The organism is Larkinella rosea (assembly GCF_003858635.1).
GTDB lineage: Bacteria > Bacteroidota > Bacteroidia > Cytophagales > Spirosomataceae > Larkinella > Larkinella rosea.
Window position 1 is genome coordinate 298,955 of the sequence record NZ_RQJO01000007.1, and the last position, 57,671, is coordinate 356,625.

Genomic DNA, 57,671 nt, shown 5'->3' on the forward strand with positions numbered 1-57,671 from the left:
AAAATCACTCCTTTATCGGCGCAAAACTTCTGGTTGCTGATGGGCGTAGGAGCAGTGGCAACAGTACTTTTTGGGGCCATTGCCCAGAACCTGCACGAATGGTTTCCGGTGATGTTTAGCTTACCGAGTGCCTACCCGTATCTTGATTCGTTTACGTCCGTCATGAGCATTATTGCCACGTTTCTATTGATTCGGAAGAAGCTCGAATGCTGGTACGTCTGGCTGCTCGTCGACCTGATCAGTACCTATATGTACTTTACCAAAGGCGTCAAAGTACTGGGCATCGAATACGGTTTTTATTGTCTGATTGCCTTTGTCGGAGCCTGGCACTGGACCCGCGAATACCGCAGCTATACTCCAACGGCGGCATGAAAAAAGGGCTGCTTTTCGGGAAATTCATGCCGGTTCATCAGGGCCATATCGCGCTGATTGAGTTTGCTGCGGCCCAATGCGACCACCTGATTGTTTCGATGAACTGCACGCCGAATGATCCCATTGATCCCATAAAGCGGATGGAATGGTTGCGGGCGTTGTTCGGTCACCGGTCGAATATGGAGTTGGTAGCGGTTCTCGATGATTTTTCGGACGATAATTTGCCGTTGTGGGAGGCCACGAAACGCTGGAGCGATTTTATCAAGCATCGCTTTCCGGATATCGACGGTTTTTTCTGTTCCGAACCGTATGGCGAGCCTTTATCGCAGCACCTCGGATTGCCCTGCATCTGGTTCGATCCGGAACGAAAGCAGGTCCCGGTTTCGGCAACGCTCATTCGACAGCACCCGGCGCTGTATTGGGACTTTATTCCCGCCGTTGTAAAACCGTATTTTGTGAAGAAAATCTGTTTGTATGGGCCCGAAAGTGTGGGGAAAACCACGCTGGCCGAGCAGTTAGCCCAACATTACAAAACCGTCTTTGTTCACGAAGTGGCCCGCGATCTGATCACGTCCAACGACCTGACGCCCGATGATTACATTCAGATTGGTCACGCCCAGACCCAGGCGGTTTTGAAAGCTGCGGCATCTGCCAATCGTTTGCTGATTTGTGATACGGATCTGATTACAACCGAGTTATACGCCGATCATTACCTGAACGAAGTGCCACCGGTTTTGTATGAACTGGAAAAGCAGGTGGTTTATGACCGGTATTTTCTGCTCAACATTGATGTGCCCTGGGTGGCCGACGGCCTGCGCGACCTGGGTCACCGCCGGGAAGAAATGTACCAGCGCTTCAAAACCGCTCTTGACCAGCGAAACATTGCCTACATCGACGTGTCGGGCGATTGGGACCAGCGCTGGACGACGGTAACCGGGGAAATCGACCGGTTGTTAGCTTAATTTCAGACTGTCGGCCAGTTTAAAAACCTCCTTCAAACATTTCGCCGTCAACACCGCATCTTCCAGCGCATTGTGGTGTTCCGATTCGCGTTCGAAGCCGAAATGTCCGGCCACCTCTTTTAGACTCAGCCGTTGCGGAACCGGTTTTCCGTTCTTTTTCAGAATCCGGAACGAAAAATAGCTCAGCGTGTGCAAATCGACCAGTGTTCGCGAATACGGCCATTTGAGTTTCTCCAGCCGGTAGGCTTCTTTCAGGAAATTGATGTCATTGATCACGCTCTGGCCGCAGATAATCACGTCGCGTAAATACGGATTGTTGTCGGTCGTTTTTTGCGTTTTCTGAATACCCAACTGTTTGATGATCCACTCTTCCAGTTCGGGCAGCACGTCGTAGATCATCGGCGCATCTTCCAGATCAGCCAATGACAGGTTGTGAATTTTCTCGGACGAACTGGAAAACGCATCTTCGTTTTCGGGGTAAACATTGGTCAGGTACTGCCCTTTTTCAACCCAGTTATCGTCGAAAAGCACGGCACCGACCTGAATAATTTCGTTCCAATCCGGCTCCGGGCCGGTCATTTCGAGGTCAAGGACTAGGAAGGGCATAATGTTTAATGGAATAGAAATAGAGACAATTTGAGAGAATCGGTTCGATCATTTACAAACAGTTTGACAAATATATCATTTTGTTATCCACCATACAGACCTGTGTTCTACCTTTGCCCCGGAAGCGCCGGCCAAACTCTCCGGCACCTTTTGTCTCAAGTCTAACGTCTATTATCTCCCAAATGGAATACCGGATTGAAAAAGACACGATGGGCCAGGTTCAGGTACCGGCCAATGTGTACTGGGGCGCTCAAACCCAGCGTTCGATTGAAAATTTCAAAATCGCTCAGGACATCAATAAAATGCCCCGCGAGATTGTCCGGGCGTTTGCGTACCTGAAAAAAGCCGCGGCCCTCACCAACCTCGACGCGGGCGTGCTGTCGCCGGAAAAAACCGCCCTGATCGGTCAGGCCTGTGATGAAATTCTGGACGGCAAACTGGATGATCAGTTTCCGCTGGTGGTCTGGCAAACCGGTTCCGGCACGCAGTCGAACATGAACGTCAACGAGGTGGTGGCCTACCGCGCGCATGTCTTGCAGGGCGGCCAGTTGACCGACGAAAAGAAAGCGCTGCATCCGAACGATGACGTCAACAAATCGCAATCATCGAACGACACCTTTCCGACGGCCATGCACATTGCGGCTTGTAAAATTCTGGTTGAAGTCACGATTCCCGGAATTGAAAAACTGCGGGACACGCTGGATGCCAAGGCGAAAGAGTTTAAAAATGTCGTTAAAATTGGCCGGACGCACTTCATGGATGCCACGCCCTTGACGGTGGGGCAGGAGTTTTCGGGGTATGTTTCCCAGTTGACGCACGGATTGCGAGCCATTAAAAATACCCTAGCGCACCTGAGCGAACTCGCCCTGGGCGGAACCGCCGTTGGAACGGGCATCAATACGCCACCGAATTATTCCGAAAACGTCGCCAAACACATCGCCAGCCTGACCGGTCTGCCATTTGTTACCGCCGAAAATAAATTCGAAGCCTTAGCCGCCCACGATGCAATTGTGGAAGCCCACGGTGCCTTGAAAACCGTTGCCGCCAGCCTGATGAAAATTGGGAACGATGTTCGGATGTTGTCGTCGGGACCACGCGCCGGGATTGGCGAGATCTTCATTCCCGACAACGAACCCGGTTCGTCGATCATGCCGGGAAAAGTGAACCCGACCCAGTGCGAAGCCATGACGATGGTGGCCGCGCAGGTGTTTGGCAACGACGTTGCCATCAACGTTGGCGGGGCGATGGGCCATTTTGAACTGAATGTGTTCAAACCGGTGATGATCTACAACTTCCTGCATTCGGCCCGGCTGATCGGGGATGTTTGCGTTTCGTTCAACGACAAATGCGCCGTTGGCATTCGCCCGATTGAAGAAAATATCCGGAAACACGTCAACAATTCGCTGATGCTGGTAACGGCCCTAAATACTAAAATCGGGTATTACAAAGCCGCCGAAATTGCCCAAACCGCCCACCGCGAAGGAAGTACACTGAAAGAAACCGCCGTAAAATTAGGCTATTTGACCGAAGCTGAATTTGACGAGTGGGTAAAACCGGAAGATATGGTGGGCACGATTGACGTCTAATAGCTCGACGAAGCATTAGTTCTTCCGCACTTATTTTAAGAAGCCCTACCCGATTTTGCGAAAACCGGGTAGGGCTTACGTTTGAAGTTACTCCACCACAATCACCGGTGGCATCGTTCTTTGTTCCTCCTCGTTCGAGAGTTCCTTTTTCTTCTCCACTTTGGTCCGTGCCGAACGTTTAACGGTTACGTCGTACAAATCCGTCCGTCGGTCTTTCAGAATCTGCACCGACCCCTGTTCGTGTAACTCCGTCAATAAGGACAAATCAACGTCGGTAATCAGCACCATTTCGGTGTTGGGCGTCGATTCGGCCTTGATGGCGTTGTTGGGAAACTGGAAATCGGAGGGTGTAAAAACCGCCGACTGGGCGTAATGAATGTCCATGTTGGCAACGCGCGGCAGGTTACCGACACAGCCCGAAATGGCGACATAGCATTCATTTTCGATCGCCCGCGCCATTGCGCAATTCCGCACGCGCGTGTAACCATTCTGCGTATCGGTCAGGAAGGGAACGAACAGAATCTGCATGCCCTGATCGGCCAGAATCCGGCTCAGTTCCGGAAATTCGACGTCGTAGCAAATCAGTAAACCAATCTTTCCGCAGTCGGTATCAAACGCCCGAATCTCGTGGCCGCCCACCATGCCATAGTGCCGTACCTCGTTGGGCGTAATATGAATTTTCCGGTATTCTTCGTACGAACCATCGCGCCGGTAAAGGTAGGCCACGTTGTATAATTTACCATCGTCGATCAGTGGCATACTGCCGCCCACAATATTGACATTGTAGGAAATGGCCAGTTCCGACAACCGCTGCCGTACTTCATGCGTCACCTCGGCCAGTTTTCGAATGGCAACCGGACCGGGCAGATCGTTGAAATCAGCCATCAGGGGCGTATTGAAAAATTCCGGGAGAACCAGAAAGTCAGCTTTGTAGTCACTAACCGAATCGGCGAAAAACTCGACCTGTTCGAGCAGGGCCTGCATGTTGGGGAAAAGCCGCATTTGCCACTGCACAACGCCCAGGCGGATGATGGCGTTCGTATGCGGTTTTTTCTTCTTTTCGTCGACGTAATAAATGTTGTTCCATTCCAGCAAGGTCGCATATTCCAGCGATTCGCTGTCGCCGGGCAAATAACCGCGCAGGACTTTCTTGACGTGAAAATCGTTGGAAAGCTGGAAGGTGAGCGTCGGATCGTAGATTTCCTTCTGCTTCACTTTGGCAATGTATTCGCGGGGCGACAATTCTCCGGCGTATTTAATGTAGTTCGGAATCCGGCCACCCGCCATGATGCCTTTCAGGTTCAGCGACTCGCACAACTCCTTGCGGGCATCGTACAACCGCCGACCCAGCCGCAAATCCCGGTATTCGGGATGCACGAAAAGTTCAATGCCGTACAGCCAGTTCCCCTTTGGGTTGTGGGTGTCGAAGGTATACTTGCCGGTAATTTCCTCGTACGTATGATTGTCGCCAAAGTCACTGTATTTCACCCGAATCGCCAGCGAGCAAGCCACCACTTTACCGTCGACCTCCACGCAAAACTGACCTTCCGGAAAGATTTTGAGCAGCTTATCGATGAGATTTTTCTCCCAATAATCGCCACCAATGCCGCTGTAGACCTCCAGCATGGCTTCTTTCAGGTCGGCATAATCGGATTTCTGTAATGTTCTGGTTTGAATATGCATGTTGAGGTTGTATAAGTTATTTCGCGGAATTAAGCGGAGTAAATTAGAGTTAAGCCGAGTTAATTCTTTAAATCTCCGCTTAACCCTGTTAACTCCGCTCAACTCCGCGAAACAATCCCTTCTTTTAATTTCTCTTCTAAACTCAAAAGTTGCTCATCCGTAAAGTCCAGGTGCGTGACAAACCGGACGAGGTGTTTGCCGAATGTAACCGCCAGAATCCCTTTTTGAGCTAATAATTCAACGTAATCGGTGGCTAAGATGTTCTCGCTCAGCTGAAAAATAACAATATTGGTTTCGACGGGAAAAACCGCTTTCACTTCCGGCAATTGACCAATCAACTGACCGATTTTGCGAGCGCGGGAGTGGTCGAGTTTCAGGCGGTTGATGTGGTGATCGAGTGCGTAAATGCCCGCAGCCGCCAGAGAACCGGCTTGCCGCCAGCCTCCACCCATCAATTTACGAAACCGGCGCGCCTGTTTGATAAAATCCGTTTTTCCCACTAGTAACGAGCCAACCGGGCACCCCAACCCCTTCGACAGGCAAATGCTGATCGAATCGAACAACGGGCCGTACGATTCGGGCGTCTCTCCGGTTTCGATGAGCGCGTTGAACAAGCGCGCGCCATCCAGGTGAAGTTTCAACCCATATTCGTCGCAAACCTGTCGGATGGCCGCAATTTCCGGAACCGTGTAATAGCAGCCCCCGCCTTTGTTGACGGTATTTTCCAGACAGACTAGTCGGGTAATCGGTTTATGAATATCGTCGGGCTGAATGTGCTCGCGGACCAGTTCGGGCGTCAGTTTACCCCGTTCTCCTTGCACCAGACTAACCGACGCCAGCGCATTGACCGCGATGCCGCCCCCTTCGTACAGGTACACGTGCGAAAGCTGATCGCAAATTACATCGTCGCCGGGGCGGGTATGGGTGCGGATGGCCAATTGGTTCGTTAGGGTACCGGAGGTGCAGAAGAGGGCGGCTTCCATCCCGAATAGCCGGGCGGTTTTTTCTTCCAGCGCCAATACGGTGGGGTCGTCGCCCAGCACATCGTCGCCGACTTCGGCATTAAACATGGCTTCCCGCATGGCCGGAGTCGGTTTGGTAACGGTATCACTTCGTAAATCAATCAGCATTGGAAAACGCGGGAAAAATCGTTGACGAAAAACCACAAAGAAAACAAAAAAGCCGTCCCCTAAAAAGGAGACGGCTTTCTAAAACAGTAACAACAAATACTACTCTACTCTCACTCAAGTCTTTTTATCAAAAGTTCTTCGAGATACCGAATCCGGCACCGCTTCCGAAATTGAATTTAAAATCAGTCATGCTATCGGAAGCGCCTTTTGGTTTCTGGGACGCAAAGCTCAATCCGCCGAAGCTGAAGTTCAATGCAAACCCGTTTTTCATATTAACACCAATTGCGGGGAAGAAAGTGCCGCGAACTCCATTTGAGGTTACACCAGCGGTTTTGCTGGAGAGTATATCGGCATTAAACTGGCCGTAAAGGGCAAAAATGTCGGAGAGAGGCATTGCATACCGGATGAATGGACCGACGGCAAACGAGGACGTTTTGACTTCTCCGCCCACCGATGTAGTGGCTTTCATGCTGCCGGTGGTCAGGGCCAAACCGGCAGTCCAGTTATCGGTAAACTGGTAGCCGACTGCCGGAGAAAAATTAAAACTATTGACTTTGGAGCCGTTTACCTGTTTCTGCGATTCGGCATTGACGGAGCCGTAGACCAAAACCGTATTTTTCTGGGCATAAACGCTGGCAACGCTCAGGGCTGAAACCAGCAAACTCAACATCACTTTTTTCATTTCTTGTGTCTGGTTGTAAATCGTTTTCCTCTTTTGCGAGGGTTACCGTTGAGACGGAGAAATTTTAAAAAGTTACCATTGGAGCCCAAAAATCAGTGTAAACGGTCGAATAAATGGTTTTGCGGCCTATTTCCGGGTCAGTGATTTTTGCTGTAATCGTGAGTTTATCTGGTAATTGGTCAACTGATTCGGAAAAATGTATCTTTGATCAGGTGTTTTTGCGGTTACCTATGGATAATCTGATTCATTACGCCATTCCGGCTTTTGTGGTGTTGCTGCTGACGGAAGTCATCCTCACCGCAATCCAGCAGAAGGATTATTACGAAACGAAAGACACGCTGAGCAGTCTGGCTATGGGCATCGGCAATGTCATTATCGGTTTGGTTGGAAAGCTGTTGGTTTTGGGTGCGTATTCGCTCGTGTATAGATACCGGTTGTTTACGATCGACCTGACGCAGTGGTGGGCCTGGGCGTTACTGTTTTTCGCGGATGATTTCAGTTATTACTGGTTTCACCGCATCAGTCACAGCAGCCGCTACTTCTGGGCATCTCACGTGGTGCATCATTCGTCACAGAAATACAATTTAGGAACGGCACTGCGCCAGACCTGGACGGGTAACCTGAGCGGTGCGTTTGTTTTCTGGATCTGGTTGCCATTCATCGGTTTTCATCCGGCGGCCGTTCTGACCATGCAGGCCATCAGCCTCTTATATCAGTTCTGGATTCACACCGAATACATTAACACCTTTCCGGCTTTTATCGAAGCGGTTTTCAATACGCCTTCCCACCACCGCGTTCACCACGGCTCCGACCTGAAATACCTGGATAAAAACCACGCGGGCGTGCTGATCATCTGGGACCGGGTTTTCGGAACGTTTCAGCAGGAAGAGGAGCGGCCCACCTACGGTTTGACCAAAAATATCGATACGCACAACCCGGTGAGGATTGCTTTTCACGAATGGGTGGATATGGGTCGGGATGTGCGCAATTCCGGGTCAGTGCGGCACGTATTCAACTATTTATTTGGCCCGCCGGGTTGGAGCCATGATGGTTCCCGGAAAACCACCCGGCAATTGCGCGAAAGGGGTTCTGCTGTTAAGCCGGTTCCGACGGATGGGCCCCGAAATGTGTGAAAGTAGGAATAACCAAAGGGCTATAATGCCAGGAAGCCGGTTTATGAAAACCGGCTTCCTGGCATTATAGATAGAATGGATTTGCCGAAAATCAGGCTACAAAGGCAGTAAGGCTGCCGGACTCACCAGCCGTTTGTATTCAGGATGACGCCTGATATAAGCGGTAACGGATGTGCATAAAGGGATGATTTTCAGGAAATTACGTTCAATGTAGCCAAATGTACCCTCCATAAGTTGAGTGCCAAAACCACGACCAGCCATGATTGGATTTACTTCTGTATGCGTTAGAACAAGCGTATGATCATCTTTGGGATAATACGCGATGAATGAAAGCTTTCCGTCCACTTCGAGTTCAAAGCGGTTTTCTGCCCGATTGATGGAAACCGCGATTTCCTGAATTTTCATAATGAGGAAGTTTATAGGTCTTGAACCTGTAACCATTGAAAGTCATTAATGTTAAAATTCGGCGGGTATTTATGAGAAAAATAATAATAATAGTCGAATTTTCCACGCTTGGGGCAACAATTGTTTGTCTTACTGACCGGTTTTGTTGAAATTGAACCGTGTAAACTCCATCTACTGCCGGGATTGGTTCCGTTATTCACACCTTGATAACGTGACACTGGAACTTCTTTCCGAACCACCAATAGTTAGGAATTTCTTTCATACCAATTCCTTTTTATCGGCTGGAGTTGCCATTTATTCCGCATTCATTTTCTGAAAAAGAGTTTATATCTGGAGACGCTTTTAAACATCCTAACCCATGCGACTGAAAGTCCTACTTCCATTTCTATTGCTGCTGTGCATTGCCACGGCATCACGTCAGTCCGCGCCTTCACTCGCCGGTTCCTGGCGGATGGTGCAGGACGGCCCACTTTCCATCGTATTTGTTCTGTCGGATGGCTACATGATGGGGGCGTATTTCGAAGCCAACCGGTTTATCGGGGCGCAGGGCGGTACCTATACAGTCGACGGGAAGCAATTGAAGATCAACTTTGAGTTTAGCACGGAAGATAGCACGGATGTCGGAACCACTCAAACGCTGCTAATTGATTCGTTCAAGAACAACAAACTGGTTTTATCGAATGATGGTGATACCGATACGTACGAGCGCATGGATGCACCAACGGCCCAAACGCCTATGGCGGGTTTATGGCGGATTACCGGCAACATTGACGACAACGGACAAGTGAAAACCCGGCAGCGGACGGCCCGGAAAACGTTGAAACTGTTGACCGGAAACCGTTTTCAGTGGGCCGCCATCAACCCGGAAACCAAACAATTTTCGGGAACTGCTGGCGGAACCTATACCTTTGTGAACGGCAAATACACCGAGAAGCTGGAGTTTTTCTCTCGTGATGACAAGCGCGTTGGCAAATCCCTGCAATTTGATGCGGAATTGAAAGGCGACGACTGGTACCACCGGGGCCAAAGCTCAACGGGCGGAAAAGTCAGTGAAGTGTGGAGCCGGGAGAAGTGAATTCGTTTATTGTTTAGCATATAAAGTGACGGTTTTATGTTTTTGATTGATGCCCACCTTGATATTTCACTGAATGCCATTGAATGGAACCGGGATTACCGACTGTCGGCCCATGAAATTCGGGCGCTGGAAGCCGGAATGACCGACAAAATCGACCGGTCGAAAGGCACAGTTTCGCTACCTGATCTTCGTCGGGGCGAAATTGGGCTCGTGGTCGCCACGCAGATTGCCCGGTTTAATCAGAGCAACGGAAATCTGCCCGGAGCGGGCTGGAATTCACCCGAACAGGCCTGGGCCATGACACAGGCGCAACGGGCGTGGTACGAAACGATGCAGGACGCGGGCGAAATGGTTCAGATTCGGGATTCGGCTGGTCTGGAACAGCACGTTGCGCTCTGGCTGGATGAATCGATTGCATCCAATCAAAAACCGGTGGGATACATTCTGAGTCTGGAAGGCGCCGATTCGTTGGTGAATTTATCGTATCTGGAAAAAGCCTACGCCTACGGTTTACGCGCGCTGGGACCGGCACATTACAGCACGGGGCGGTATGCCCCCGGTACCGGTTTAAGTGGTCCACTAACGCCATTAGGACGGGAGCTGGTGCTGGAAATGGATCGACTGGGTATCATTCTGGACGCGACTCACCTGACGGATGAAGGATTTTCGGAAGCACTTTCCTTGTATAAAGGACCGGTTTGGGCCAGTCACCACAACTGCCGGACGCTCGTTCCGCACCAACGGCAGCTTTCTGATGACCAGATCCGGCAACTGGCCGAACGGGGAGCGGTGATTGGCGGCTGTTTCGATGCCTGGATGATGAAACCCGGTTTTACCCAACGAACCAGTAATCCGGCGGATTTCGGTATTACCATCGAAACCATCATCGAACATTATGACCATATCTGTCAGCTCACCGGCAGCAGTCAGCACATTGCGATTGGCAGTGACCTGGACGGAACGTACGGAACCGAACAATCGCCCACCGACCTCGATACCATCGCCGATTTGCAGAAATTAACGGGTTTACTGGCCGCCCGTGGCTACTCGCAGGAAGACATCGAGAATATTTTTCACAAAAACTGGTTGCGGTTTTTACGGAATGCGTGGAGCTAGCTGTAAATGAATAATGAACAACGAAAGGTATTCTGTTCATTGTTCATTTAGAACGAACGGGTTGTCGTTCGCGGGTTACCATCGCCCGGATAAAGAACCCGATTATCAGTAACACCAGAAAGGCGGCAATCAAAGGGAGTAAAACGGCGACAAACGAAAGGCCAAACGACGCAATGTTTTCGGCGCTGGCAATAACCGGGTTGCCCAAACCGCCGGTTGTGGCGGTTGATCCGATGCGCAGGAGACTGGTTCCGGCCTGAATCAATCCTGCGGTACCTCCGCCGGCAACGATACCGAGTCCCCATTTCAGCATCGGCACATCCACTTCGACGAACGAGGTTGTCAGGATGGTTCCGGCTACAAACGCGATGGGCGTGGCAACGGTGTCGAGCGCGTTATCGAGCCAGGGGATGTAATAGGCGCCAATTTCAATGGTGGTGGCGGTGGCCAGTAAAAAGAAAGCCGTCCAGCTACCGAGCCACTCAAAACCGGGCGTGACCGCAATCCAGCCAAGTTTGACGGCCAGACTGGCAACCAGCATGGGGACGAAAATTCGAAATCCACAGCAGGCACTTAATGCGATTCCGAGGCAGAGACTGAGCACCCATTCCATAGAGAATTACGAGTTATAAATGACGATTTATGAGTTAGGGCGACGTTAAGAATCAGGATGAATGGCAACTGTTCGGGAAACCCATCCCAAGTGTACACATTTTTAACTCTTAATTCTTAACTCTAAACTCTTAATTCATTATTTCTGTTACACCGATAACCTTCCAATCTGTTTTGTGCCTGTGAATTCGGAAACCAAGAGCGGTCAGATTTTTGACTGGATTACGCTGCGACGGCTTTATGCGTTTGTAAAACCGTACCAACTGCATTTTTACGGCCTCATTTTCATTATCGTGCTAAGTGCCCTATTGGCACCGGTGGGCCCGTTACTGATTCGGTATACCATCGATACCAAAATTGCCGCCGGTGATTACCCGGGTTTGACCAATATGCTGATTCTGATGATCGGTGTGCTGGTTTTACAGGGAATCATTCAATTTTTCAATACCTATTTATCGGGCTGGCTGGGGCAGAATGTCATTCGCGATATTCGGGTTCAGCTGTACCAGAAAGTGCTGAGGCTGCGATTGAAGTTTTTTGACAATACGCCGATTGGCCGCTTGGTAACCCGCACCATTTCCGACGTCGAAACGCTTTCCGACGTATTCAGTGAAGGAATGGCGGCTATTGTGGGCGATATTCTGCAGCTGGTGCTGATCATCGCCGTCATGTTTTACACGGACTGGCGGCTATCGGCTATCAGCTTGTCGATGATTCCGTTGATGTTATTGAGTACCTACATTTTCAAGGAAAAGATAAAAGTGTCGTTCAATGAAGTCCGGACGGCGGTTGCCAATCTCAACTCGTTTGTGCAGGAGCACATTACCGGCATGAACATCGTGCAGATTTTTGGGAGTGAAAAGATTGAAGCCGAGAAGTTTAATCAAATTAACGACGAACACCGCAAGGCCAACATTCGCTCGATCTGGTATTATTCGGTCTATTATCCGGTTGCGGATATTCTATCGGCGGCAGCCACCGGATTGGTGGTTTGGTACGGAGCGAAAGAGATTCTGAATCAGGAAATTACGTACGGAACGGTGACGGCATTCATCATGTTCATCAACCTGTTTTTCCGACCGATCCGGATGCTGGCCGACCGTTTCAATACGCTGCAAATGGGTATTGTCAGCACCGACCGCATTCTGAAATTGCTGGATAGCGATGATTTTACGCCCGATACCGGCACCTACGCGCCGACAACCTGGCGGGGAAATGTCGAGTTCAAGAATGTCTGGTTTGCTTATAATGGCGAAGAATACGTATTAAGGGACATTAACTTTTCGGTCAAAGAAGGCGAAACCGTGGCATTTGTGGGCGCAACCGGTGCCGGCAAATCTTCCATTATCAATTTGTTAGGGCGGTTTTACGACGTTAACAAGGGCGAAATTCGCATTGATGGCGTGGAGGTTCACAACTACAAACTGGAAGCCTTACGCAAAAGCATTGGCGTCGTTTTACAGGATGTATTTCTGTTTTCGGATACGATTGAAAATAACATTACGCTGGGGAATAAAACCATCAGCCGCGAACGGATTATTGAAGCCGCTAAACTGGTGGGCGTTCACGACTTCATTGAACGGTTGCCGGGCGGTTATGATTACAACGTGATGGAACGCGGATCGACGCTTTCAGTTGGCCAGCGGCAGTTGATTTCGTTCGTTCGCGCGATGGTTCATGACCCGCGCATCATGGTGCTGGATGAAGCCACTTCGTCGGTCGATACCGAAACCGAAGGATTGATTCAGGATGCGATTGGAAAACTGATGAAAGGCCGCACTGCCATTGTCATTGCCCACCGACTTTCGACCATCCGCGAAGCCCACAAAATTATTGTCGTCGACAAAGGCCGGATTGTGGAGCAGGGGACGCACGACGAACTGCTCCAATTGGAGGGTTTCTACGCGAATCTGTACCGGATGCAGTATAAGGAAATGGTTTAGGTTAAATGAACAATAAACAATGGATTGTCGAATTTATCTTTGACACCTTTCATTATTCATTGTTCATTATTTCCTAGGTTCTGCTCCCGCCAGTGCGTAGGCAATTTTTTCGTTCAGATTATCGTCATTGGCCGGATCGTCGGTTTGCTGCGACGGAATTCGCCCAATAGCTGTTTGGCTGGGTTCCAGTTCCGTTTCCTCTTCGCTGGGAGTTGGCCCGGTTTGATCAATAATCTCTTCGTCTGAATTCGGATCATTGTCCATTCCCGACGGAATATCCCGCAACGGTTCTTTATCGCTGACCGAATGCCGGTTCGGATTTTGTGACGGTGTCATGAGCGTAACTCGATGGTATCCGGCTATAACTCGCGCGTTGGTGGTGTTGTTTTCATAAACCGCCAAAAAAAAGGCCAACCAGTTTAGGTTGACCTTTTATGTCATCGGAAAGGTTGCGCTCGTTGTGTCGTGTCGGCCGGTTCAATCTGCTCAGGAGCAGCCGGTTGCTGAAAGAGTGAATCCGGTGGAATTTCAACGTCCGTCGAATCGGATTCCATATCACTCTCGTCATCGTCGCCACCGGGGCAACCCAGATAATCCTTCGTTATTTTAACCGTTGGCTTGTTAAAGGGCCCCTGGTATAGTTTCAGATCCTTGTCTTTGTAGACCAGTTCCAGAAACCGCCCGACCAGCGGTAAGGCGGTTTTGGCCCCTTCGCCCATGTCGGTCGATCGAAAGTGGATGCTGCGATCGTCACCACCAACCCAGGCACCCACTACCAGATCGCGGGTGACGCCCATGAACCAGCCGTCGGAATTGTTGGAAGTCGTACCGGTTTTTCCGCCTACCTGATTACGGTTTTTGAACAGATCGTACGACCATAAGTTCTGCGATGTGCCGCCCGACTCTTCCAGGCCTCCGCGCAACATGTGCAGCATCAGGAACGCCGATTCTTCGCGAATGGCCTGTTTCTTTTCCGGTACAAACTCTTCAATGACATTTCCGCTCCGGTCTTCGATTCGGGTGACCAGTAACGGCTGGGTGTGAACGCCATTGTTCGCAAATGAGCAGTAGGCCGAAACCATTTCGTACAATGACACATCCGAAGAGCCCAGACCGACGGACGGAACAGCCGCCAACGGGCTTTCAATACCCAGGCGATGCGCGTATTCGACGACCCGTTGCGGAGTAGCTACGTCATTCGTCAGCTGAGCTGTTACGGAATTGATCGACCGCGCCATCGCCCGGCGAAGTGTCATATTCGAGTATGAAAATGTACCTGCCGAGTTTTTGGGTGCCCAGAAGTCTTCTTCGCCTTTTTCGTTGATGTATTCCTTCCGGAATGGCTCATCGCGTCGACGGTCGCAGGGCCCCAAATTGATCGTGGAATCGTCGATAACGGTTGCGTATACGAACGGTTTGAAAGTAGAACCGGGCTGCCGTTTTCCCTGCCGGACGTGGTCGAACTGGAAAAATTCGTAATCAAGGCCGCCCACCCAGGTGCGAATAAAACCGGTATGCGGGTCCATTGCGACCAAACCGGCCTGCAAAAAGCGTTTATAGTAGGCGATGGAGTCCATGGGCGTCATGTATTTCTTTTTCGGCCCATTCCAGGAGAAAACCGTCATGCTGTCCTTCTTCACCTTCATGTAGTAATTGATCGAATCCGGCTGAGCAGGGTATTTGGCCAACAGCGCCTTATACCGTTCCGTTCGTTGGGCTACCTTATCCAGAAAATCCGGAATTTCTTTGCCGTCTTCGTCCGTCCAGGGGTTTCGACCGTTCCAGTGGTTGTCGAAAATCCGTTGCAACTGCTTCATTTTCTCCGCAACGGCTTCTTCCGCCAGGGCCTGCATCCGTGAATCGACCGTCGTGTAGATTTTCAGGCCATCCGTGTACAGGTCATATCCCTTTTCTTCACCCCACTTTTTGACCACATCGACCACGGCATTTTTGAAATAGTTGGCCGGGCCCGAATACGGATTGTCGGGGCTAAACCGGGTTCGTAAAGGAAGCTCGCACAGGGAATCGGCCTGTTGTTTCGTGAGGTAGTTGTATTTCTCCATCTGGCGGAGAACCACATTCCGGCGGTTTCTGGACTTCTCGAAGTTCCGTTTGATCAACGGATTATACGTCGTCGTTGCTTTTTGCAGTCCTACCAAAACCGCTGATTCCTGAACGTTCAGATTTTCCGGTGATTTGCTGAAATAGGTGCGGGCGGCTGTTTTGATCCCGTAGGCATTGCTGCCAAAATCGACGGTATTGAAATACATCGTCAGGATCTGTTCCTTCGAAAAATTACGTTCCAGTTTGATCGCCATCAGCCACTCTTTGGTTTTCAGGATGACGGTTTTGATCAGCGGAACATTATACAACAACCCTCTCGACTGCCGACGCCGGGTTTTGAACAGATTTTTGGCCAATTGCTGCGTAATCGTGCTGCCACCGCCGGAACTGTTGCCCGTTAAAACCCCGTAGGCGGCTCGGCCCAAACTCCGGGTATCAATGCCCGAATGTTCGTAAAACCGCACATCTTCGGTGGCAATCAGGGCCTGAATCAGAGAAGGAGGGAGGTCTTCGTATGTAATCGGGGTACGGTTTTCAGTATAAAACCGGCCGATCATCACTTTATCGTAGGAATAAATTTCGGAAGACTGGGCAACTTTGGGATTTTTCAGGTCTTCGACACTCGGCATTTCACCACTGAGATACAGGAAGTTAGTCTCAATAGAAAGAACATAAACGAGAGCAAGAAAAAAAAGAAAAATCAGGCTTTTGGTGGATTGATAAAAAATTTTGAAACCAAGCGATCGGGTATCGAAACGGGCGTTGAGCCAATTTCGGTAACGCTGCCGAATTCCCCGGTACGTTGCTCCTGCTGAGTCGACACGCTCTTTTCCGAAAAGACCCGACATCATACGGTAGATCAGTCGCTTAAAGCGGTTTCTTGCGCGACCGAAAAAGCTGGTGATGCCTTGCCAAAGGGTCCGAAGCTGCCCCCAGAATTTACTCATGCCTGCTAGTTTGACGGTTAAACATGGTAGACCGGATTCTTCACCAACGTGGAAAAATGGAAGCCCGTCTGATTAAAAAAAGCAAATATAATCCGGTACGCAAAAAAGACGGATTGAGAAACCCGTCCTTTCTGGCAAATATAACGGAAATTTAGACGATATAATATGAAAAAAGCCAGCCCGATCGTCGGGTTGGCTCATTACCAGTGGGTTAACACCCGCTTATTTCTTTTCAAATTCGAGGGCCACACCATTCATGCAATACCGTAGTCCGGTTGGCTTCGGGCCATCGTCAAAAACGTGCCCCAAATGACCGCCACAAACTCCGCATTCGACCTCCGTCCGCACCATACCGTGGGTACGGTCGGATTTTTCAACCACGTTTTCTTTTGAAATCGGCTGGTAGAAACTCGGCCAGCCTGTTCCCGATTCGAATTTTGTCGAGGAACTGAATAAGGGTGTTTTGCAAGCCGCACATTTGAAAATCCCTTTTTCGTGGTTATCGACCAATGGACTGGTAAAGGGCCGTTCGGTACCCTGCTGGCGTAACACGTAAAACTGTTCCGGGGTCAAGATTTTTTTCCACTCCGCTTCCGTTTTAACGACCTTGCGGGGTTTGGCATCGTCCGAATTCCGGGTCAGGGAAATGGATGCGATCGAGCCGGTGAGCACCAGCCCACACAAGACTCCAATAAAAAGATTGCGCTTCATAGTTGGTTAACAAATTAATTCAGAGGATAGTTTGTCAATTGAAAAAGCCACAATGCAATGCTGCACGTGGCCTTTTCATCTACGTTTCCGGCATTGACTTACATCGACATCGGCATTAGAACTGTATCAATGGAATGGATTACTCCGTTTGACTGATAAACATCCGAAATCAGCACTTTGGCTGTTCCACCTTTGGCATCTTCAATCACAATGTCTTTGCCATTCATTCTGGCGGTCAGATTGCCACCGGCAACGGTTTTCAGCGTAGCCGACCCGTTGCCCGCTTTGATGAGTTTTGCCAGGGCTTTGCCATCCAGCCGACCGGCTACTACGTGGTAGGTCAGAATACCGGTCAGTGTCGCTTTGTTTTCGGGCTTCACCAGAGACTCGACCGTTCCGGCGGGTAATTTGGCAAACGCATCGTTGGTAGGAGCGAACACCGTGAAAGGACCAGCCCCCTGCAAGGTTTCAACTAAACCGGCGGCTTTAACGGCGGCAACCAGCGTCGTGTGGTCTTTGGAATTAACGGCGTTTTCAATGATATTCTTGGCCGGATACATCATCGCGCCACCAACTTCCTTCGGTTTTTGAGCGTAAGAAACTGTAAAAAGCGCGCTAAGCAGGACTGCAAAAAAACCAGATTTGATGATCGTCTTCATAATTGAAATGTGATTTTATTAAGTTGAAGAATGAAAGAATCTGGTTGCAACCGACTCACAACAATACCTACGCCCCGGTTGAAGGTTTGGATTTATTGATTCGAAAAAAAAGATTGAAAAGCACAAAAAAAAGCTCTGGCGGTGTGCCAGAGCCTTTTTACTACGATTCAGAATGAGCTTAAGTTTTTACATTTCCGACCACGACCATGGCTGATAAGGTCGGTGTTGGGCTTCCTCCCCGCCGTTCGAGCGTAATTGCGAAGGCATCCGCTTTTAGGAATTTTTTGGTTTGCTGCACGACCCGCGTACCTTCCCCAATTTCGAACACGCCAGCGTCGACCGGTTTTCCATCCACGATGGCCCAAAGCTGGTATTGCTGGGCTTCGGAAGGTCTCGTCAGCGAATCGATTTCCAGATTAACCTGGCCGGTGCTGGCGTTCCAGTAAACCGTTGCCAGGTTGGCCGTAGTCGTATCCGTAGCATTCAGGCGAATAACCCGCGTTCCCGGTTCTTTCAAAATAGCCAGCGTCTGATCCGTTTGTTGCTGGTGAGTTCGTAAGGTCCGAACTTCGTCGGTCAGCTGCTGATTCGACTCCCGGAGCGAACTGAGCGTTTGCTGACTACCCTGCAACTGGGAGTACAGGAAATACGCAAAGACCAGCACAATCAGACCCAGCGAAGCCGCAACCAGCCAGGTAAACCGGTAGGTGGGTCTTGAATGGGTGTAGTCGTCTTTTGAGTAGAGGGGGCGGATGGTTGTTTCCGCTTCATCTTCCGTTACCTGGCCTTCGGGCTGGACCGCTTCGTCGATTTCTTCGGTCCCGGGCGTATCAAAATCCAATTCTTTCAGGAGCCAGGCCTTGACATCGGAGGGCGGTTCCCGGCGCAAGGTCTGGGCATACTGTTCCATGGCAGCCGACAGATTGTCGAGCTCCGCACGGATTTCAGGATATATGCTTGACATGCACTCGACTTCCCGCTTTTCCTGCGGGCTGACGGTGCCAAGCACATACTCTTCCAGTATGCCAGACTCTATGTATTCTTTCGTGTTCATGTACCGAATAGCTTCTTCAATTCCTGTAAAGCAGACCGAACCCGTGTTTTGACCGTTCCAAGAGGCAAATTGAGTTTCTCCGCTACTTCTTCATGGGTATAGCCATAGAAATAGACGAGGTCGATTACCAGTTTTCGATCAGGATTTAATTGATTTACTTTCTCCGGTAAATCAAGCGTTTCCACCGCAGGCTGATAGGTTTGCCGATGTTGATCAACAATATCTACGATATCGGTGCTGGTTTGGATTGACTGACCGGAATGACGGGTACGAATCGCATCGATTGCGGTATTTCGCGCAATGTTGAGCAACCAGGTAAAAAGCCGTCCTTTCTGAGAATCGTACGAGGGAATATTGCGCCAGATTTTGACAAAAGAATCCTGTAAAACGTCACGAGCTAGCTCTTCGTCACGAACAACTTTGAGTATCACGCCATACAAAGCAGGCGAATACTGGTCGTATAACAAGTGAAATGCCTGTTCCTCTCGCTGTTGGAGTTTCTTGACCAGTACGTCTTCCGAAAATGGGAGGTTTGAACGCTTCAAGGTATCAGGGTAATTCAGTAACCAATAGGGTCATTCCAAAAGTACGAATAAATTGATGCAGGCAAACAATTGGGGAGTGATTTAGCAATTAAAATCAAAAAAAGCTACTCCCTTTGCCGGAAATAGCTTCTTTTGGTTATAAAGTAGCTCGAAATGGCCGTGGGGTTTAATCGACCGGTTTTTTCGCATTAACGGTTTTTTTCCTGACCACCGTCGTTTTTTTATGCATCATCGCATCGCTCGAACGACGGGCATTCCGGCTCGATTGCGTTCCTTTGACCAGTTTGCTCTTCAGCGAATCTTCTTTGGCGGTGGGTTCGCCCTGCGGGAAGGATTGCGCGGCCTGTTCGGGCGCGTGCGTGTTGGGCGAAGGAGTTTGGGCCTGTCCCTGAATCGAAATCCAGCACAGGGCAGCGACAACTAGGGCTATTTTTTTCATGATCGTTTTTCAAAGTTGGGTAGAAATTCAACCCAAAAACCGGGAAAATGTTTAGACAAAGCCCGCAGGTATCCGTTCTTTGGGATGTGATTTATTTGATAAAAAAGGAGCCGAATGCAATACGGTGCCCGATTGGGATTGCCACGAATGGCATAAAATCGCTTATATTTGTAACCTCAAAATTGGCTGAAACCACTGCTCATGCAGATCGATCAAAACCGTTATCAGATTCAGGGCGTCGATGTTCTGGAAATGGCCCAGGAATTTGGCCTTCCATTGTATTCCTATGATGCCGACAAAATTATTGAAAAAATTGGCACGCTTCAGTCGGCCTTTCGGGGTGTTCAACTCAAGATTAAATACGCAGCCAAAGCCCTGACCAACGTATCCATCCTTAAATTGATGCGCAGCCGGGGAATCGATATTGAGGTGGTTTCGGTCAACGAAATCCGGATGGCATTGCTGGCGGGTTTCGAGCCGACGCAGATCATGTACACGCCGAGCGGAGTTTCGTTTACTGAAATTCAGGAGGCACTGGCGCTGGGCGTTCAACTGAACGTCGACAGCTTGCCGCTGCTGGCGTTTGTGGGACAAACCTACGGCAGCACCAAACCGGTCGGTATCCGCATCAATCCCCACATTGCCGAAGGCGGAAACATCAAAATCCAAACCGGTCATAAAGATTCCAAGTTTGGAATTTCGATGGAGCAGCGGGCGGAAATTCGCGCGTTGGTCGAACAATATTCGATTCCGGTCGTGGGGCTGCACATTCATACAGGCTCGGATTTTAAAAATGCTGATGCGTTTCTGAAAGGAGCGGAGGTACTTTTTGAACTCGCCAATGATTACCCGAATCTGCAATTCCTCGATTTTGGCAGCGGTTTTAAAGTCGCTTACCGCGAAGGAGATCATAGCACCGATGTGGAGGAACTGGGGCGAAAGGTGACGGCCGCTTTTCAAAATTTCTGCCGGAACTACGGCCGGGAAATCGAACTTTGCTTCGAACCGGGTAAGTTTCTGGTCAGTGAAAGTGGCGTTCTGCTGGTCAATGTCAACATTGTGAAGGAAAACCCATCCCGTACGTTTGTGGCGGTGGATTCCGGTTTGAACCACCTGATCCGGCCGATGATGTACGATGCCTACCACGAAATTATTAACGTTTCGAACCCGACGGGCGAAAAGGAAACGTACAGCATTGTGGGCTACATTTGCGAAACCGATACGCTGGGCTGGGATCGTTCGTTGAACAAGGTGCGCCCCGGCGACGTACTGGCACTGAAAAATGCCGGTGCCTACGGATTCAGCATGAGTTCAAATTACAACTCCCGATTCCGGCCCGCCGAAGTGTTGGTCTACGATGGGAAACCGCACCTGATTCGTCGGCGCGAAACCTTTGAGGACCTGATGCGGGGGCAAATTGAAGTTGATTTTGAAGAAGAAATAAGTGTAAAAAAATAATGATGGGTTAGGACTGAGAAACGATGCATGAAAACCGCTAACGTGTTCATTCATCGTTTCTCAGTCATCATTCTTAATTCAACACATGGGACGCGCATACGAATACCGGAAAGCCAGAAAATTCAAGCGGTGGGGGATGATGGCCAAAACCTTCACCAAAATCGGAAAAGATATTGCTCTCGCCGTGAAGAGCGGTGGCCCCGATCCCACCACGAACGGACGGTTGCGGGCAATTATTCAGAACGCCCGGGCGGCCAACATGCCGAAGGAAAACGTCGATCGGGCCATCAAGCGGGCGGTTTCGAAAGAGCAGGAAGACTTTAAGGAAATTACGTACGAAGGCTACGGCCCGCACGGAATTGCCATTGTGATTGAAACGGCCACGGATAACATCAACCGGACGGTGGCAAATTTACGGAGTTATTTCACCAAATCCGGTGGCGCGCTCGGGACCTCGGGCATGCTCGACTTTATGTTCGACCGCAAGAGTGTATTTCGGATTCCCGCCGGTACCATTGATCTGGACGAACTGGAGCTCGAAATGATCGACTTTGGTGCCGACGAAATATCGCTGGATGAAGAAGCTGAACAGATTGTGATCTACGGTGAATTTACGGCGTTTGGCGCGATCCAGAAACACCTCGAAGAGAAAGGCTATGAAATTAAACAGGCCGAATTTGAGCGGATTCCGAACGATACGAAAGAACTCACCGAAGAAGAAGCTGCCGATCTGGAAAAACTCCTGGAGCGCATCGAGGAAGACGAAGATGTGTTGAATGTATTTCATAACATGCGGTAATCGGGTGCTCCCCGATTACCGCATACTTTCCAGCAATTGCTTCCGGGTTGGGCGCTCGCTCATCACCTGATAATGCAATCCCTCCAAATCCAGCGCATCCACAAACGCGCGATACTGCTCACTCGCCACCCCGAATAACCGGAGGTTGGAGTAAGGTTCATTAAATAGTTCAACTTCCGTCAGCGTCGCTTTCTGCTGCAAAAATCGGTACTGATTGCTGGATAAATCGTCTTGTCGCAGGGTGAAATACCACATAAGACCGGTGGGTTGAAGGTTCCGTTTTCCGTTAAAAAAATAGTTGAGTTCGGTAAATTATTTTCCCGACAAAATTAACCTAATTGCTGGTAGGAAGGAAGTCTACTCCGGATTCCGTCGCGTTTCACCCAGTCCCAAACCCTATCTCTGTTTCTTCGTATGAGCAATCCGTTGGTCTTAATTCATGGCTATTCCGATGTGCCGGAATCCTTTAAAAACTGGGAAAAGAGTTTATCCGACCGGGGTTTTGATGTGGCCAATGTGCATGTTTGCGGGTATCGCTCGCTGACGAACGAAGTAACGATCAAAGACATCGCAGAGGGGTTCGACCGGGCGCTGCGGCTTCGGGCCGGGCTGAACGCGGATGAACCGTTTGACGCCATCGTGCATTCAACCGGGATGCTGGTAATTCGGGCCTGGCTGACCACGTATGCGAAACAGGAAAAACGCAAACGGCGTCTGAAACGACTCATTGCCATTGCTCCGGCCAGTTTTGGGTCGCCACTCGCTCATAAAGGTCGAAGCTGGCTCGGCGCCATTTTTAAGGGAAACCGGTCGCTGGGTCCCGATTTTATGGATGCGGGCGATCTGATTCTGGATGGCCTGGAACTGGCCAGCCGCTATACCTGGGACCTGGCCCACCGCGATTTGTTGTCGGATGAGGTTTTTTATGGCCCCGACGACAACACACCCTATGTTTTTACCTTCTGTGGCGCTACCAATTACAAGGGATTGCAGGGATTGGTGACCAATCCGGACGGAACCGATGGCACGGTTCGCTGGGCGGGCTGTTCGCTCAATACGCGTAAAATTATCCTGAATTTAACAACTGAAGACGACGATACCACCGTCAAACGGCTGGATTTTGGCCAGTGGCGCAACGACCGGCGCAGTAATTTTCAGATTCCCTTCATTCCGATTGCGGGACTGAACCATGGATCGATCATTGAAAATCCCACGGAGGAATTGGTGGACCTGGTGGTGAAAGCGTTAGCCGTTTCGACCAGCGAAGAGTTTCAGGAATGGAATAAAACCGCTATTCAGCAAACCGAAGTAACGCTGAAATCGATGGTGCCGTGGCAGCAGTTCATCGTTCGGGCCGTCGACGAACGGGGCGACCCGATTACGGATTATCACGTTCGGTTTAATGCGGGGTATAAAGACAGTCCCAGCGATCTGAAACCGCTCGACGTCGACGTGCACGTGTACAGTGGTGATAAAAGTCTGCGGAGTTTCCATTTTGATCTGAAAAAACTGGACCTGGAAAACCTCGCCCGCTTGCGCATCGAAGTGATTGCCTCTTCCGGCACCGATCTGGTGCGGTATTACGGGCACATCGATTCGGATGGCACAGAAGACGCAGACAAGAATACCAAACAAAGTGCTGCCAGCCACTGGACGGCCGTATTCGATATGGGGCAGATGCTTTCCAATTCGGAGGTAAAACTATTCTACCCCTTTACGACCACGCTCATCGAATTGCAACTGAATCGGGAGCCCGAAGCCTGGTTACCCAATGGTACCAAAGTGACGTGGTTTGTGGAGAAATAATCCATTAAAAAACCGGAGTGCCGTGGAAAGAAATTCATCATTTTCCGTGGTACTCCGGTTTTTAGTCAAAGCGGTTTTTAGTTCGCACCGGCTTCGCGCAGCAACTCAACCCAGCCTTTGTAGACTTCAGCGGGAGCAGAACAATTGACCCGGGCAAATTTGACAGTTACCTGGTACAGATAGACCCCACCCGGCACGTCTTTGCCCTGGCTGTTCTTGCCGTTCCATTTCAGCGATACATCGCTGCTCTGGTAGACTTTTACGCCCCAGCGATTGACCACCGTCAATTCTGCCGACTGTACAAACCGGGGACAGTTCATGGGCTGAAACACATCGTTCTTTCCGTCGCCGTTGGGCGTAAATACGTTCGGCATGTTCAGGTAGGGACAGTTGTCTTTGCAAACCCGGTTCGATGCCTTACTTTCCTGCCCGCTTCGACTGACTGCTTTGACCTCGTAACAGCCCGCAAACGACGTCAGATTTTCGTGCCGATACGTCATCGTAGGCGCATTGACGCTGGCCAGCAGTGTTGGTTCCTGGCCTTCGCAGGGGGAATAATAAATATTGTATTTGACAATGTTACGATCACAATCGCCGGTCGTTGGATTTTGCCAGGTTAGGTTGTTGGCAAACGTGGTCTGGTTACAGAACGATTCGGGCGTCAGAGCCGCACAATTTAATGTATCAACGGCCAGAATGGGCGGGCACGGTTTGGTCGTATCGACCGGCATCGCACAAATTCCCTGCGAGAAGTTGTTCAACTGGATGGTCGTCAGCGGAGCCGAGTATTGACCGATGGTTTCGACGCGGTAACAATAGCTGCTGTCAACTGACATCGTAACGGGTTGAACACCGTCCGCAGCATACGTATCGGTTCCCAAATCGGTATAAACATAGGTGTTCGCCGTCGTTACCGGAACCACGGCTACCAGGTTGAACGGTCCGTTGGGACCGGTTTTGCTGCGGTAGACCCGGTGTTGTTTGTTATCGTTGCTCCAGGGGACATTGGCCTGCCAGCTAAGCTGAACGCGTTTCAACCCACCCGTGGCCGTCAGCCGAACGGAGCTGGCGTTGTCGGTAACATCCAGCCGCTGAAGTTGCCCGGTGCCGGGGTCGGTGAAGAAAAATTCGATGCGATACCGGTACGCATTGGCGACTGTATTGAGTCCACGGTCGGTATAAACCGTGTCGGCAACAGTCGGTGATAAGGTGGTATTGATGGCAGCAATCTGGGTGAAGTTGGTGCCGGTCAAACCGGTAGCCCGGAACAGCCGGTACTGGAATGGGCCGGTGCCGTCCTGCGGATTGATGCCCGGAGGGCGGGTCCAGCGGACGGTGATGACACCCCTGGTGTCGTACGTACTGTCCACGGTAACGTGCGTAATCAGGGGGACCTGTTGGGGTAAATTCACGCAAACCTGCTCCGAAACCGCACTCTGGCCGTTGTTCGGGCTGGGCATCGTAACAACAATCCGGTAGCTATACTGAACCCCTCTTTTCAGACCCTGATTTTTGTTGTTATCCGTGTATGTCGTGCGGCTGATGCCGACCGTATCAATTAAGCTATAGCCCTGCGCGGCCAATTGACCGGGGGTAGCGCAAGGGTCAAAAGTGCCCTGGTCGCATCCTTCCTTTCGGTAAATGGCCATTTTGGTATTTGCGGGCAAAGCGGCTGACCCGCAGGCATAGGCGGCCCAGTTCAGAATAATGGCCCGGCCGGCGGCATCCGCTGCGGGTCGTGCCGTCAGGTTCTGCGGTTTTGGGGCAAAAATTTTGATTCGGAACGATTCCAGCGTGGCCAACTGAGTTTGCCCGCTTCCTCTCGGTAAATCGACGACCCGGAAAACGACATCGTAAGGCTCCCCACGTACGTGGGCGCAATTGGTTTGCCAGCGGAACGTGCCCGTTGCCGGGGTGTTTTGGGCCGTAACCGGAGCGAATGTCGCGTAATCTTTGGCGATAATGGCCGGATTATACACTTTGCCATCGGGGCTGATGTTAAAAGGACCGCCGTAGGCCGAGAGTTCCACCCGGTTTCCGTCGGGATCGGTGGCGGTGATGTTCCGTTGAATCAAGGTCCCGGCTTCCACACAAATATCGTCGGGAACGACAATCGCCGGGCGTTTATTCGGCGACGCCGTGACGATGATCTGCATGTCGCGGATGATTTCCCCGATCTTGACGCCGTCGCGCCACTCTTCCACAATAAAGGCAATGTTATACTGCCCCTGTTCCGCAGGAGCATCCCAACACACGTCACCGGTTATGGCGTTGACTGTCAGGGTGGCCGGACCGGTTCCGGCCTCGTTTATTCGATTGACACCAATCAGCGTAGGGTCTGAATAACCGGAAACGGCTTTGATGGTACAGTTGCCCTGTTCGTCGGCAATTTTGCCGGAAGGAACGTAAAGACGGTAGGCCAGACTATCGCCGTCGGCATCGTAAGCCGCCGGGTTGTGGCACCATTTCTGGCCCACGCGGGCCGAATCCAGCGGTGGATTTAACAAAACCGGGGTGCTGTTCAAACCGAGTGCCGCGTTGACTACAATCGTTGTCTGGAGCTGAAAGCTGGTTTGAATGGACGTTGGAATATTGCGGACGTTCTCGTTCCGGTTGGTGATCGTGCAGGTGATGCGGTAAATTCCGGGTCCCGGATAGGTATATGTTGCAACGTAGGTGTTGGCCGTCGTCGCCCGATTGATCACGATCCGACTGGCCCGTTTGACGGCCACTGCCGGACCAATTCCAAAACAGAAATACGAAGGGTCCTGCTGATCACTGGCGGTTTTTCCCCCGATTTCGTCGTGGTAGGTGGTCATCGTCACCTCGTAGGTCAGAGAGGTATTGGAAATCCGGCGGGTTGTAATTTCACCGGCACGCAAGTGAGTTGCCTGTGTTTCTGTAAATGCCAGCAATCCGAGCAGCATTGCCCACAGGAACGGGAGGAAATATGTTTTCATAACCAATTAAATGCTATACCTACAAGAACGTACAATTGCTTAGGTTGTGTATACGGTTTTGGGCCGTTGGCGACAATTATAGCAATAAAGTTTGGGAGTTTCGGGATTCACGAGATTCAGGTTTCAGGGATTTGAGTATTGGTTCGTCGAATAAAGTCCTAAACTTTATAAAATCCCTTCTGATTGAAGAGCGTTTGCCAGAAAAACCGTAAAAAAATACCGACCTGACGGGCAAACGCCCGCTGGTTGTCCAGCTGCGAAAACGGATTCCGGACGTTGAGCAGATTGACAGCGATTTTCCAGCCAAAAATAACCGGAATCAGCGTCAGATAATGCAGGATCAGTACCAGGTAAGCGCCAGCGCCGTATTGTTTTCGAACCCAGAGCAGATTGGAAACGTGCATCTGCGATTTAAACCGGTTGATGTGCGTCACTTTGCTTTCCTGATAATCGCTGCTGCTGCCGTATTCCAGATGGACGTAGAAAGCGTCCCGCAACAGCAAAAGTTGCCCCTGTTTTCCCAACCGCCAGCACCATTCGACGTCTTCGGCATACATAAAAAAGCTCTCGTCCAGACCTCCGGCTTTCTCGATCGTTTCCCGGCGCGTCATGATAAACGAACCAATGAGCCAGTCGACTTCGTTCGGGTCTGCGTATCGTTTATCAGGTAAAAACCGGTGGAGCAGTCGTTTGAAAAAACCGGAACCGGGTACGATGTAGAAATACCGGCGGAGTTGCGAAAAACCGTCGAAGGCTTCCGTATGCACTTTCCCTTCCCGCGTGATCTGCATGGGCCCCACGGCCGCCACGCCCGGGCGACTGTCCAGCACGTCGGCACATCGTTTCAAGACATTGTCAATGAGCAACGTATCCGAATTGAGGAGCAACACCAGTCGGCCCGCAGATTCGGCAATGCCCCGGTTATTGGCGCGCGAAAAACCGGAATTATACCCCATTTCAATCCAGCGGGTGCCTGGAAAAGCATTCAAAACCACGGCCTGACCACTCGGATCGGGGTCGTTGTTGACCACCAACACCTCATACGTCAATCCAGAAGTATACGTTTCAACCGAACGAAGGCAATCGATAATGAGGTGCGGGGTTTTATAATTAACGAGAATGATGGAGAGATCGGGATTCCTGAGTGCTTGCTGCATGAGCACAAATTAAAATGAATAATGGATAATGAACAATGCATAATGTGCCGACCGGCCCTTCATTGTTCATTATCCCTTGTTCATTCGATTCATTTAATACAAAACCCAGGTATCTTTTCCGCCCCCGCCCTGCGAGGAGTTCACGACCAGGGAGCCCTTGCGGAGAGCGACGCGGGTCAAACCGCCCGGGATGACGTTAATGCCGTCGCCGTACAGAATGTAGGGCCGAAAATCAACGTGACGACCTTCCGTGTGATCGCCGACGATGGTTGGAACCCGGGAGAGCGAAATGGTCGGCTGGGCGATGTAATTCCGGGGATTTTCCTTGATCTTTTTTCGGAACAGTTTGTGATCGGCTTTGGTGGCTTTCGGGCCGATCAGCATGCCGTAACCGCCTGCTTCATTGGCCTCTTTCACAACCAGTTGCTCGATGTTTTCCAGCACGTATTTGCAATCTTCTTCTTCGCGGCAGATGTAAGTCTGAACGTTCGGAATGATGGCTTCTTCCCCCAAATAGTATTTGATGATGCGCGGAACGTAGGCATAAATCACCTTGTCGTCGGCAACACCGGTTCCGGGTGCATTGGCCAGTGCCACCCGTCCTTTTTTATAGACTTCGAAAATACCGGGAATACCGATCAGCGACTCCGGATTAAACACGTGCGGATCAAGAAATGTATCGTCAATCCGGCGGTAAATGACATCAACGGTCTGGAAACCCTTCGTGGTGCGCATTTTGACATAACCGCCCGAAACCACCAGATCGCGGGAATCGACCAGTTCGACGCCCATTTGCTGCGCCAGATAGGAATGTTCGAAATAGGCCGAGTTATAAATACCGGGGGTCAGTACCACCACCGTCGGATCGGGCCGGTCGGCGATGTGCTGCAGCAATTGCAGCAGCCGCGTGGGATAATCGGAAACCGGTCGGACGCCCGTACGCGCCAGCACTTCCGGAAAAGTCTGTTTGAGCAACTCCCGGTTTTCGAGCATGTACGACACCCCCGACGGACACCGTAGATTGTCTTCCAGCACCATAAACTGACCGTCGTCGCCCCGGATCAGGTCAGTGCCCGTGATGTGGCACCAGATGTCTTTCGGCGGTTTAAGCCCCATGCAGGCCGGTAAAAAACACTTGCTCGATTCGATCAGGTCACGCGGTACGACGTTGTCGTTCAGAATATGCTGATCGTTATAGACGTCGTTCAGAAACAGGTTGATGGCCTGGATGCGCTGAATCAGTCCGCGTTCCACGCGGTTCCATTCGTCAGACGGAATTACCCGCGGAATAATATCGATGGGCATGATGCGTTCGGTGCCTTCGCCTTCCGAATACACGTTGAAGGTAATCCCCATCGACATCAGGGCGCGTTCGGCAGCATGCTGTCGGCTGATGACGTCTTCGCGACTCAATTGTTCCACCCGTTGTTTAAACTGGTCGTAACCCGACCGGGTCTGACCATCTGCCGTAAACATTTCATCGTAGAAATTATCGGTCTGATAGTCTTTAAATGAAAAAGAGTTTCCCTGTGATTGCGACTGTGTTTGGTTTCCTTGTGACTGCGATTGAAATTGCATAGGTGGGCTGGTAATTTTGGCGAATAAACCCTTAAAATTGCAATAATATACAAAATTATATATGGTTGACGTTGAATAGGGGCACTTTATTATTTATTTTAAAAGACCGTTTCCGATTTTACCGTTAAATAACTGCAACGTCATTTCCGGAAACAACCTGTATATTTAAGGGCTCAACGATGCCTGAAAGTTTGAATCACGTCCATTACTAGTTGAATGAGAGAGAGATACGGTCGACTGTTCGCAACGTTGGCAATTCTGGGAATTTCTTTTCCGACGATGGGGCAATACCTGATGGGAATTGCTAACAGTAATTACGGCGGCACCCAATCCATTTATCGCCACCCGTCGGAAGTTGTCGATTCCCGTTACCGGGTTTATATAAATCTGGCAACCATCGATGCATACGCATCCACCAATCAGGTTCGCTGGGTTGCGCCATTCCCGATTGTCAGCTACCTGAGCGGACAGGTTCCGGCGCAATACCGGAGCGAACGGGGCAAAAGCCTGGGTCGTACAGGATACCTGAAGGAGTTGCTCAACGGGCGAGACAAACGAATGTCGTTGGGGGGGGAGGTACGCGGTCCGTCGGCGCTCGTAACCCTGAACGACCGGTTTGGGGTAGCAGTTTCGTCGCGCATCCGGTCGGGCATTTCCTTTCGGAATATGTCGGAAGAAACCGCCCGCCTGTTGTTATACGGAACTCAAATTGTTGAGCTACAACGTATTCTGAATGAAGGACAGCACGGATCGGCAAACGTCAATGGCTTTGCCGAACTGGCCGCAACCTTCGGGGCCGTGATTCTGGATAACGATGAAATGTTCTGGAAAGCGGGCGTGACGATCAAACGCGAAATCGGTTTATACAACACGCACATTCGGGTAGACGAAGGTACGCACCAGATCATTCGTGATCCCACCGCTACCGGTTTTCAGGCCCTGCGTATTCAGAAATTCAACGGGGTGTACGGCTACACCAGTCAGGCGGCTTTCCAGCGAATCAATCTGTCCCCGGGCTGGCTTTTTGGGAAACAATCCGCGGGCGGAGGCTGGGGCTTCGATCTTGGTATGACGTATGAATACCGCCCTAATATCCGCAAATATACGTACCGCGAAAACGGGGAAATTCGCCGGGATGCGTCCAAAAATAAATACCTCTACCGCATTTCGGCTTCGCTCGTCGATATTGGCGGGGTTCGGTTTAAGAACCCGGAAATGGTGAATCGGTACCAGGTGGCGGCCACCAATAAACTCATCACCAACACGACGTTTCAGGGCGCAAAATCCCCCGATGACATCAATGGCCGTGTGGTGAGTGTCCTGAATCTTCCGTTGATGGACCGAACCACTTCGTACCGCTCCGGTTTGCCTACGGCCCTGAATGTCAGCGCTGATTATCAGGTGAAACCGAATGTCTACGTCGGGGTTTTATGGACTCAGAATCTAATGCCAGCTACTTCTGTAGCGCTGATGACGCCTTCGATGCTGGCCGTTGTCCCGCGTTGGGAAACCCGTTGGGCCGAGGTTTCGATGCCCATTGCGTTGCAGGATAATTATTCGATGCCGACAATCGGTCTGGCGATGCGGGCCGGGCCGTTTTTTGCCGGAACCGATCACCTGGGCGGTTTAGCCAACATTGGAAATCCGCGCGGGGCCAATTTTTACGCCGGAGCAACGATTCCGCTGTTTCGCCGAGGACCCATCAACCCGAATGCCTGCTTCTTTCCTCCTCAGGAGGGCGGCTACTGGAAGCGGTTTGGCCGGAAACGGTAAAACCGGTTTTTGAACGACTACCTTATTTCCGGAGTAAATACCGGTAAAAAAACGAATTCCGTTTTCCGACGTACTGGGCGGCATAATCCGCGTCGGCGTCAATTGCCATGTGGGGGCGCATTTGAGTCATGTCCGGTTCCCCGAAATTGGTCGTGGCATTGGCGATGGACCGTTCGATGGGTTGCGGAATGTGAATCGACCAGAGTTTATAGGCCACAACCCGCAGCGGCACATACAAGCCCACGACAACCCATGCGGCAAATACCCAACCCGCAAACGAGCGTTTCGGGCTGCCAGACCACCTTACAAAACCGTTGGCCAGCGCGAGGTAATAAATAAATTGAGCCGGAATCATGGCGCGGTTTTGAAAATCATTCCAGCGGCCCATGTAAATCAGGCTGATGAGTTGAATGGAAAGGGCCGCCCAGAAAACCGCTTTTTCCCACGACTTATTCCCGTTGGTTTGGCGATTATACCAACGAAAAAGCAGAACGCCTACCCAGAACTGGGTTCCCCAGAAGAGAACGTAGAGAACCACATCCGCCGGTTTTTCAAACGCTTCAACAATAAAACCGGCATACGGAATGGGATAATGCGCCTGGTAAAATAAACCCATCAAACCCGCAAACAGCAAACCGGAAGTGAGGAAAACCGGTTGAAGCCAGCCTGATACCAAAAATACGTTTCGTTGCGTGACCAGCAACCACAAACTCAGCCCAATACTGACAAACGGCGACCAGAGCAGGGTTGCCGCAATAACGAAAGCCAGCGCGACAGGAGCGTTTTTTTGCCGTTGCCAGAAGATCAGAAGGCCAACCGCAATCCAGCCACCCAGCGTATGCTGCGGAACCGCCTGAAGCTGAACGACCAGGGGAGCCGGATCGATGCTTTGCGCCCAGTTGTGGTTGCTGAAAGCCAGCCGGGGTGTTTCGTAGCGGGTATACCCCGGAATGCGGTTTGTAAAAATGGCCGTGATCCAGGCCGGGACATTCCATTGAAAATCCGTCAGCAACGACCAGAAAAGCCGGACCGCCACTTCCAATCCGGACAGAAATGGCAAACAGACGGCAATCCAGACCCGGTATTTTTGACTCAATCGGGCGGCCCAGCCCAACGCCAGCCCAACGCCCAGTGTACCCCAGCCAAACGATACCCATTCGGCCGCTGGAAACGACAGATGGAACACTTTGGTCATCCCTGCTGTGGGGAGGTAATAGGCGAGATAGTAGCACAAAAACGGATTATCAAAGCGGTCATTCCGGTAAACGACCGGCCACGGCCGCGTGATCAGATCGTAAAATACCAGATTGTGTTTGTCGTAATCGCCGTATTGGGGCACGAAGGCACCGATGCCGCTCACCCACGCCCAGAACAGGGCGCCAAGCAACAGAATCAGCCACTCGCTTCGGGAAAAGGGCCCGGTAGAAACCGGTTCCGAAGCGGGCTGACGGACAAATTGCCAGACACCAAAACCGATTAGAACCGAAAGTGGAACCGCGATGAGGGGAATGACCCAGTAGTAAAGAAACAGACAAACCGGCAGGTACAGGTAGCAGAGCGAAGCAAGCGTCAGCCGGTCGATTTTCATGAAAAGAGAGACCGGTAGAAGGTCGTGCGGTGTTTGTCAGGTGTACCTACAAATGTAAAAAAGGCCGCGAGACTTTCGTCAGCCGGATTGAAAAATGCGGTTAATAATTTTTGACTTTTGAACCCGATCGGGTGCAATGCCAATCAAGCTATTTTCCAAACTTTGCTAATCCGAACTGTCCAGTTTAGTACATTTTTATGTCCGATTCTGGACAGCCATCCATTGTGTTCATTCCAGAAAACCGCCTTTTTGTTAAATGAAAGCGGTTTTTCTTCATTGGTCTGCTATTTGCTATGCAAAAGAGTAAGATAAATTTTCTGACACAACCGGTATCTCCATCACGAAATGAAAGGCACACAATTGGGTGAATTTGAAGAATTGGTCCTGCTGACCATCGCGCTCCTTTTCGACGACGCTTACAGTGTGGCCGTCGTCGAAACCCTCGGTGAGAAGCTGGAACGGCCCATGAGCCTGGGCGCCGTTCACCGTACCATGCAGCGACTCGAAGAAAAGGGGATGGTCAGCTCCCGGTTTGGCCATGCCACCGCCGAACGGGGTGGGCGGAGCAAGCGACTCTTTACCGTTACCCTGGCCGGGGAACAGGCTTTGCAGGAAATGCGCCGGATTCGGAATGAGTTGTGGGCGGGTATTCCGAAAACCGCCTGGTCGGGCTTGTAATTAATGAACAATGAATAATTAACAATGAATAGTTTTCGTGACTTCAAATGATTGATTATCAGCCTGATTTGTTCATTTTTAATTGTTCATTCCAACGCATTCTTCATCATGAAAAATAAACCGCCCCGCTGGGCCGAATGGCTGGTGGAACGTCTTACGGCCCCTTACCAGCGCGATGAAATTCTGGGCGATCTGTCCGAACTGTTTCAGAAACGCGGGTTTCGCTACGGCTATTCGAAGGCCCGGTTATTCTACTTGCTGGATGTCCTGTTGCTCATGCATCCCCGGCTCTGGCGTAGTAAATCCCGTTCCCTTGCATATGCCAATTATCCCCAACTGACCCATTACCAACACCCATCCCCGCTCGTTATGTTAAGCAATTATTTCAAAATCGCCCTGCGAAAACTCCATCGCAACAAAGCGTACGCCCTGATCAACGTCGTCAGTCTGGGGCTCGGCATTGCCTGCGCCATTCTGATTTTTACGCTGGTAAAATACCACCTGAGCTTCGATACGTTCCATGCTGACAAGGACCGGATTTTCCGGGTATATACGGAACTGCACGACAACAAGACGCGCTATAATCCGGGCGTTCCGAACCCGATGGGTGATGCGCTCCGGCAGGGGTTTACGGCCTTCGAAAAAGTGGGCCGGATTGCCTTTCTGGAGAAAAGAGTAGTGGAGGTATCACCGAACAAAAAGTTTACGGAGGATATCGCGTTTGCTGATCCGGAATTTCTGGAAATCGCCCATTTCCCGTTGGAACAGGGGAATCCAAAAACCGCCCTGCTGGAGCGAAATACGGCTCTGATTACGGATCGGGTTGCTAAAAAATACTTCGGAACCGACGACCCGATCGGCAAGATTGTTCACATCGATGATTCGCTGGTGGTCCGAATTACGGGTATTCTGCGGAATCTTCCGGCCAATACGGACATTCGCCCGGAAATGTACATTCCGTTCGGCAATTTGAAAGACCACACGCCCTGGATGGTGGAAAAAGACTGGTGGTTCAGCGTCAGTGACGATATGCAGTGCTATGTTCGGCTCAAACCGGGCGTGACGGCAGCTGCGGTCGACAACACGGTTCTTCCGGCGGTTTCGAGTAAATACTACGACGAAAAAATGGCGAAGTATTTCCGGTTTAAGCTCCAGCCCCTTGCTGACGTTCATTTCAATCCGAACCTGAAAGGCTACACGGAGAAAAAGAACCTGTGGGCGTTTGGGCTGATCGGCCTGTTTCTCATCATCACAACCTGCGTTAATTTTGTCAATCTGTCCACCGCTCAGGCACTTGGGCGTTCGAAAGAAATTGGTGTCCGGAAAGTAATGGGAAGCCAGCGGGGGGCACTCTTCTGGCAGTTCATGACCGAAACCGCTCTGATAACCGGCATGGCTACGCTGGTCGCATTCGGGTTGGCGTACCTTGCTTTACCGGTTGTCAACCAACTGTTCGAAATCAACCTGACGCTCAATCCGTTTAACGACGTATACCTGATCACGTTTTTACCGGTTTTGCTGCTGCTTGTCATCTTCATTTCGGGTTCCTATCCCGGTCTGATTCTGGCTCGCTTTCAGCCGGTTATGGCGCTGAAGGGCAAGCTGTCACAACGCCAGTTAGGCGGTTTTTCGCTGCGGAAAGGCCTGGTTGTCACGCAGTTTGCCATTTCACAATTGCTCATCATCGGTACGCTGGTGATTGCCAGTCAACTCCGGTATTCGCAGCAGGCGGATATGGGTTTTGAAAAAGATGCCGTGGTGATGCTGCCAATTCCCGACAACAAAAAGTCGAAGATAAACACCCTGAGTGCGCAGTTTTCTGAATTGCCGGGCGTGGAAAGCAGTACGTTTTTTGATACCGCACCCGCTGCGGAGGACGTAGGAAACACCGGCATTCAGTTTGATTCGCGAACCGAGTCCGAGAAGTTTTCCATTTCAATCAAAGCCGCCGACGACCGGTTTGTGCCCACGTTTGAGATTCCCATGGTGGCGGGTCGGAACCTGAATCCGTCGGATACGATCCGGGAATACATCGTGAATGAATCCGCCGTGAAAGCGCTGCAATTAAAGTCCAATCAGGACGTATTGGGAAAACGGGCGGTGATCAACGGGCGGCCGGGCACCATCGTTGGCGTGATGAAAGATTTCCATTACCGGTCTTTTCACCTCGGTATCGAACCGCTGTGCATCACCACCCGGAGCGAAAATTACATGAATTGCGCGGTGAAGGTCAACCTGGGCAACCTGCCCGCCACCCTCGCCGGGCTGGAAAAAAGCTGGTCGGCCCTGTATCCGTCGTCTATTTTCACGTATCAGTTTCTGGATGAGGAAATTGAGCGGTTTTACAAACTCGACACGATGATGCTGCGGCTGATTCAGGCATTTGCCGGCATCGCCATTTTCATCGGTTGTCTGGGACTGTACGGCCTGATTGCGTTTATGGCGGAGCAGAAAACCAAGGAAATCGGCGTTCGCAAGGTGTTGGGGGCTAGTGTTCCGAGTATTCTGTGGCTGTTCTGCAAGGAGTTTGTCCGGCTGCTGCTGATCGCCTTCGTGCTGGCGGCTCCGCTGGCGTGGTGGGTCATGAACGGCTGGCTGAACAATTTCGTGTACCGAATCGAACTGGGTGCCGGAATTTTTGCCCTCGCCATTGTAATCACTGTCGGTATTGCAGCTTTGACGGTTGGGTATCGATCGATGAAAGCCGCACTGGTGAATCCGATCAAATCACTCCGTTCGGAATAAAGGCAAAACCGCCTGCTCCAACTAGGCAGTGGAACAGGCGGTTTTTCTGAATGAACCGGAAAGATCGCGCGACGTATCGCCCGGTTTATTTTGCCGACCCGGGTATTTTGGCGATTTACCTATATTCGGTTAAATGACAATAACCATGCTCCAAACCACTGCTCCGGTATTTCCTCAGACGTTCGATGAATTCCTGAACTGGGAACCCGTCGATGGGTATAAATATGAATGGAACGATGGGGAGATTATTCGATTTTCTGGAATGAAGAAAAGGCAATATTATATTTATGATGTATTGAACAGCCTTTTTATCGAGAAAGCTATCATAAAATCGGAACATTCATGGCTGAACCTGACGTCATGTTAACTGCCCTTCAAATGCGTCGACCGGATATTGCTTATTTTACAAAAAAGCAGGGGCGGCAGGGAGAAGACGTTATTCCGGCTTTCGTTGTCCAGGTTCTTTCCGAAACGGATCAGGCTTATCGGATTGAAGAGAAAATTGTTGAGTACTTCAAAGCGGGTGTGCAGGTAGTCTGGAACATCTTTCCGGATGCCGCAGTCGTTTACGTGTATACATCCCGCAAACAGGTTACCATTTGTCTGGAAGAAGATGTTTGTTCTGCCGCACCGGTTCTTCCCGATTTTTCAATCCGGGTCAATGATCTTTTTGCTCCAACCGACGGAGAAAATCCCGCACCAATCGCCTAAATCAGCGGTTTATGCCCGAAACGCGTGGGCGGTTTTGATCGCCATCTGCAAATTCTGCATGGGAATGTCGGTGCGGACGGTGCAATTCGCACCTAAAACAACCTGAGCGGGCGCATCTTTCAACACCAGTTCCACTGCTTTTTTGACCTCTGCCGGAGTGCCGGAGGACAGTACGCCGTGCCGGTCGATGCCGCCCATCACCGGCCGTTTGAAAACCTCGGCAGCCTGGCTCAGCGACAGCGGTTTTCCTTCGGCCGCAAGCGGCACGTTCACAATCTGCCCGGGATAATCGGAAAACCGGGAGCCAAATTCGGCGTAGTCGCCTTCGTAATCGCAAACGTGCAGAATATTGAAAGAAGTCAGTTGCGCCACTTCCTTCTGAATCAGCATATCGTAACTTTTGATGACCCGATTGAATAGCGCCCGATCGGCCACGGCACTGGCTTCCCCGCCCTGCGAGCAGGTGTAAAAACCGTCGACTCCGGCGCGAACGGCGGCCCGGACGTAATTCATCACTGACAGCGTCACATTCTCCATGCCCCGGCTGACCGCTTCGGGATCTTCCTGCACGTGCTTCAACAACAGCTCTTTCGGAACCGCCTGCTTGGCCATCTGGTAGGGCGAATACATTGTCGGCAGGATCAGGGCTTCCGCTTTGGCCGCCTTGATCAGGCCCTTGATGATGTATAAACTGGGCTCGAAAAAGGATTCTTTCAAAACCGGTATTCTGGCCCAGTCAGCAGCGGATTTTACCTCGGTGGCTTTGGGGTAACTCTGCTCGAACTGAATTTTCACGAAATCCATGTCCGTGGCCTGAAAATAATCCAGATGGGCTTTAATGGCGGCATCGCCAGTTCGCTGTTCAGCCGGGAAATGCAGGAAAAAACCGGCCGGAATGTAGTTCGCCGAGCCGGTTTTTTCCAGAACCTGCCTCATCCGATCACGCTTCGATTTGGCGGGTGCGTTGATTCGGGGAGCCGCAACGCTTTTCGAAAGCGTGCTAATCGTGGCGGCAGCCAGCGCAGAAGCTCCGATGAATTCACGCCGATTGATTGATTTTCCCATTTCCGTGGGTACTTAGAGAATAAACTGGCTCAGATCCCGGTTTTTGACTAATTCATTCAGTTTTTCACTGACCATTTCCTTCGTAATCGAAACTCGGGAATCCGGGCCGATGACGTCGGGAATATCGAACATAAAATCGTTCAGCAGGTGGCTCATGACGGTTTGCAGCCGACGTGCCCCGATGTTCTCGACTTCGGAATTGACCTGAAACGCAATCCGGGCAATTTCACGCAACGACTCTTCTTCAAACGTCAGTTCGACCTGTTCCGACTGCATCATGGCCACGTATTGCTTCGTGAGCGCGTTTTTGGGCGCTTTCAGAATCTGGAAAAAATCGTCTTCCGACAGGCTTTGCAGTTCCACCCGAATCGGGAAACGGCCCTGCAATTCCGGAATCAGATCCGACGGTTTCGAAACGTGAAAAGCGCCAGCCGCCACAAACAGAATGTGGTCGGTATTGATGCTGCCGTATTTGGTGTTGACGGTGGTTCCTTCTACAATCGGGAGCAAATCGCGCTGTACACCTTCGCGACTCACATCCGGTCCGCCCGAACCGCTGCCCCGGTTGGTGGCAATTTTGTCGATTTCGTCGATAAAAATGATGCCGGTATTTTCGGCCCGGCGGATGGCTTCGTCCTTCACCTCATCCATGTCGATGAGCTTGGCGGCTTCTTCTTCCAGCAAAATTTTCTTGGCTTCGGCAATCGTCACCTTGCGTTTTTTACCGCGCCGGGGCATCATGCCGCCAATCATTTCCTGAATATTCATCATCGACAATTCATCGACTGTTCCGCCGATCATGCCGATATTGGGAGCCGCATTCTGCTGAACATCGATCTCGATTTTCCGCTCGTCCATCTCTCCCTTGCGGATTTTTTCCCGAAACCGCTCCCGGGTGCGTTCGTTCAATTCGGCGTCGGAATCCGGAATTTCGCCTTTGTCGTTGAGGTCTTCCAGTTGAAAACCAGATGGTTGTTTGATGGGTGGAATCAGAATGTCGAGAATCATGTCCTCCACAATCTGGAGCGCCCGCGTTTTCACCTGCTCTTTCTTGGCGGCTTTCACCATATTGACAGATTGCTCGACCAGATCGCGCACCATGCTTTCCACATCGCGCCCGACGTAACCGACTTCCGTAAATTTCGAAGCTTCCACTTTGGTAAACGGCGCATCGGCAATTTTGGCCAGCCGTCGGGCAATTTCGGTTTTCCCGACGCCCGTGGCCCCAATCATCAGAATATTGTTGGGGGTAATTTCCTGCTGCATATCGGGCGAGCTATTCATGCGTCGCCAGCGGTTGCGGAGGGCAATGGAAACATACCGCTTGGCATCGTGCTGACCGATAATGTACTGGTCGAGTTCCGCAACGATCTGCCGCGGGGTTAAATCCTTGAGTGACTGCGTCATAAATAATAAATAATGAATAATGAATAATTAATAGTGCACAATAAACGAACGCATTTGACGGAACCGAACCCGATTTTGGCGGTTAGCAATTGTGTTCATTGTTCATTATTAATTAATCATTGCTGACAAAGAAACATAGGAAACTGCAATTTGTGCCGGGATTTAGTCATTTTTTTGGCAGGAAACGATTTAAATTGACCCGAAATGACAAATGGCTGTTTCCGCCCACCGACGGAGTGCCGAGGGAGCGCGCGTACGTCAGCTGGAATCCTTTGGCCTGAATGGCTACGCCGAAGGACAAACCGGCGGCCCCCGAACCCGTCGCCAGTTTGGCTTCCTGCCGACGCAGGTGGTTGTAACCTGCCAGCAGATTAACGTTCCGGTGAAGGAGAAATTCCAGCCCAACGGCTAGATGGCGCACAATTTTCTCCGGAAGGGCGGTTTTCTTCGGAATCGGATTGCCGTTCAAATCGTAGGTGACGTTCTGGGTCGGATCGTTGTACACAATATCAAGTTGATGCAGGTGGTGGGCCGTCAGGGTCGCGCGAATGGGCAAATGTTCCGGTTTAACGGTTACGCCAGCCTGCAAATCGAACGGCAAGTCCGGGCCACCAGCCTGGCCAGGGAAAAACGTTTTCAGCCGAAAACCGGCATTTTTAGCGACCAATCCAAAAATGAGTTCTTTTTTAGGATGCCGCCAGGTGCCGCCCACATCGAACAAAACCGCAAACGCCGAATAGGTGTCGATGGACGAACCGACGGCTTTGAGCGTTGCGCCGAGGGTGAAATTGCCTTCGGTTCGGGCGTGCGACAGGCTCAGCGCATAGTCGCTGGAGGTGAACGTTCCAGTCTGGTTCCCCGACGCATCTGTCTGATCGAACGTGCCGTACGTTAAATATTGGAGCCCGGCCGCCCAGTGTCCTTTGCTCCGAACCGGTAAACCGTATTGCAGGGCATAATAGCGCGTATCGGCAAAATAAGGCACAAAACTCATCGCCAATTGATTACGACCGGAGGAGTCCAGCAAGGCCGGGTTTTGCAACGTAAATAAGCCTTCCGGCTGCGTATTTGAAGCCGCCACTCCCCCCAAAGCCGCCACCCGGGCATTCGTTGGAATGGACAGAAAAATAAAACGATCCTGTCCTCCCGGCGGCTGAGCCAGCGCCAGGAATGGAAGCAGAGAAAGTAGTACTGGTAAATACGGTTTCAAATGCGTTTTCGGTTTACAGTTTTCGCCGGGCCGACGTTTCGGTTTCCAGTGGTTGACGTGAAAGTCGTCCGCGTTAGTTACCGTCGTTACGGATACAGCAAAAACCGTATACCGAAACGTCGGCCCGGCGAAGACTGTAAACCGACAAACCGTAAAACTACAAAACATAACCCAATTTGATGCCCAGTGTCGCGCTGGGCCGTAAACCGCCCTGTTGGTTGCTCCAGAAGAGAAAACCGGTGGAACGAATGACGTCTTCGTTGGTCGAGTTAAAACGGTAAGGAGTAAGGCTTCGGAAGCCGAAACCGACGTAGAAATCGAGCAGAAACCGGTTGTCGCTGGGCAGGGTCAGCACAAATTGCCGACCAAATTTGGCGTGGATTCCCCAAACCGTGCGGTAAATCGGAAAAATGCCGCGTTCGAAATACGCACAGGTGCCATCGACGCATTCCCGACCTACTGAGGTATTTTGAAGCGTAGTAATTTGTTTGAAAAAAGTTTCGATGGCAAAATACCGACCAATGGGAGGAACAGCATAATGCGGTCGGCGGAAGCCTCGGTATCGTTCGGAATACCGTCGCCATTCGGCCCGACCGCGCCAGATTTCAAAATTTTCATAATCTTCCCGCCGGGATGGATACATATTAATGGCTTTCCACCCGTATCCAAATTCAGCCTGAACGGTATGACGTGTGCCGAACAGGCGTTCCGCGCCAAACTGGATCGTATTGTCGGTGTCGAATAACGCCAACGGGGCAAACTTGACCACCCAGCGCGGTTCGTGTTTCATCACCGGCGAGAGGGTGTCAGGCAACAACAGCACCTGCGCCAGCGAATGGAGCGGAAGTAAAACCAACAGCAGCTTTTTCAGAAAACGGTGCGTCATTGGATTTCGACCGGTAATTTGCTGAGCAGCGTCAGTTGCTGGGATGCGTCGTAGCGGTATTGAAAAATGCCGTCTTTACCCGTGACAATCAGCACCGAGCGGTTCGGAATGACGTCGTAGGAGCGAATGTCGTCGAAGGTTTTGATCAGTTTCAGTTTGACCGGATCGGTGGCGTCGAACACTTTCAAACCGGAATCTCCCTCGGAAACGAATAACAGATTGCCGTCGATGCCCAGTCCGTGCGGATTGATCATCGAAATCGAATTGACCATCGTTGGATTCGCCAGATTGGAAATATCGACTACTTCGAGCCGGTTCGGGCCGGTGTTGCAGGCTGTGCCACTGCGGAGTGTGACGTACGCATAATTGCCCTGTGCCACCACCGGATCGCAACTGTAAATGTGCCGGTACAGGGCGGTTTGCTGCGGTCTGGCCGGATTTTCCAGGTTCATGATGTACATCCCGGTTTGTGTACCGATAAAAAGATGCTGGTTATACGGAAAAATCGTTTCGACGCCGAAGCCGAGCGACACCTTGCTCAGGTTGTTGGGATTACCACTTTGCTGCACGTCGTACACCTGCAAACTGTTTTGATTCACGACGTACAGATAATTGCCCGCAACGGCAAACCGGGCCATCGAACCGCCGGTTCCGCTGCCGCCACTGGGATTAACATTCGCACTGTCTTTGCTGCCTACTTCCGAGCAACCCGCCAGCGCGGCCAGTCCGATCAGAATGAAAAAAAACGGAGTTTTCATGGTGTGGAACGTTAGCGGTAGCATTTTGGATTGGTGAGCGTAGCGGTTTCCCAGCGAACGACAATGCCTTTTTCGGGATTGGCGCATTCAAACTGCACCCCGCGCTGCTGCGGGTAGGAGGGGTACGGGTACGCATCTTTGACGCGTTTCAAAACCGTCACCTTCCGGGGATCGGAAATGTCGAGCGCCACCAGGTCGAGCGAATTATCGACGTAAAGCACCTGATCTTTCACCGCCATATCGACGTTGCCCGGCACCGACACGAACGAGATTTTCTGCGGATTGGCCGGATCGCTGTTGTCGACGATGTGAACGCCTTTCCCTTGTTCGTTAATGAACAAAAAACCGCCTTTAATGTATATCTTTCCGGGATTTCTGAGCGGTTGGGGTGCCAGCGTTTTAATCGCGCTGATTTCTTCGTAGGAGGCATAAACCGGTCGAAGGGCCTGAACCGGCCGATCCGGGTCGGTATCGCGGGGCGCTTCGCAGCCAAAAACCGCCAGCACAAGCAGCGGGGCCGTAAACCGGCGAACGAAATCTGGCTTGGAGAAGTGGGTCATAGGAGTGTGCAGGTTTGTGCCTCTAGGATACAAATTCGCTTAAAAACGTTGGATTCGTTAATATAAATTATTTTTGTTGCTAATCATTTCAATTCAATCCGTGCATGGACACCGAAATTAAGTCTGCCAAAACCGAAACGCTGGATCATAAAAATGCCGAAGCCGAACTGGGGGGAGGTCAAAAGCGCATCGACGCCCAACACAAAAAAGGCAAATTGACCGCCCGCGAGCGCATTGCATTGTTGGTCGACGAAGGCTCGTTTGAGGAAATTGGCAAGTTTGTCATGCACCGCACGCGCGATTTTGGTCTGGACAAGGAACATTACCTCGGCGACGGCGTGGTGACCGGTTACGGCACCGTCAACGGGCGATTGACCTACGTTTTTGCCCAGGACTTTACGGTTTTTGGGGGCGCTTTATCCGAAACCCACGCCGAGAAGATTTGCAAAATCATGGATCTGGCCATGAAAAATGGCGCACCCCTGATTGGGTTGAATGATTCGGGGGGAGCCCGGATTCAGGAAGGCGTTTTGTCGCTGGCGGGTTATGCCGATATTTTTTACCGCAATACGCTGGCATCCGGCGTTATTCCCCAGATTTCGGCGGTGATGGGACCTTGCGCGGGCGGAGCGGTTTACTCGCCCGCCATTACGGATTTCATTCTGATGGTCGAAAACACCTCGTACATGTTCGTGACGGGTCCGAACGTGGTGAAAACCGTTACCCACGAGAATGTAACGGCGGAAGAATTGGGCGGAGCCAGCACCCACAGTACCAAATCCGGCGTCACGCATTTTGCCTGCGCCAACGAACTGGAGTGTATTCAATACATCAAGAAATTACTGAGTTATGTTCCGCAAAATTGTGAAGATGAACCCGTTCGGTTGCCCTACGAACCTTCAGACGAAAACCGCCCGAAGCTAAGTGCCATTATTCCTGAGAACCCGAATCAGCCGTACGACATGCGCGAAGTCGTGGAGGAGATTGTGGATGCCGGCAGTTTTTTTGAAGTGCATCAAGCCTTTGCGGAAAACATTGTGGTCGGTTTTGCGCGACTGGCGGGCCGGAGCATTGGCGTCGTTGGCAACCAGCCGGCGGTGTTGGCGGGCGTTCTGGACATCGATGCCAGCACCAAAGCCGCCCGGTTTGTGCGGTTTTGCGATAGTTTCAACATTCCGCTGCTGGTGCTCGAAGACGTGCCCGGTTTTCTGCCCGGCACCGATCAGGAGTGGAACGCCATCATCACCAACGGCGCGAAATTGCTCTACGCCTTTTGCGAAGCAACCGTACCGCGCGTAACGGTGATTACCCGGAAAGCCTACGGGGGGGCGTATGATGTCATGAATTCCAAGCACATCGGGGCCGACATGAACTACGCCTGGCCGACCGCCGAAATCGCCGTGATGGGCGCGAGCGGAGCCGCCGAGATTATTTTCAAACGCGAAATTGCCGAATCGGACGACCCGCAGGCGAAGTTGCAGGAGAAAGTACTGGACTACACGAACAAGTTCGCCAATCCGTACCGGGCCGCCCACCGGGGATACATCGACGAGGTGATTTACCCCGAACAAACCCGCCAGAAACTGATCCGGGCGTTCCAGATGCTGGAAAATAAAGTGGCGACCTTGCCGAAGAAAAAACACGGGAATATTCCGTTGTAAATTGACTTATTGAACAAATGGAAAAGCAGCATTTGACCAACTTCAAGATCGAGAATTTCAAGCGGTTTGATTCGTTTGAAATGTCGAATGTTGGAAAGTTTATGAAGAATGTTTAAGCCAGCAGGAAACGAAGATGACGGATACAGGTAAGTTTACTACCCCCGCCCGCAAAACCAAAATCTATGCGTATCTGGAAGCATTGTTAGGCGAAACCGATTCTGAAAAAGAAAAGATTAAAGAGCGAAAGAGAAATTATCGGGAAACAAAACATTGGAATATCGCTCCAGCAAATCCTTTTTTAAAACCGCTGAAAGCCTTTCTCGACCCCTATTTCCCCAACGCTCTCAAAAAACACAGCCCAGGTTTTAAAAATACGCTTTCATCGCTTTAGGATACTGGGGAATTGCCTGTTCTGGCTCCAAAATGTCGGGGTGCCAGAGTTTTTCCCACTCAAAACTGTAGTACCCTTCGTATTTCCCGGCTTTCAGGGAATCGATGGCTTCCCGAAGCGGGGCCTCGCCCTGCCCAGTCAATACGTACTGATGCTTCCCGTTCGCGATTTTGGCGTCCTTCACATGGACGTGTCGAATGTACGGTTTCAGTTTCCGGTATACCTCCGCCGGAGCTTCAGGGGCATCGGCCCACATGTTGAAGATGTCCCAGATCAGGCCTACCCTGGGATGTTTGGCGGTCTCCAGGATCTGGACCAGTAGGTCGCTTCGGGTCAGTTCGCCATGCGATTCCAGCAGAACCGTTACGGAACTTTTTTTTGCATAGTCGCCCAGTGTCAGCAACCCTTGACTAATAAGCTCAAGGGTTTTTTCACGGCTTTGGTCAGGTGGGAGTTGGTCAGGGAAAACGCGGACATAAGGGCAATTGAGTTGCTGCGCCAAGTCGATAAACCGTCGGGCTTCGTCCAAATTCCTGGCTCGTTTCGTCGCGTCAGCGTGGTGAAGTTGCGCAGATGACCCCAGGTTGCAGATCTGAATTCCCTGGTCTGCAAAACGGGTGCGGGTTTCGGTTGCCTGATTTACCGTACGGAAAGCCGGACTTTTGGTCAGATCCAGTTCGCCCTCCAGACCCCGAAATTCGACCGCCTTATAACCAGCCGTCACGGCGGTTTTCAGAATGGTATCGAGGCTCCATTTGGGACAGCCGAGGGTCGAAAAGGCAAGTTGTGGTTTTTTCGGACCGAAACCCGATAAAGCACCGGACAAAGCTGTTGTCAGCCCGGCTGCGGTTATTTTGAGTGCCGAACGGCGAGTCAGTTGGGGCATCATAAAAGAAGTTCAGGCGCTGAATGAAAGGTGGGTTGTTATTTTTCGCCAATTTAGCATCCAATACGGATATGGTCCAAACGAAAGGTGAAGCAGCAGGCTAACCAACCGAAAACCGGGTATAGAATAAGGATTACATGCGTTAGATACTGATATTTTTTACCGTTCAGAAAAAAAATCCGCTGTTTCGTAGGGGGTTCCTACCATTTGGGTGTCATATCGGTGGTTGCAGGAGGGTGGGTTAAAAAAAGAGTGGTAGATTTGCCAGGAAAAACGGACGCAACTACGTGCAACTGACTGATCAGGAATTAATTCATGCGATACGACTGGGTAACGAACCCGCGTTTGAAGCCGTGTTCCGGCAGCATTACGCGTCGTTGTGCCAGTATGCCCGCACGTTCCTGCACGATTGGGATGATGCCGAAGAAGCCGTTCAGGCGGTTTTTCTGGCGATTTGGGAAAAACGCGATAGCCTGGAAATTACGGTTTCGCTGAAATCGTATCTGTACCGGTCGGTGCATAACCGGTGCCTGAATCGCATCCGGCATTTGTCGGTGCAGGCCGAACACCGGGAGCAGGCGGTTTACGAGGTCGAATTGTACCAGTCGTCGTCGGAAGCGCCCATGCAGTCGTTGATTGCCGACGAATTGTCGGATCGGTTGAAGGTAGCCATTCAGCGGCTGCCCGAACAATGCCGTCTGATCTTTTCGATGAGCCGGTTTGAAGAAATGAAATACCAGGAAATTGCCGATCAACTCGGACTTTCCATCAAAACGGTGGAAAATCAGATCGGGAAAGCCCTGCGCATTTTACGAACAGAATTGGCCGATTATCTGCCCATTTTGTTAACAATGTTGTTTTTAAATTGAGAAGGTGGAAGAGAGACAAGAGAATATAGACTAAAAACACGGTTAATTCACTGAAAATCATTTTATCTCAAATCTCATGTCTTGAATCTTTACTCTAGAAAAATAAATGCCTGACCAATCCGAAAACCGAATCGATGACGACCTGCTGGGTAAATTCCTGGCCGGGGAGACCGATGCTGCCGAGTCGGAGCGGGTACAGCAGTGGCTGGATCAGGACAATTCCGAACGACAGGAGTTCGACCGGTTCGAACTGATCTGGAATAAAGCCGGGAAACTGGGCGATAAAACCGACACGTCGTCGATTCCAGTCAATACCGATGCGGCCTGGCAGAAAATGCGGGGAAAAATGCGGGCCCAGCCCGTGACGGACGTTGAGCCGGATGAGCCAAAACCGCTTCCTGTGGAATCGGAGCCTGTTATAAAACCGCTGCCTGTACAGCCTGTTCGTACTTCGCACAATACAAACTGGTGGAAATCACCGGTTTGGGCGGTTGCCGCTATGGCGGTTTTGCTGTCGGGGCTGCTCTGGTTTTTCCTGAAAGACACCGAAACCGTTCCCGTTGCGCAGCTGGCCACCGTGACGAAAGATCAGAAAATTGAGAAAATTTTGCCGGACGGCAGCAAGGTTTTACTGAATCAAAACAGCAAACTGACGTATCCCGAATCGTTTGCCGCCGACAGCCGCGAGGTGGAACTGACCGGCGAAGCGTTCTTCGATGTGAAACCCGATCCGACGAAACCGTTCCGGATTCGCGTCCGCAACACCACCGTTCAGGTGCTGGGAACGTCATTCAGCATCCGGGCCTACACCAACGATGTGCAGGTGGCCGTCCGAACCGGGAAAGTGCGGTTTTCGGCTAAAAACAAGGAAATTACCCTGGTCAAAGACGAGCAGGCGGCTTTCAATGCCGTAAAGGATACGATCATCAAAGCGCTCAAATTCGACGTTAACGCGATGGCGTTTCAAACCGGGCGGCTGGTGTTTGAAAAGGAACCGTTGAGTAGTGTGATCAAAACGCTCAACGAAGTCTATCACGCGGATATTCACCTGGCCAACGAGCAGATTGGAAGCTGCCCGGTGACGGAGACGTTTGAGAATGACAATCTAGACCATGTTCTGAATATAACCGCAGAAGCCATGAGGTTGCGCATCCTGCGGGATGGAAATCGCGTTACGCTGGACGGCAAACCATGCCCGTAATTTATCCGGAAGTTGTTGACAACGTGGGGGTGAAGACTTCCCCGGGTGTCATTCATCCACACGCAGCACACTCGTAACATGTACCCAATCCGTATTCTGTTTTTTCTGGTTTTCTGGTGGCTCATTCAACCCGCTTTAGCCCAGTCGACGCCCCCGCTCGAACGGGTGGTTTCGGTAGATTTTACCAATGAACGTCTCGATAATGCCCTGAAAATCATCAGCACGAAAGGTCAGTTTTCGTTTGCCTACAACGCCACGATTATCAATTCCAACAATACGCTGACGCTCCGGGCGACCAACTCCGTCCGGGCCTTGCTGAACCAGATTTTTCGCGGAACCCTGACGTATAAGTCACGCGGTAATCACATCATTCTGCAAAAAGCCGAAGCCCCCAGCGAAACGCCCAAGAGTTTTATTCTGGACGGCTACATCACCGACCGGCAAACCGGCGAGAAAATCAGTCAGGTCAGTATTTACGAAAAAACCACGCTGGCGTCCACGGTTTCGAATCCCTACGGGTATTACCGCATCAAATTGTCGACCGACATTCCGACGGTTCGGCTGGAAGTTCGCCGGAAATATTATTTCGGTGAAACGGTTTCCATCAACGCGCGGCAGACGCACAAACTCGATATTGGCCTGACGCCCCTGCCCACGCAAACGACCCTGCAACCGATGATTGGGCGGACATCGATCGATACCACGCGTCCAACGCCCATCATTGCCCAACCGGTAGCCGTTGCCATTCCCGTCGATTCGACACCAGCGCCCCGATCTGCAAATCAGGGGCCAACCATTTGGGACCGCAGTAAATCGGTGGTGGAAGAGACGACCAATGACTTTGCCGACTGGTTTAAGTCCACCCGTCAATCCATCCACGATGCCAACCTGGCGGGCGACACCATTTACCGCGACATTCAGTTTTCGCTGTTCCCATTCGTCGGCACCAACCACACGCTGAGCGGTCGGGTCATTAATCAGTATTCGTTAAACCTGGTGGGCGGTTATTCGCTGGGTGTCCGGAGTCTGGAAGTGGGCGGTTTTCTGAACATGGTCCGGGGCGATGTGAGTGGTGTTCAGGTCGCTGGTTTTGCCAATGTCGTGGGCGAAAACGTGGATGGGATTCAGGTGGCTGGTTTTTTTAACGGAGCTCGGCGGGATGTGATGGGCGTGCAGGCTGCCGGTTTTGGGAACACGGTAATAGGAAACGTTCGGGGCATTCAGGCTGCCGGTTTCTACAACATGACCATGGGGAAAATGCCCGAAAGTATTCAGGCCGCCGGTTTTGGGAACATTGTTGCGGAGGAAATGGCCGGTTTTCAACTGGCCGGTTTTACCAACATTGCGGCCCGTTCGATGACCGGTTTTCAGTTGTCCGGTTACGCCAACGTCACGGCGGGCAATATGGCCGGTTTTCAGTTGGCCGGTTTTACCAATTTTGCGCTGAAAGAGCTGGCGGGCTGGCAGCTCAGCGGTTTTTTGAATTACGCAAAGAATGTGACCAGCGGTCACCAGATCTCGATTGTCAATATTGCCATTTCGTCGGAAACGACGCCGTTTGGGTTGTTCAGTTATGTTCATCGCAACGGCTATCGGCGATTGGAAATCTCATCGGATGAAGTAATGACGGCCAATCTGACGTTTAAGACGGGCGTTCGGCGGTTTTATAACATCTTTTCGGGCGGGTCGAACCTCGGCATGGCCGGAAAACCGCTCTGGAGTCTGGGCTACGGTTTCGGAACCGCCGTTGATCTGAAACGCGGCTGGATGCTGAATTTCGACGCCACGGGCCACGTTCTGAGCGGGGAAGATCGCTATGTCTGGGAAGACTGGAATTCGCTGATTCGGCTGAATATGGGCATTGAGAAAAAGCTCGGGCGCCACCTGGCCCTGGCCGTTGGACCTTCGCTCAACTGGTATTTGACGGATTACACCCGCAGCAAACCGGCCACCCGATTCGATGTTCCGCTCTTCAACAATGCGAAAACTACGGCCAGTAATCTGTCGACCGGCTGGCTTGGTTTTCAGGTGGCGTTGCGGTTTTGCAATTGAGGATAATTACTTGATCCAGAGTTTATTCCTGACGACTTGCTGAATGATCTGGTCTCGATAGTTCCGGCTGATCGGAATACGGTGCGATTTGATAATTATTTCATTTCCGTCGATTGCTTCGATTTTATCGACAGAAACAATAAACGATTTATGCACCCGAATGAATGATTTCGAATCGAGGTTTTGCTCCAGATTTTTCAGGTAAAGTAAAGTCAGATAATTCCCTTTGAGCGTGCAGATGGTGACGTAATTTTGCATCCCCTGAATGTAGAGAATATCTTTAAAATGAATTTTCTCGTATTTATTGTCACATTTAATAAAGAAATAATCAACGTCCGTTTCGCTTTTCTGGATATCTGGATTAACTGGTTTTGACAATAACTGGTGATACTCTTTCGCTTTGTTGGCGGCTTTAAAAAACCGGTCGAACGTGATTGGTTTCAACAGATAATCCAGCACATTCAGTTGAAAGCTTTCCAGCGCATAACTCGGAAAAGCCGTGGTAATGATCACTAATGGCGGATTCTGAACGATCTTTAAAAAATCGATGCCATTCATTTTGGGCATCTGAATATCCAGGAAGAGTAAATCAATGCGGTGTTCGTCCAGAAGTTTAATTAGCTCAACCGGATTCTGGCAGGTTTGCACCAGATTTAAAAAATCAATTTCCTGCACATACTTGGCAATTCCTTCGCGGGCGAGGGGTTCATCATCGATAATTACGCAGTTCATCATCGGATTCCATATTTTATACAAAGGTGGTTTTAACGTCCAGCCTTTAGATCGCTTTTTCCATGAATTGAGGAATATCAAATTCCGAAAGCCTCAATTGCAATTCTACCGCAAAACTACTTTCGTTATGGTGGATGTCCAGACTATATTCGCCCGGATAGATCAAATCCAGGCGTCGCTGGACATTTTTGATACCAAGGCCACCGTACTTAATCACTTCACGGCTTGGGGATTCGGAGGCACTGTTGGCGACTGAAAAATTTAATTGCCGGTCGTTTAGCTTCAGTTTAATTCGAATCCAGTTTGGCTGGTCGGTATGTTTGGAAACGTGTTTAAACGCATTTTCGACAAAATTCATCAGGATGAATGGCGCAATTCCCAAATGGCCGAAATGCGAATGAGTCAGATCAACGGAAACCTCAATATCGTTGTTCTGCCGGAGTTTTTCCAGTTCGATAAAGTTCACCAGATACGTGACTTCCTTGTCCAGTGGTATTTTCTGATCGTTGCTTTCGTAGAGTTGGTGCCGCAACAATTCCGAAAATTTAGCCAGCGAATCCGACGCCATGTCCGGGTTTTTATGGATTAGAAAAAAGATGGAATTGATGGTGTTAAACAGAAAATGTGGATTGAACTGGTATTTCAGAAATTTTAGTTCGGTTTCCAGCTTTTCCTTTTCGAGCAGTTGTTGCCGTTGCTTACTTTCAACCCAATTCTTTGTTAGTTTAATACTCATGGCCAGCGTCATACTGGCAAACATGGAAGGGAGCGCGTTTCCCAGAAAACGATAAAAACATTCCGCATCCGTTCCGCCACCGAACAAATCGTTCATCGTTCGTCCGGATATAGTGGCGGTTAGAAAATAACCAGGAATAATTAGTAAAGAAGCGACGATAATCGTTAAAAGCAGGTAAATAATGTATTCGGGGAACCGGTTTTTTTCCAGGTATTTTGGAATCAGTACATACAGATTAAAGTAAGCCCCAAGGGCCTGGAAAACGAAATAAAAAAGAAATTTTACGAAATAAGGAGAAAAAAAGATACCCTCTGCCGCCTTGTACGGATTACCGACGGCAATCACCCACCAGAGGTAATTATAGAGAAACCAGAACGGAATGTGGTAGATCTTATACTTGAAAAACCAGTTTTCGTTGGATCGGTTTAGTACCAATGCGTTCATTTTATAAACTTAGATTCAATTTTTGTTCCTCGTCTGGAAGCCTAACCTGCTGGAACAACGGGAAATACGTCCCTAAAATAACGAATTCAGCAACGGTTTTTTTATGGTGAATACCAAACGCTGTAAGTAATTGACAAGAGGATCGTTCGGCTACATGAATGGTATTCGAACCCACGTTTCCAAATTTGGCGGTATTTTAGGAGATGTAGCGTCAAGCGGTTTCCACCCGATTTTGAAATAAATCCGGAAACCGCGTAGGGGTTTTGGCGAGTAGGGCTGTCATAACGGCATACTCTGCAACACAACTACTCATGAACTTTCGTACGATTATTCTCACCATTCTCATTGGTGTTTTTGTTCATTCTATTCACGCTCAGTCTTTTACGCAAACCATTCGCGGAACCGTTGTCGACCAGAGTTTGCAAACCGCCTTGCCCGGCGCAACGGTTCTGATTCTCAATTCCAATCCGTTAAAAGGAACTACCACCGAAGCCGACGGATCGTTTCGGTTGACACAAATACCGGTGGGTCGGCACAGCCTGAAAATCACCAGTCTGGGCTACAAAGAACTGATTCTGTCGAACATCGTCGTCGATGCAGGCAAGGAACTGGTGCTCAATGTTGCGCTGCAGGAAGCCATTGTGAGGGTCAACGAGGTGACGGTAAAACCGCAGATCGAGAAAGACAAACCGCTGAATGAAATGGCGGCCGTCAGTGCCCGGACCTTTTCGGTGGAGGAAACGCAGAAATTTGCGGCCGCCGTCAACGATCCGGCGCGGATGGCAACGGCCTACGCGGGCGTGGTCGGTGCCGACGATGGTGGCAATCAGATTGTTATTCGCGGTAACTCGCCAACGGGTTTGCTCTGGCGCATGGAGGGCGTCGAGATTCCGAATCCCAACCATTTCGCCAATATGGGTTCCGCCGGGGGCGGCATCTCGATTTTGAGTGCCCAACTGCTGGCCAATTCGGATTTTATGACCGGTGCTTTTCCGGCAGAATATGGCAATGCCCTGTCCGGCGTGTTCGATCTGCGGTTGCGGAAAGGCAATAATTCAAAACGCGAACACACGATTCAGGCCGGGGTTTTGGGCCTTGATGTGGCCAGCGAGGGCCCGTTTTCGAAGAATTATAAAGGTTCCTACCTCTTCAATTACCGGTATTCGACGCTGGGATTATTGTCGAAACTGGGCGTCAATATTGGCCCGTATGCCAACGTTTTCCAGGATTTGTCCTTTAATCTGTACCTCCCGGCGGGAAAAGCGGGCAATTTCACGGTTTTCGGATTTGGCGGTTTGAGCAACAGCGATATGGACGCCGTAAAAGACTCGACGAAGTGGGAAAGTGAGGGCGAGCGCCACAATGACCACTTTTTTGCCAAAACCGGGGCCGTCGGCGCCACCCATTCCATCAACCTCAGCAAGCAGGCATTTCTAAAAACCGTGGCACTTTTTTCGGGCTACCAAACCGGTTACGAAAATGAATCGCTGGAAACCGGCTACGTGCCGCAGTTGCAGCTTCGGGAGGCATACCGCATTCGGAAACAGATTGTTTCGTCGACCCTCACCTATAAGTTTACTACGCAGCATACCCTACGGGCCGGGGTGACCGGTTCGATTCTCGGTTTCGATCTTGAACGAAAAGAGCGGCTGGAAGAGCTGAATGCGATGCAAACGCAGATTCAGATCAACGACCAGACCAGCACGGTGCAGGCTTACGGCCAGTGGAATTACCGGATGACCGAGAAACTGACCTTCAACGCCGGGTTGCATTACCTCCGGCTGACGTTGAACAATTCGGACGCGCTGGAACCACGCGGTTCGGTGCGCTGGGCCTTTGTGCCGAAACATTCCGTCAGTTTTGGCTACGGGTTACACAGTCAGATCCAGAATCTGGCGACGTATTTTGCAACGCAGCCGTCCGAAAATGGGACAGCGACCAACCGGAATCTGGGCTTTACGCGCTCGCATCACCTGGTTCTGGCCTACGACTGGCTCCTGAACGACCACCTGCGGGTGAAAGCGGAAACCTATTACCAGTCGTTGTTCAACATTCCGATCAGCGCCGACAAGTCGGATGCGTTTGCGCTTATCAACAGTTTCGATGGGTTGACCACGGACCGGCTGACGAACAAAGGCGGTGGCAAGAATTACGGGCTTGAAGTAACGGTTGAGCAGTTTTTGCACAACAATGTTTACTTTCTGCTTTCGTCGTCGCTGTATGATTCCCGGTATCGGGGATCGGACAATGTCTGGCGCGACACGCGGTTTAACGGTAAATATGCCTTCAGTTTTCAGGGCGGAAAAGAAATCGTGTTGGGCGAATCGGGCAAAAACGTCATCGGCATCAATCTAAAATTCACGTATTACGGCGGCTACCGCACCACGCCCATCGACCTGGCCGAATCGATCCGCAAACAGGAGACGGTTTTTGTTGACAGCCAGTCGTATACTCAAAAACTGCCCAATTATTTCCGGACTGATGTCCGGTTAAGCTGGAAGCGCAACAAACTGCATTCGACCCGAACGTTGTCGCTCGATATTCAGAATGCGACCAACCGCCAGAACATTTACGGTCGGTATTTCGAACCGCTCAGCGGAACCATCAAAACCAGTTACATGACCCCCCTGATTCCGGTGTTGAGCTACCGGGTGGCTTTTTAAAAACCGCAGGGCAAAAAAACGGTCGGCAGGGTGGGAATTGTCGGCCGTTTTTGTTTGGTTTGAAAAACAGCACTTAATCCGTTTCAAATCGAATGACTGATTCCAGTAAAAATTTCCTTTATACGTACCTCAATAACGCGTCACCCACCGGTTTTGAATCGTCGGGACAGCAAATCTGGCTGGATTACCTGAAGCCTTATATCGATGATTATATTATCGATACGTACGGAACCGTTGTCGGGGTGATCAAACCAACTGCGCTTGTTTCCCAGGAATATAAGGTGGTGATCGAAGCCCATTCCGACGAAATTTCGTGGTTTGTCAATTTCATTTCCGACGATGGCTACATCTACGTCCGGCGCAACGGCGGCTCCGATGCGCTGATTGCGCCCTCGATGCGGGTCAATCTGCACACCGCCAACGGTCAGATCCAGGGCGTTTTCGGCTGGCCCGCCATTCACGTTCGCGATCTGGCCAAGGATGTGGCGCCGAAAGTGACGGATCTGTTTATCGACGTGGGCGCGCTGACCAAACAGGAAGTGCTCGACATGGGCATCCACGTGGGCACGGTTTGCACCTTCGCCGAAGGACTTTTTGAATTGAACAACCGCTATTACGTTGGGCGCGCGCTCGACAACCGCATGGGCGGTTTTATGATTGCGGAAGTAGCCCGGTTGTTGAAGGAAAACGGCGTCGAACTGCCTTTCACGCTCTACATTGTCAATGCGGTTCAGGAGGAAATCGGGTTGCGCGGAGCCGAAATGATCGCCCGGCGACTGAAGCCCGATCTGGCGATTATCACCGACGTGACGCACGATACGCAATCGCCCAAATATGACAAAAAGGAGCAGGGCGACCTGAAGGCGGGCGGTGGTCCGGTGATTTGCTACGGTCCGGCGGTCCAGAATAAAGTCCGGGATTTCATCATTCAGGTGGCGACCGACCAGGAAATTGCCTTCCAGCGTCAGGCGGTTAGCCGCTCCACCGGAACCGATACCGACTCGTTTGCGTATGCCGCTGAAGGCAGCGCATCGGCCCTGATTTCGTTGCCGCTGAAATACATGCACACGACCGTGGAAACCGTTCACATGGACGATGTTCAGGCGGTGATCAAGCTGATTTATGAAATCCTGCTGGCGGTAAAAGGCAATGAAGACTTCCGGTATTTGAAATAAGAAATGGTAGCTAAAAAACCGCCTGTTCGGATGTCTCCGGGCAGGCGGTTTTTGCATTTAGGGGCTTGTGACCGGGCAAGTCTAACTTTTGGCAATTAACTGGTTTTAATGACTTTACGTTTATATTATCAAATTGTTAAGATTGTGTGAACGATTCCGCCGATTCATTAAGCCATTGTAAATTCGTCCGATTTTTAACTAGTTTCTCTATGAAGCGGCTCTGCGTCGTTGCCAGTCTCACCACCGGTTTTTTCCTACTATCTCTATTAACGTCTTACGCCCAAACTTCCATCACGCCTTCGACACCCTGGGGAACCTGGTTCATCGGCACCGTTCAGCTTCCGGGTGGTGAAAAAAAATGGGGCGGTTTTGCCGAAGTTCAGGCGCGCGGCAATGCGGTTTTTCACCAGTTTTTTTACCGGGAATTGAAGGGCGGGATTAGTTACGACCTCAACGAGCATTTTACGTTTTCGCTGGCGGGCGGCCATTATTCAACCTCTGATTACCTGGCGCTGAAGGATGGCCCATTGAATACCGAGAAGCGGTTCTGGCAGCAACTTATTGTCAATCAATATCTTTCCCGCCTGAAATTTGAACATCGCTATCGCGTCGAGCAACGCTGGTTTACGTTTCGTGACGGATCAACGCCGTATCGGAACCGAATTCGGTACCGGCTGAATCTGTTCGTCCCTCTCAATAAACCAACGATTACAGCAAAAACCGCTTTTCTGTCGTTTTACGACGAACTTTTCCTCAACCCTAAGGGACCGACGTTCGAACGGAATCGGGTTTTTGCTGGCGTTGGCTATCAGCTTGACAATCATTGGATTATTCAGACCGGCTGGGTTAACCAAACCAACTACAATCCGGCGACGTTTGAATCCGGTATTTTCACGCCCCAGTCGGCCACTGGAAAAAACAACATTGTTGTGGGGTTGACGTACCGGCTGGGGCGCGGAAAAAGCGAAAAGCTTCCTTCGCAAACCGATTAACTACTCAAGATCTCGTGGGATTCATTTGGCATCGGTTTGACAAAAACCGGAAGCGGTTTATATTGCCCGATAAATGGGTAATCGGGTAGTTAAATCACCTCCTTTTATGTATGACATGACGCCCAAAGAGCTGTATTTTGCCAACGGCGGGCAAACGCTCTACATTTACAAAGACGGTTTTGGCGATCAATACAAAGCAACTCCGGCGGAAGAAGCCGAGTGGCGGAAAGAACTCATCGAGCGGGAGTGGAAGCGCCTGGATTCCGAAACGAATGCCGTTAGTTTAAAACACCTAATCGATAATTTAAACTACCACAATGCCGACGATCTGGTGCCGAAATTGGTTCAAAAACTGGACGAAGTTAAACCTGAAACACGGGTTGTTATTGCCGGGTGTTTGTGGAAGATAACGAAGTACAAAAAAAGTTTCTCGATTATTCTGAATACCTTCAATGTCCACCGGAATAACGTTTTAGCCACCGTTTTTGCCACGTTTCAGGACATGGTGGGTGACAGGGAAGTCGCCAGTTTCCTGTTGGATTGCCTGGAAGGTGACGATGCGGTTTTGCACCAGAAAGCGCACACAACCCTGGTTATGTGGAGTTATATGGGCATTCCACAATTGCGCGACGGAGGTCTTACGGATGCGTTAAGTCCGGATAATAAAATAGCTAATACGGAAGCGTTTCTGAAAGCTATAAAAACCGCAAAACGTCTTTTAAAAATCCGCTAAGCCAGAATGGGTTTAACTACTTTTCCGGCCACATCCGTCAGCCGATACCGACGCCCCTGAAATTTATAAACCAGTTTTTCGTGATCGATCCCAAGCAGGTGTAAAATAGTGGCCTGCAAGTCGTGAACGTGAACCGGTTCTTTGACAATATTGTAGCTGAAGTCGTCGGTTTCTCCGTACGTAAATCCTTTTTTGATGCCGCCACCCGCCAGCCAGACCGTAAAACAACGCGGATGGTGATCGCGGCCGTAATTGTCTTTCGTAAGCTTGCCC

51 protein-coding genes (2 of these 51 running past the window's edge) are annotated in these 57,671 nt (G+C 50.8%); 23 read left to right on the forward strand and 28 right to left on the reverse strand.

The annotated features are described in order from the left end of the window. Positions 1-372: the 3' portion of a nicotinamide riboside transporter PnuC gene (pnuC, locus tag EHT25_RS01505; RefSeq protein WP_229311402.1), read on the forward strand. 243 nt of this gene lie to the left of the window's left edge; 372 of the gene's 615 nt are visible here — the last part of the coding sequence; its start codon lies off the left edge, out of view; the stop codon is at positions 370-372. Next, entirely contained in the window at positions 369-1,334 is a 966-nt protein-coding gene (locus EHT25_RS01510; protein WP_124869594.1) for an AAA family ATPase, read from the forward strand. The genes pnuC and EHT25_RS01510 overlap by 4 nt, the downstream gene beginning before the upstream one ends. On the opposite strand, the gene EHT25_RS01515 is transcribed toward EHT25_RS01510, so the two are convergent. Continuing rightward, a complete protein-coding gene (locus tag EHT25_RS01515; protein WP_124869597.1) occupies positions 1,326-1,940 on the reverse strand; it encodes a 3'-5' exonuclease in 615 nt (204 codons plus the stop codon). The genes EHT25_RS01510 and EHT25_RS01515 overlap by 9 nt on opposite strands. Positions 1,941-2,122: 182 nt before the next feature. Between EHT25_RS01515 and fumC the strand changes: the two genes are divergently transcribed. Continuing rightward, positions 2,123-3,526: a class II fumarate hydratase gene (fumC, locus tag EHT25_RS01520; RefSeq protein ID WP_124869600.1), complete on the forward strand. Its 1,404-nt coding sequence runs from the start codon at positions 2,123-2,125 to the stop codon at positions 3,524-3,526. A gap of 87 nt (positions 3,527-3,613) precedes the next feature. Here fumC and EHT25_RS01525 read toward each other — a convergent pair whose 3' ends face one another. The 3 genes from EHT25_RS01525 to EHT25_RS01535 form a co-directional block, all read right to left on the reverse strand. Next, complete coding sequence (locus EHT25_RS01525) at positions 3,614-5,209, reverse strand: bifunctional GNAT family N-acetyltransferase/carbon-nitrogen hydrolase family protein (RefSeq protein WP_124869604.1); 1,596 nt, start codon at positions 5,207-5,209, stop codon at positions 3,614-3,616. A gap of 98 nt (positions 5,210-5,307) precedes the next feature. After that, a complete protein-coding gene (locus EHT25_RS01530) occupies positions 5,308-6,339 on the reverse strand; it encodes a threonine aldolase family protein (RefSeq protein ID WP_124869608.1) in 1,032 nt (343 codons plus the stop codon). 127 nt (positions 6,340-6,466) lie between these two features. After that, the gene (locus EHT25_RS01535; RefSeq protein WP_124869612.1) at positions 6,467-7,021 is read right to left on the reverse strand and encodes an outer membrane beta-barrel protein; all 555 of its coding nucleotides are present in this window, start codon (positions 7,019-7,021) and stop codon (positions 6,467-6,469) included. A gap of 230 nt (positions 7,022-7,251) precedes the next feature. Here EHT25_RS01535 and EHT25_RS01540 point away from each other — a divergent pair, with 230 nt between their 5' ends. After that, positions 7,252-8,154 carry a sterol desaturase family protein gene (locus EHT25_RS01540; protein ID WP_124869615.1) on the forward strand — a complete coding sequence of 301 codons (903 nt, stop codon included), beginning with the start codon at positions 7,252-7,254 and terminating at the stop codon, positions 8,152-8,154. Between the two features lie 96 nt (positions 8,155-8,250). On the opposite strand, the gene EHT25_RS01545 is transcribed toward EHT25_RS01540, so the two are convergent. Further along, the gene (locus tag EHT25_RS01545; protein WP_124869617.1) at positions 8,251-8,559 is read right to left on the reverse strand and encodes a GNAT family N-acetyltransferase; all 309 of its coding nucleotides are present in this window, start codon (positions 8,557-8,559) and stop codon (positions 8,251-8,253) included. A gap of 358 nt (positions 8,560-8,917) precedes the next feature. On the opposite strand from EHT25_RS01545, the gene EHT25_RS01550 reads away from it, so the two are divergent. After that, the gene (locus tag EHT25_RS01550; RefSeq protein ID WP_124869620.1) at positions 8,918-9,634 is read left to right on the forward strand and encodes a membrane or secreted protein; all 717 of its coding nucleotides are present in this window, start codon (positions 8,918-8,920) and stop codon (positions 9,632-9,634) included. Positions 9,635-9,670: 36 nt separating this feature from the next. Beyond that, the gene (locus EHT25_RS01555) at positions 9,671-10,750 is read left to right on the forward strand and encodes a dipeptidase (protein WP_124869623.1); all 1,080 of its coding nucleotides are present in this window, start codon (positions 9,671-9,673) and stop codon (positions 10,748-10,750) included. A 43-nt stretch (positions 10,751-10,793) separates the two neighbouring features. On the opposite strand, the gene EHT25_RS01560 is transcribed toward EHT25_RS01555, so the two are convergent. Continuing rightward, a complete protein-coding gene (locus EHT25_RS01560; protein ID WP_124869626.1) occupies positions 10,794-11,363 on the reverse strand; it encodes a DUF4126 domain-containing protein in 570 nt (189 codons plus the stop codon). A 181-nt stretch (positions 11,364-11,544) separates the two neighbouring features. On the opposite strand from EHT25_RS01560, the gene EHT25_RS01565 reads away from it, so the two are divergent. Then, positions 11,545-13,305, forward strand: coding sequence for an ABC transporter ATP-binding protein (locus EHT25_RS01565; RefSeq protein ID WP_124869629.1), 1,761 nt, complete (start codon positions 11,545-11,547; stop codon positions 13,303-13,305). Positions 13,306-13,371: 66 nt separating this feature from the next. Here EHT25_RS01565 and EHT25_RS01570 read toward each other — a convergent pair whose 3' ends face one another. The 7 genes from EHT25_RS01570 to EHT25_RS01600 all read right to left on the reverse strand — a co-directional run bounded on the left by EHT25_RS01570 (position 13,372) and on the right by EHT25_RS01600 (position 19,724). Further along, a complete protein-coding gene (locus tag EHT25_RS01570; RefSeq protein ID WP_124869632.1) occupies positions 13,372-13,641 on the reverse strand; it encodes a hypothetical protein in 270 nt (89 codons plus the stop codon). A 101-nt stretch (positions 13,642-13,742) separates the two neighbouring features. Further along, entirely contained in the window at positions 13,743-16,316 is a 2,574-nt protein-coding gene (locus tag EHT25_RS01575; protein WP_124869635.1) for a penicillin-binding protein 1A, read from the reverse strand. Positions 16,317-16,538: 222 nt separating this feature from the next. Further along, positions 16,539-17,027, reverse strand: a complete 489-nt coding sequence (gene msrB, locus EHT25_RS01580) for a peptide-methionine (R)-S-oxide reductase MsrB (protein WP_124869639.1) — start codon at positions 17,025-17,027, stop codon at positions 16,539-16,541. 98 nt (positions 17,028-17,125) lie between these two features. Continuing rightward, the gene (locus EHT25_RS01585) at positions 17,126-17,686 is read right to left on the reverse strand and encodes a fasciclin domain-containing protein (RefSeq protein WP_124869643.1); all 561 of its coding nucleotides are present in this window, start codon (positions 17,684-17,686) and stop codon (positions 17,126-17,128) included. A 178-nt stretch (positions 17,687-17,864) separates the two neighbouring features. After that, a complete protein-coding gene (locus EHT25_RS01590) occupies positions 17,865-18,740 on the reverse strand; it encodes an anti-sigma factor (RefSeq protein WP_124869647.1) in 876 nt (291 codons plus the stop codon). Next, a complete protein-coding gene (locus EHT25_RS01595) occupies positions 18,737-19,285 on the reverse strand; it encodes an RNA polymerase sigma factor (protein WP_124869650.1) in 549 nt (182 codons plus the stop codon). Before EHT25_RS01595 ends, EHT25_RS01590 begins: the two co-directional genes overlap by 4 nt. A 166-nt stretch (positions 19,286-19,451) precedes the next feature. Continuing rightward, the gene (locus EHT25_RS01600; RefSeq protein ID WP_124869652.1) at positions 19,452-19,724 is read right to left on the reverse strand and encodes a hypothetical protein; all 273 of its coding nucleotides are present in this window, start codon (positions 19,722-19,724) and stop codon (positions 19,452-19,454) included. Positions 19,725-19,925: 201 nt separating this feature from the next. Between EHT25_RS01600 and lysA the strand changes: the two genes are divergently transcribed. Together lysA and EHT25_RS01610 are read left to right on the forward strand one after the other, a co-directional pair. Then, positions 19,926-21,182, forward strand: a complete 1,257-nt coding sequence (gene lysA / locus EHT25_RS01605) for a diaminopimelate decarboxylase (protein ID WP_124869656.1) — start codon at positions 19,926-19,928, stop codon at positions 21,180-21,182. An 85-nt stretch (positions 21,183-21,267) separates the two neighbouring features. Then, positions 21,268-21,981 carry a YebC/PmpR family DNA-binding transcriptional regulator gene (locus tag EHT25_RS01610; protein ID WP_124869658.1) on the forward strand — a complete coding sequence of 238 codons (714 nt, stop codon included), beginning with the start codon at positions 21,268-21,270 and terminating at the stop codon, positions 21,979-21,981. Positions 21,982-21,996: 15 nt separating this feature from the next. Here EHT25_RS01610 and EHT25_RS01615 read toward each other — a convergent pair whose 3' ends face one another. Further along, the gene (locus EHT25_RS01615; RefSeq protein WP_124869661.1) at positions 21,997-22,236 is read right to left on the reverse strand and encodes a hypothetical protein; all 240 of its coding nucleotides are present in this window, start codon (positions 22,234-22,236) and stop codon (positions 21,997-21,999) included. 159 nt (positions 22,237-22,395) lie between these two features. Between EHT25_RS01615 and EHT25_RS01620 the strand changes: the two genes are divergently transcribed. Next, positions 22,396-23,787, forward strand: coding sequence for an esterase/lipase family protein (locus tag EHT25_RS01620; RefSeq protein WP_124869664.1), 1,392 nt, complete (start codon positions 22,396-22,398; stop codon positions 23,785-23,787). 77 nt (positions 23,788-23,864) lie between these two features. Here the strand turns inward: EHT25_RS01620 and EHT25_RS01625 are convergent, their stop codons facing one another. The 3 genes from EHT25_RS01625 to EHT25_RS01635 all read right to left on the reverse strand — a co-directional run bounded on the left by EHT25_RS01625 (position 23,865) and on the right by EHT25_RS01635 (position 29,482). Continuing rightward, positions 23,865-26,747 (reverse strand): T9SS type B sorting domain-containing protein, encoded by a 2,883-nt coding sequence (locus EHT25_RS01625; protein ID WP_124869667.1) that lies wholly within the window; start codon positions 26,745-26,747, stop codon positions 23,865-23,867. Between the two features lie 158 nt (positions 26,748-26,905). Next, positions 26,906-27,904 (reverse strand): glycosyltransferase family 2 protein, encoded by a 999-nt coding sequence (locus EHT25_RS01630; RefSeq protein WP_124869671.1) that lies wholly within the window; start codon positions 27,902-27,904, stop codon positions 26,906-26,908. A 93-nt stretch (positions 27,905-27,997) separates the two neighbouring features. Further along, complete coding sequence (locus tag EHT25_RS01635; protein WP_124869675.1) at positions 27,998-29,482, reverse strand: circularly permuted type 2 ATP-grasp protein; 1,485 nt, start codon at positions 29,480-29,482, stop codon at positions 27,998-28,000. 216 nt (positions 29,483-29,698) lie between these two features. Here EHT25_RS01635 and EHT25_RS01640 point away from each other — a divergent pair, with 216 nt between their 5' ends. Beyond that, positions 29,699-31,255: a DUF5723 family protein gene (locus EHT25_RS01640; RefSeq protein WP_124869678.1), complete on the forward strand. Its 1,557-nt coding sequence runs from the start codon at positions 29,699-29,701 to the stop codon at positions 31,253-31,255. A 22-nt stretch (positions 31,256-31,277) separates the two neighbouring features. On the opposite strand, the gene EHT25_RS01645 is transcribed toward EHT25_RS01640, so the two are convergent. Further along, positions 31,278-32,843, reverse strand: coding sequence for a hypothetical protein (locus EHT25_RS01645; protein ID WP_124869681.1), 1,566 nt, complete (start codon positions 32,841-32,843; stop codon positions 31,278-31,280). Between the two features lie 345 nt (positions 32,844-33,188). On the opposite strand from EHT25_RS01645, the gene EHT25_RS01650 reads away from it, so the two are divergent. From EHT25_RS01650 to EHT25_RS33090, 3 genes are all read left to right on the forward strand, one after another. Beyond that, positions 33,189-33,521 (forward strand): PadR family transcriptional regulator, encoded by a 333-nt coding sequence (locus EHT25_RS01650; RefSeq protein ID WP_124869683.1) that lies wholly within the window; start codon positions 33,189-33,191, stop codon positions 33,519-33,521. A gap of 108 nt (positions 33,522-33,629) precedes the next feature. Then, positions 33,630-36,266 (forward strand): ABC transporter permease, encoded by a 2,637-nt coding sequence (locus tag EHT25_RS01655; protein ID WP_221622231.1) that lies wholly within the window; start codon positions 33,630-33,632, stop codon positions 36,264-36,266. Between the two features lie 360 nt (positions 36,267-36,626). Beyond that, a complete protein-coding gene (locus tag EHT25_RS33090; protein ID WP_229311403.1) occupies positions 36,627-36,977 on the forward strand; it encodes a Uma2 family endonuclease in 351 nt (116 codons plus the stop codon). A gap of 9 nt (positions 36,978-36,986) precedes the next feature. Here EHT25_RS33090 and EHT25_RS01665 read toward each other — a convergent pair whose 3' ends face one another. The 6 genes from EHT25_RS01665 to EHT25_RS01690 form a co-directional block, all read right to left on the reverse strand. Beyond that, entirely contained in the window at positions 36,987-38,042 is a 1,056-nt protein-coding gene (locus EHT25_RS01665) for a uroporphyrinogen decarboxylase family protein (protein ID WP_124869686.1), read from the reverse strand. A 12-nt stretch (positions 38,043-38,054) separates the two neighbouring features. After that, complete coding sequence (hslU, locus tag EHT25_RS01670) at positions 38,055-39,449, reverse strand: ATP-dependent protease ATPase subunit HslU (RefSeq protein WP_124869689.1); 1,395 nt, start codon at positions 39,447-39,449, stop codon at positions 38,055-38,057. Between the two features lie 166 nt (positions 39,450-39,615). Next, positions 39,616-40,827, reverse strand: coding sequence for a type IX secretion system protein PorQ (gene porQ, locus EHT25_RS01675; RefSeq protein ID WP_124869692.1), 1,212 nt, complete (start codon positions 40,825-40,827; stop codon positions 39,616-39,618). Further along, positions 40,817-41,545 carry a hypothetical protein gene (locus EHT25_RS01680; protein ID WP_124869695.1) on the reverse strand — a complete coding sequence of 243 codons (729 nt, stop codon included), beginning with the start codon at positions 41,543-41,545 and terminating at the stop codon, positions 40,817-40,819. Before EHT25_RS01680 ends, porQ begins: the two co-directional genes overlap by 11 nt. After that, entirely contained in the window at positions 41,542-42,303 is a 762-nt protein-coding gene (locus EHT25_RS01685; protein WP_124869698.1) for an LVIVD repeat-containing protein, read from the reverse strand. The genes EHT25_RS01680 and EHT25_RS01685 overlap by 4 nt, the downstream gene beginning before the upstream one ends. 11 nt (positions 42,304-42,314) lie before the next feature. After that, a complete protein-coding gene (locus EHT25_RS01690; protein ID WP_124869701.1) occupies positions 42,315-42,863 on the reverse strand; it encodes an LVIVD repeat-containing protein in 549 nt (182 codons plus the stop codon). A 104-nt stretch (positions 42,864-42,967) separates the two neighbouring features. Between EHT25_RS01690 and EHT25_RS01695 the strand changes: the two genes are divergently transcribed. Together EHT25_RS01695 and EHT25_RS01700 are read left to right on the forward strand one after the other, a co-directional pair. Continuing rightward, complete coding sequence (locus EHT25_RS01695; RefSeq protein WP_124869704.1) at positions 42,968-44,524, forward strand: acyl-CoA carboxylase subunit beta; 1,557 nt, start codon at positions 42,968-42,970, stop codon at positions 44,522-44,524. A gap of 133 nt (positions 44,525-44,657) precedes the next feature. After that, the gene (locus EHT25_RS01700) at positions 44,658-44,915 is read left to right on the forward strand and encodes a hypothetical protein (RefSeq protein ID WP_124869707.1); all 258 of its coding nucleotides are present in this window, start codon (positions 44,658-44,660) and stop codon (positions 44,913-44,915) included. Here EHT25_RS01700 and EHT25_RS01705 read toward each other — a convergent pair. Continuing rightward, positions 44,890-45,804, reverse strand: a complete 915-nt coding sequence (locus tag EHT25_RS01705) for a sugar phosphate isomerase/epimerase family protein (RefSeq protein ID WP_229311404.1) — start codon at positions 45,802-45,804, stop codon at positions 44,890-44,892. The two genes, EHT25_RS01700 and EHT25_RS01705, sit on opposite strands and share 26 nt — an antisense overlap. Positions 45,805-46,088: 284 nt before the next feature. On the opposite strand from EHT25_RS01705, the gene EHT25_RS01710 reads away from it, so the two are divergent. From EHT25_RS01710 to EHT25_RS01720, 3 genes are all read left to right on the forward strand, one after another. Then, positions 46,089-46,670 carry an RNA polymerase sigma-70 factor gene (locus EHT25_RS01710; RefSeq protein WP_124869711.1) on the forward strand — a complete coding sequence of 194 codons (582 nt, stop codon included), beginning with the start codon at positions 46,089-46,091 and terminating at the stop codon, positions 46,668-46,670. 106 nt (positions 46,671-46,776) lie between these two features. Continuing rightward, positions 46,777-47,871, forward strand: a complete 1,095-nt coding sequence (locus EHT25_RS01715) for a FecR domain-containing protein (protein ID WP_124869714.1) — start codon at positions 46,777-46,779, stop codon at positions 47,869-47,871. Between the two features lie 78 nt (positions 47,872-47,949). Beyond that, positions 47,950-49,923, forward strand: coding sequence for an STN and carboxypeptidase regulatory-like domain-containing protein (locus tag EHT25_RS01720; protein WP_124869718.1), 1,974 nt, complete (start codon positions 47,950-47,952; stop codon positions 49,921-49,923). Between the two features lie 6 nt (positions 49,924-49,929). Here EHT25_RS01720 and EHT25_RS01725 read toward each other — a convergent pair whose 3' ends face one another. Both EHT25_RS01725 and EHT25_RS01730 read right to left on the reverse strand, forming a co-directional pair. After that, positions 49,930-50,658: a LytR/AlgR family response regulator transcription factor gene (locus tag EHT25_RS01725; RefSeq protein WP_124869720.1), complete on the reverse strand. Its 729-nt coding sequence runs from the start codon at positions 50,656-50,658 to the stop codon at positions 49,930-49,932. Positions 50,659-50,701: 43 nt separating this feature from the next. Further along, positions 50,702-51,835 (reverse strand): sensor histidine kinase, encoded by a 1,134-nt coding sequence (locus EHT25_RS01730; protein ID WP_124869723.1) that lies wholly within the window; start codon positions 51,833-51,835, stop codon positions 50,702-50,704. A gap of 311 nt (positions 51,836-52,146) precedes the next feature. On the opposite strand from EHT25_RS01730, the gene EHT25_RS01735 reads away from it, so the two are divergent. The 4 genes from EHT25_RS01735 to EHT25_RS01750 all read left to right on the forward strand — a co-directional run bounded on the left by EHT25_RS01735 (position 52,147) and on the right by EHT25_RS01750 (position 57,398). Beyond that, positions 52,147-54,498: a TonB-dependent receptor gene (locus tag EHT25_RS01735; protein WP_124869726.1), complete on the forward strand. Its 2,352-nt coding sequence runs from the start codon at positions 52,147-52,149 to the stop codon at positions 54,496-54,498. 92 nt (positions 54,499-54,590) lie between these two features. After that, positions 54,591-55,673 (forward strand): M20/M25/M40 family metallo-hydrolase, encoded by a 1,083-nt coding sequence (locus EHT25_RS01740; RefSeq protein ID WP_124869729.1) that lies wholly within the window; start codon positions 54,591-54,593, stop codon positions 55,671-55,673. Between the two features lie 209 nt (positions 55,674-55,882). Continuing rightward, positions 55,883-56,665 (forward strand): DUF2490 domain-containing protein, encoded by a 783-nt coding sequence (locus EHT25_RS01745; RefSeq protein ID WP_124869732.1) that lies wholly within the window; start codon positions 55,883-55,885, stop codon positions 56,663-56,665. Between the two features lie 106 nt (positions 56,666-56,771). Beyond that, entirely contained in the window at positions 56,772-57,398 is a 627-nt protein-coding gene (locus EHT25_RS01750) for a hypothetical protein (RefSeq protein ID WP_124869735.1), read from the forward strand. Here the strand turns inward: EHT25_RS01750 and EHT25_RS01755 are convergent. Beyond that, a protein-coding gene (locus tag EHT25_RS01755; protein ID WP_124869738.1) for a DUF1501 domain-containing protein crosses the window boundary here: on the reverse strand, positions 57,395-57,671 show its end. The gene runs 1,169 nt beyond the window's last position; only the last 277 of its 1,446 coding nucleotides appear in the window; its start codon lies beyond the right edge, outside the window — the gene reads right to left on this strand; the stop codon is at positions 57,395-57,397. The genes EHT25_RS01750 and EHT25_RS01755 overlap by 4 nt on opposite strands.

Excerpts from the sequence above, each read along its gene's own strand:
- EHT25_RS01510 (WP_124869594.1), top strand. The coding sequence starts at position 369 with ATGAAAAAAGGGCTGCTTTTCGGGAAATTCATGCCGGTTCATCAGGGC.
- EHT25_RS01515 (WP_124869597.1), bottom strand. The coding sequence starts at position 1,940 with ATGCCCTTCCTAGTCCTTGACCTCGAAATGACCGGCCCGGAGCCGGAT.
- fumC (WP_124869600.1), top strand. The coding sequence starts at position 2,123 with ATGGAATACCGGATTGAAAAAGACACGATGGGCCAGGTTCAGGTACCG.
- EHT25_RS01525 (WP_124869604.1), bottom strand. The coding sequence starts at position 5,209 with ATGCATATTCAAACCAGAACATTACAGAAATCCGATTATGCCGACCTG.
- EHT25_RS01530 (WP_124869608.1), bottom strand. The coding sequence starts at position 6,339 with ATGCTGATTGATTTACGAAGTGATACCGTTACCAAACCGACTCCGGCC.
- EHT25_RS01535 (WP_124869612.1), bottom strand. The coding sequence starts at position 7,021 with ATGAAAAAAGTGATGTTGAGTTTGCTGGTTTCAGCCCTGAGCGTTGCC.
- EHT25_RS01540 (WP_124869615.1), top strand. The coding sequence starts at position 7,252 with ATGGATAATCTGATTCATTACGCCATTCCGGCTTTTGTGGTGTTGCTG.
- EHT25_RS01545 (WP_124869617.1), bottom strand. The coding sequence starts at position 8,559 with ATGAAAATTCAGGAAATCGCGGTTTCCATCAATCGGGCAGAAAACCGC.
- EHT25_RS01550 (WP_124869620.1), top strand. The coding sequence starts at position 8,918 with ATGCGACTGAAAGTCCTACTTCCATTTCTATTGCTGCTGTGCATTGCC.
- EHT25_RS01555 (WP_124869623.1), top strand. The coding sequence starts at position 9,671 with ATGTTTTTGATTGATGCCCACCTTGATATTTCACTGAATGCCATTGAA.
- EHT25_RS01560 (WP_124869626.1), bottom strand. The coding sequence starts at position 11,363 with ATGGAATGGGTGCTCAGTCTCTGCCTCGGAATCGCATTAAGTGCCTGC.
- EHT25_RS01570 (WP_124869632.1), bottom strand. The coding sequence starts at position 13,641 with ATGACACCGTCACAAAATCCGAACCGGCATTCGGTCAGCGATAAAGAA.
- EHT25_RS01575 (WP_124869635.1), bottom strand. The coding sequence starts at position 16,316 with ATGAGTAAATTCTGGGGGCAGCTTCGGACCCTTTGGCAAGGCATCACC.
- msrB (WP_124869639.1), bottom strand. The coding sequence starts at position 17,027 with ATGAAGCGCAATCTTTTTATTGGAGTCTTGTGTGGGCTGGTGCTCACC.
- EHT25_RS01585 (WP_124869643.1), bottom strand. The coding sequence starts at position 17,686 with ATGAAGACGATCATCAAATCTGGTTTTTTTGCAGTCCTGCTTAGCGCG.
- EHT25_RS01590 (WP_124869647.1), bottom strand. The coding sequence starts at position 18,740 with ATGAACACGAAAGAATACATAGAGTCTGGCATACTGGAAGAGTATGTG.
- EHT25_RS01600 (WP_124869652.1), bottom strand. The coding sequence starts at position 19,724 with ATGAAAAAAATAGCCCTAGTTGTCGCTGCCCTGTGCTGGATTTCGATT.
- lysA (WP_124869656.1), top strand. The coding sequence starts at position 19,926 with ATGCAGATCGATCAAAACCGTTATCAGATTCAGGGCGTCGATGTTCTG.
- EHT25_RS01610 (WP_124869658.1), top strand. The coding sequence starts at position 21,268 with ATGGGACGCGCATACGAATACCGGAAAGCCAGAAAATTCAAGCGGTGG.
- EHT25_RS01615 (WP_124869661.1), bottom strand. The coding sequence starts at position 22,236 with ATGTGGTATTTCACCCTGCGACAAGACGATTTATCCAGCAATCAGTAC.
- EHT25_RS01620 (WP_124869664.1), top strand. The coding sequence starts at position 22,396 with ATGAGCAATCCGTTGGTCTTAATTCATGGCTATTCCGATGTGCCGGAA.
- EHT25_RS01625 (WP_124869667.1), bottom strand. The coding sequence starts at position 26,747 with ATGAAAACATATTTCCTCCCGTTCCTGTGGGCAATGCTGCTCGGATTG.
- EHT25_RS01630 (WP_124869671.1), bottom strand. The coding sequence starts at position 27,904 with ATGCAGCAAGCACTCAGGAATCCCGATCTCTCCATCATTCTCGTTAAT.
- EHT25_RS01635 (WP_124869675.1), bottom strand. The coding sequence starts at position 29,482 with ATGCAATTTCAATCGCAGTCACAAGGAAACCAAACACAGTCGCAATCA.
- EHT25_RS01640 (WP_124869678.1), top strand. The coding sequence starts at position 29,699 with ATGAGAGAGAGATACGGTCGACTGTTCGCAACGTTGGCAATTCTGGGA.
- EHT25_RS01645 (WP_124869681.1), bottom strand. The coding sequence starts at position 32,843 with ATGAAAATCGACCGGCTGACGCTTGCTTCGCTCTGCTACCTGTACCTG.
- EHT25_RS01650 (WP_124869683.1), top strand. The coding sequence starts at position 33,189 with ATGAAAGGCACACAATTGGGTGAATTTGAAGAATTGGTCCTGCTGACC.
- EHT25_RS01655 (WP_221622231.1), top strand. The coding sequence starts at position 33,630 with ATGAAAAATAAACCGCCCCGCTGGGCCGAATGGCTGGTGGAACGTCTT.
- EHT25_RS33090 (WP_229311403.1), top strand. The coding sequence starts at position 36,627 with ATGTTAACTGCCCTTCAAATGCGTCGACCGGATATTGCTTATTTTACA.
- EHT25_RS01665 (WP_124869686.1), bottom strand. The coding sequence starts at position 38,042 with ATGGGAAAATCAATCAATCGGCGTGAATTCATCGGAGCTTCTGCGCTG.
- hslU (WP_124869689.1), bottom strand. The coding sequence starts at position 39,449 with ATGACGCAGTCACTCAAGGATTTAACCCCGCGGCAGATCGTTGCGGAA.
- porQ (WP_124869692.1), bottom strand. The coding sequence starts at position 40,827 with ATGTTTTGTAGTTTTACGGTTTGTCGGTTTACAGTCTTCGCCGGGCCG.
- EHT25_RS01680 (WP_124869695.1), bottom strand. The coding sequence starts at position 41,545 with ATGACGCACCGTTTTCTGAAAAAGCTGCTGTTGGTTTTACTTCCGCTC.
- EHT25_RS01685 (WP_124869698.1), bottom strand. The coding sequence starts at position 42,303 with ATGAAAACTCCGTTTTTTTTCATTCTGATCGGACTGGCCGCGCTGGCG.
- EHT25_RS01690 (WP_124869701.1), bottom strand. The coding sequence starts at position 42,863 with ATGACCCACTTCTCCAAGCCAGATTTCGTTCGCCGGTTTACGGCCCCG.
- EHT25_RS01695 (WP_124869704.1), top strand. The coding sequence starts at position 42,968 with ATGGACACCGAAATTAAGTCTGCCAAAACCGAAACGCTGGATCATAAA.
- EHT25_RS01700 (WP_124869707.1), top strand. The coding sequence starts at position 44,658 with ATGACGGATACAGGTAAGTTTACTACCCCCGCCCGCAAAACCAAAATC.
- EHT25_RS01705 (WP_229311404.1), bottom strand. The coding sequence starts at position 45,804 with ATGATGCCCCAACTGACTCGCCGTTCGGCACTCAAAATAACCGCAGCC.
- EHT25_RS01715 (WP_124869714.1), top strand. The coding sequence starts at position 46,777 with ATGCCTGACCAATCCGAAAACCGAATCGATGACGACCTGCTGGGTAAA.
- EHT25_RS01720 (WP_124869718.1), top strand. The coding sequence starts at position 47,950 with ATGTACCCAATCCGTATTCTGTTTTTTCTGGTTTTCTGGTGGCTCATT.
- EHT25_RS01725 (WP_124869720.1), bottom strand. The coding sequence starts at position 50,658 with ATGATGAACTGCGTAATTATCGATGATGAACCCCTCGCCCGCGAAGGA.
- EHT25_RS01730 (WP_124869723.1), bottom strand. The coding sequence starts at position 51,835 with ATGAACGCATTGGTACTAAACCGATCCAACGAAAACTGGTTTTTCAAG.
- EHT25_RS01735 (WP_124869726.1), top strand. The coding sequence starts at position 52,147 with ATGAACTTTCGTACGATTATTCTCACCATTCTCATTGGTGTTTTTGTT.
- EHT25_RS01740 (WP_124869729.1), top strand. The coding sequence starts at position 54,591 with ATGACTGATTCCAGTAAAAATTTCCTTTATACGTACCTCAATAACGCG.
- EHT25_RS01745 (WP_124869732.1), top strand. The coding sequence starts at position 55,883 with ATGAAGCGGCTCTGCGTCGTTGCCAGTCTCACCACCGGTTTTTTCCTA.
- EHT25_RS01750 (WP_124869735.1), top strand. The coding sequence starts at position 56,772 with ATGTATGACATGACGCCCAAAGAGCTGTATTTTGCCAACGGCGGGCAA.